At 61.8% G+C, this 57095-nt stretch carries 51 protein-coding genes and 1 pseudogene (1 of these 52 running past the window's edge); 42 read left to right on the forward strand and 10 right to left on the reverse strand.

What is annotated here, in order from left to right:
• Positions 1-199: 199 nt before the first annotated feature.
• Positions 200-1234, reverse strand: coding sequence for a vWA domain-containing protein (locus K7B09_RS08690; protein WP_223629068.1), 1035 nt, complete (start codon positions 1232-1234; stop codon positions 200-202).
• A gap of 410 nt (positions 1235-1644) precedes the next feature.
• On the opposite strand from K7B09_RS08690, the gene K7B09_RS08695 reads away from it, so the two are divergent.
• The 3 genes from K7B09_RS08695 (at position 1645) to maiA (ending at position 4306) form a co-directional block, all read left to right on the forward strand.
• Positions 1645-2388, forward strand: coding sequence for a 2OG-Fe dioxygenase family protein (locus K7B09_RS08695; RefSeq protein WP_223629069.1), 744 nt, complete (start codon positions 1645-1647; stop codon positions 2386-2388).
• Between the two features lie 192 nt (positions 2389-2580).
• Positions 2581-3570, forward strand: coding sequence for a fumarylacetoacetate hydrolase family protein (locus K7B09_RS08700; protein ID WP_223629070.1), 990 nt, complete (start codon positions 2581-2583; stop codon positions 3568-3570).
• Between the two features lie 76 nt (positions 3571-3646).
• Complete coding sequence (gene maiA, locus K7B09_RS08705) at positions 3647-4306, forward strand: maleylacetoacetate isomerase (protein ID WP_223629071.1); 660 nt, start codon at positions 3647-3649, stop codon at positions 4304-4306.
• A gap of 11 nt (positions 4307-4317) precedes the next feature.
• Here maiA and K7B09_RS08710 read toward each other — a convergent pair whose 3' ends face one another.
• A complete protein-coding gene (locus tag K7B09_RS08710) occupies positions 4318-5424 on the reverse strand; it encodes a PilT/PilU family type 4a pilus ATPase (RefSeq protein ID WP_223629072.1) in 1107 nt (368 codons plus the stop codon).
• Between the two features lie 90 nt (positions 5425-5514).
• On the opposite strand from K7B09_RS08710, the gene K7B09_RS08715 reads away from it, so the two are divergent.
• The 3 genes and pseudogenes from K7B09_RS08715 to K7B09_RS08725 form a co-directional block, all read left to right on the forward strand.
• Entirely contained in the window at positions 5515-6777 is a 1263-nt protein-coding gene (locus K7B09_RS08715; protein WP_223629073.1) for an OmpA family protein, read from the forward strand.
• Positions 6778-7186: 409 nt separating this feature from the next.
• Positions 7187-7402, forward strand: coding sequence for an HP1242/YdcH family protein (locus K7B09_RS08720; protein ID WP_223629074.1), 216 nt, complete (start codon positions 7187-7189; stop codon positions 7400-7402).
• Positions 7403-7784: 382 nt separating this feature from the next.
• Positions 7785-8180, forward strand: a pseudogene (locus tag K7B09_RS08725) (CBS domain-containing protein); the annotation flags it as partial.
• A 10-nt stretch (positions 8181-8190) separates the two neighbouring features.
• Here the strand turns inward: K7B09_RS08725 and K7B09_RS08730 are convergent.
• From K7B09_RS08730 to K7B09_RS08740, 3 genes are all read right to left on the reverse strand, one after another.
• Complete coding sequence (locus tag K7B09_RS08730) at positions 8191-8979, reverse strand: sulfotransferase (RefSeq protein ID WP_223629075.1); 789 nt, start codon at positions 8977-8979, stop codon at positions 8191-8193.
• On the reverse strand, positions 8960-10276 hold the full coding sequence (locus K7B09_RS08735; protein WP_223629076.1) for an ABC transporter ATP-binding protein: 1317 nt from the start codon (positions 10274-10276) through the stop codon (positions 8960-8962). Before K7B09_RS08735 ends, K7B09_RS08730 begins: the two co-directional genes overlap by 20 nt.
• Before the next feature lie 131 nt (positions 10277-10407).
• Positions 10408-12312, reverse strand: coding sequence for a hypothetical protein (locus K7B09_RS08740; RefSeq protein ID WP_223629077.1), 1905 nt, complete (start codon positions 12310-12312; stop codon positions 10408-10410).
• A gap of 413 nt (positions 12313-12725) precedes the next feature.
• On the opposite strand from K7B09_RS08740, the gene K7B09_RS08745 reads away from it, so the two are divergent.
• The 23 genes from K7B09_RS08745 (at position 12726) to K7B09_RS08855 (ending at position 37140) form a co-directional block, all read left to right on the forward strand.
• Positions 12726-13517, forward strand: a complete 792-nt coding sequence (locus K7B09_RS08745; protein ID WP_223629200.1) for an ABC transporter permease — start codon at positions 12726-12728, stop codon at positions 13515-13517.
• A complete protein-coding gene (locus K7B09_RS08750) occupies positions 13507-15213 on the forward strand; it encodes a GspE/PulE family protein (protein ID WP_223629078.1) in 1707 nt (568 codons plus the stop codon). Before K7B09_RS08745 ends, K7B09_RS08750 begins: the two co-directional genes overlap by 11 nt.
• 9 nt (positions 15214-15222) lie before the next feature.
• Entirely contained in the window at positions 15223-16416 is a 1194-nt protein-coding gene (locus K7B09_RS08755) for a type II secretion system F family protein (protein WP_223629079.1), read from the forward strand.
• A 52-nt stretch (positions 16417-16468) separates the two neighbouring features.
• Positions 16469-16939 (forward strand): type II secretion system major pseudopilin GspG, encoded by a 471-nt coding sequence (gene gspG, locus K7B09_RS08760; RefSeq protein ID WP_223629080.1) that lies wholly within the window; start codon positions 16469-16471, stop codon positions 16937-16939.
• 9 nt (positions 16940-16948) lie between these two features.
• The gene (locus tag K7B09_RS08765) at positions 16949-17335 is read left to right on the forward strand and encodes a pilus assembly FimT family protein (RefSeq protein ID WP_223629081.1); all 387 of its coding nucleotides are present in this window, start codon (positions 16949-16951) and stop codon (positions 17333-17335) included.
• A complete protein-coding gene (locus K7B09_RS08770; protein ID WP_223629082.1) occupies positions 17335-17754 on the forward strand; it encodes a PulJ/GspJ family protein in 420 nt (139 codons plus the stop codon). The genes K7B09_RS08765 and K7B09_RS08770 overlap by 1 nt, the downstream gene beginning before the upstream one ends.
• Complete coding sequence (locus K7B09_RS08775; protein ID WP_223629083.1) at positions 17751-18368, forward strand: PulJ/GspJ family protein; 618 nt, start codon at positions 17751-17753, stop codon at positions 18366-18368. The genes K7B09_RS08770 and K7B09_RS08775 overlap by 4 nt, the downstream gene beginning before the upstream one ends.
• Positions 18365-19432, forward strand: coding sequence for a type II secretion system protein GspK (locus K7B09_RS08780; protein ID WP_223629084.1), 1068 nt, complete (start codon positions 18365-18367; stop codon positions 19430-19432). Before K7B09_RS08775 ends, K7B09_RS08780 begins: the two co-directional genes overlap by 4 nt.
• Positions 19338-20444 (forward strand): hypothetical protein, encoded by a 1107-nt coding sequence (locus K7B09_RS08785; protein WP_223629085.1) that lies wholly within the window; start codon positions 19338-19340, stop codon positions 20442-20444. Before K7B09_RS08780 ends, K7B09_RS08785 begins: the two co-directional genes overlap by 95 nt.
• Positions 20441-21052: a GspMb/PilO family protein gene (locus K7B09_RS08790; RefSeq protein WP_223629086.1), complete on the forward strand. Its 612-nt coding sequence runs from the start codon at positions 20441-20443 to the stop codon at positions 21050-21052. Before K7B09_RS08785 ends, K7B09_RS08790 begins: the two co-directional genes overlap by 4 nt.
• Positions 21039-21710, forward strand: coding sequence for a hypothetical protein (locus K7B09_RS08795; protein ID WP_223629087.1), 672 nt, complete (start codon positions 21039-21041; stop codon positions 21708-21710). The genes K7B09_RS08790 and K7B09_RS08795 overlap by 14 nt, the downstream gene beginning before the upstream one ends.
• Positions 21707-23905, forward strand: coding sequence for a type II secretion system protein GspD (locus tag K7B09_RS08800; protein WP_223629088.1), 2199 nt, complete (start codon positions 21707-21709; stop codon positions 23903-23905). Before K7B09_RS08795 ends, K7B09_RS08800 begins: the two co-directional genes overlap by 4 nt.
• A gap of 19 nt (positions 23906-23924) precedes the next feature.
• A complete protein-coding gene (locus K7B09_RS08805) occupies positions 23925-27845 on the forward strand; it encodes a glycosyltransferase (RefSeq protein WP_223629089.1) in 3921 nt (1306 codons plus the stop codon).
• Positions 27846-27975: 130 nt separating this feature from the next.
• Positions 27976-28395: a hypothetical protein gene (locus K7B09_RS08810; RefSeq protein ID WP_223629090.1), complete on the forward strand. Its 420-nt coding sequence runs from the start codon at positions 27976-27978 to the stop codon at positions 28393-28395.
• A gap of 54 nt (positions 28396-28449) precedes the next feature.
• Complete coding sequence (locus K7B09_RS08815) at positions 28450-30537, forward strand: hypothetical protein (protein ID WP_223629091.1); 2088 nt, start codon at positions 28450-28452, stop codon at positions 30535-30537.
• The gene (locus K7B09_RS08820) at positions 30537-31550 is read left to right on the forward strand and encodes a glycosyltransferase family 2 protein (RefSeq protein WP_223629092.1); all 1014 of its coding nucleotides are present in this window, start codon (positions 30537-30539) and stop codon (positions 31548-31550) included. The genes K7B09_RS08815 and K7B09_RS08820 overlap by 1 nt, the downstream gene beginning before the upstream one ends.
• Positions 31547-32683: an acyltransferase family protein gene (locus K7B09_RS08825; protein ID WP_223629093.1), complete on the forward strand. Its 1137-nt coding sequence runs from the start codon at positions 31547-31549 to the stop codon at positions 32681-32683. The genes K7B09_RS08820 and K7B09_RS08825 overlap by 4 nt, the downstream gene beginning before the upstream one ends.
• Positions 32680-33120 carry a hypothetical protein gene (locus K7B09_RS08830; protein WP_223629094.1) on the forward strand — a complete coding sequence of 147 codons (441 nt, stop codon included), beginning with the start codon at positions 32680-32682 and terminating at the stop codon, positions 33118-33120. The genes K7B09_RS08825 and K7B09_RS08830 overlap by 4 nt, the downstream gene beginning before the upstream one ends.
• Before the next feature lie 11 nt (positions 33121-33131).
• On the forward strand, positions 33132-34112 hold the full coding sequence (locus K7B09_RS08835; RefSeq protein ID WP_223629095.1) for a glycosyltransferase family 2 protein: 981 nt from the start codon (positions 33132-33134) through the stop codon (positions 34110-34112).
• Entirely contained in the window at positions 34099-35493 is a 1395-nt protein-coding gene (locus K7B09_RS08840; RefSeq protein WP_223629096.1) for a hypothetical protein, read from the forward strand. Before K7B09_RS08835 ends, K7B09_RS08840 begins: the two co-directional genes overlap by 14 nt.
• Positions 35490-35882, forward strand: coding sequence for a GtrA family protein (locus K7B09_RS08845; protein ID WP_223629097.1), 393 nt, complete (start codon positions 35490-35492; stop codon positions 35880-35882). Before K7B09_RS08840 ends, K7B09_RS08845 begins: the two co-directional genes overlap by 4 nt.
• Before the next feature lie 29 nt (positions 35883-35911).
• On the forward strand, positions 35912-36280 hold the full coding sequence (locus tag K7B09_RS08850) for an EamA family transporter (protein WP_223629098.1): 369 nt from the start codon (positions 35912-35914) through the stop codon (positions 36278-36280).
• Positions 36262-37140: a class I SAM-dependent methyltransferase gene (locus tag K7B09_RS08855; RefSeq protein WP_223629099.1), complete on the forward strand. Its 879-nt coding sequence runs from the start codon at positions 36262-36264 to the stop codon at positions 37138-37140. Before K7B09_RS08850 ends, K7B09_RS08855 begins: the two co-directional genes overlap by 19 nt.
• 24 nt (positions 37141-37164) lie before the next feature.
• Here the strand turns inward: K7B09_RS08855 and K7B09_RS08860 are convergent, their stop codons facing one another.
• Together K7B09_RS08860 and K7B09_RS08865 are read right to left on the reverse strand one after the other, a co-directional pair.
• Positions 37165-38106 carry an electron transfer flavoprotein subunit alpha/FixB family protein gene (locus K7B09_RS08860; protein WP_223629100.1) on the reverse strand — a complete coding sequence of 314 codons (942 nt, stop codon included), beginning with the start codon at positions 38104-38106 and terminating at the stop codon, positions 37165-37167.
• Positions 38106-38852: an electron transfer flavoprotein subunit beta/FixA family protein gene (locus tag K7B09_RS08865; protein WP_223629101.1), complete on the reverse strand. Its 747-nt coding sequence runs from the start codon at positions 38850-38852 to the stop codon at positions 38106-38108. Before K7B09_RS08865 ends, K7B09_RS08860 begins: the two co-directional genes overlap by 1 nt.
• A 167-nt stretch (positions 38853-39019) precedes the next feature.
• Between K7B09_RS08865 and K7B09_RS08870 the strand changes: the two genes are divergently transcribed.
• From K7B09_RS08870 to K7B09_RS08885, 4 genes are all read left to right on the forward strand, one after another.
• On the forward strand, positions 39020-39739 hold the full coding sequence (locus tag K7B09_RS08870; protein ID WP_425507853.1) for a CoA transferase subunit A: 720 nt from the start codon (positions 39020-39022) through the stop codon (positions 39737-39739).
• A 1-nt stretch (position 39740) separates the two neighbouring features.
• Positions 39741-40367 carry a CoA transferase subunit B gene (locus tag K7B09_RS08875; protein WP_223629103.1) on the forward strand — a complete coding sequence of 209 codons (627 nt, stop codon included), beginning with the start codon at positions 39741-39743 and terminating at the stop codon, positions 40365-40367.
• A 174-nt stretch (positions 40368-40541) separates the two neighbouring features.
• A complete protein-coding gene (locus K7B09_RS08880; protein ID WP_223629104.1) occupies positions 40542-42152 on the forward strand; it encodes a phytoene desaturase family protein in 1611 nt (536 codons plus the stop codon).
• A 90-nt stretch (positions 42153-42242) separates the two neighbouring features.
• Entirely contained in the window at positions 42243-43823 is a 1581-nt protein-coding gene (locus K7B09_RS08885; protein ID WP_223629105.1) for a flavin monoamine oxidase family protein, read from the forward strand.
• A gap of 148 nt (positions 43824-43971) precedes the next feature.
• Here K7B09_RS08885 and K7B09_RS08890 read toward each other — a convergent pair whose 3' ends face one another.
• Positions 43972-45459: an AAA family ATPase gene (locus K7B09_RS08890; RefSeq protein WP_223629106.1), complete on the reverse strand. Its 1488-nt coding sequence runs from the start codon at positions 45457-45459 to the stop codon at positions 43972-43974.
• A gap of 42 nt (positions 45460-45501) precedes the next feature.
• Between K7B09_RS08890 and glnE the strand changes: the two genes are divergently transcribed.
• Positions 45502-48279 carry a bifunctional [glutamate--ammonia ligase]-adenylyl-L-tyrosine phosphorylase/[glutamate--ammonia-ligase] adenylyltransferase gene (gene glnE, locus K7B09_RS08895; protein ID WP_223629107.1) on the forward strand — a complete coding sequence of 926 codons (2778 nt, stop codon included), beginning with the start codon at positions 45502-45504 and terminating at the stop codon, positions 48277-48279.
• 18 nt (positions 48280-48297) lie between these two features.
• On the opposite strand, the gene K7B09_RS08900 is transcribed toward glnE, so the two are convergent.
• A complete protein-coding gene (locus K7B09_RS08900; protein WP_223629108.1) occupies positions 48298-49272 on the reverse strand; it encodes a mitochondrial fission ELM1 family protein in 975 nt (324 codons plus the stop codon).
• Between the two features lie 92 nt (positions 49273-49364).
• Here K7B09_RS08900 and K7B09_RS08905 point away from each other — a divergent pair, with 92 nt between their 5' ends.
• The 7 genes from K7B09_RS08905 to K7B09_RS08935 are packed head-to-tail and all read left to right on the forward strand — an operon-like array spanning position 49365 to position 54943.
• Positions 49365-49955, forward strand: a complete 591-nt coding sequence (locus K7B09_RS08905; protein ID WP_223629109.1) for a malonic semialdehyde reductase — start codon at positions 49365-49367, stop codon at positions 49953-49955.
• Positions 49956-49990: 35 nt separating this feature from the next.
• Complete coding sequence (locus tag K7B09_RS08910) at positions 49991-50653, forward strand: YceI family protein (protein WP_223629110.1); 663 nt, start codon at positions 49991-49993, stop codon at positions 50651-50653.
• A gap of 9 nt (positions 50654-50662) precedes the next feature.
• Entirely contained in the window at positions 50663-51370 is a 708-nt protein-coding gene (locus K7B09_RS08915) for a pirin family protein (RefSeq protein WP_223629111.1), read from the forward strand.
• A 56-nt stretch (positions 51371-51426) separates the two neighbouring features.
• Positions 51427-51630, forward strand: a complete 204-nt coding sequence (locus tag K7B09_RS08920; RefSeq protein ID WP_223629112.1) for a zinc-finger domain-containing protein — start codon at positions 51427-51429, stop codon at positions 51628-51630.
• Positions 51631-51643: 13 nt separating this feature from the next.
• The gene (locus K7B09_RS08925; RefSeq protein WP_223629113.1) at positions 51644-52753 is read left to right on the forward strand and encodes a glycosyltransferase; all 1110 of its coding nucleotides are present in this window, start codon (positions 51644-51646) and stop codon (positions 52751-52753) included.
• Positions 52750-54057, forward strand: a complete 1308-nt coding sequence (locus tag K7B09_RS08930; RefSeq protein ID WP_223629114.1) for an O-antigen ligase family protein — start codon at positions 52750-52752, stop codon at positions 54055-54057. Before K7B09_RS08925 ends, K7B09_RS08930 begins: the two co-directional genes overlap by 4 nt.
• Before the next feature lie 10 nt (positions 54058-54067).
• On the forward strand, positions 54068-54943 hold the full coding sequence (locus K7B09_RS08935) for a lysophospholipid acyltransferase family protein (protein WP_223629115.1): 876 nt from the start codon (positions 54068-54070) through the stop codon (positions 54941-54943).
• Here the strand turns inward: K7B09_RS08935 and lpxL are convergent.
• Positions 54937-55866 carry an LpxL/LpxP family Kdo(2)-lipid IV(A) lauroyl/palmitoleoyl acyltransferase gene (gene lpxL, locus K7B09_RS08940; protein WP_223629116.1) on the reverse strand — a complete coding sequence of 310 codons (930 nt, stop codon included), beginning with the start codon at positions 55864-55866 and terminating at the stop codon, positions 54937-54939. The two genes, K7B09_RS08935 and lpxL, sit on opposite strands and share 7 nt — an antisense overlap.
• Positions 55867-55909: 43 nt before the next feature.
• Here lpxL and waaA point away from each other — a divergent pair, with 43 nt between their 5' ends.
• A protein-coding gene (gene waaA, locus K7B09_RS08945; RefSeq protein ID WP_223629117.1) for a lipid IV(A) 3-deoxy-D-manno-octulosonic acid transferase crosses the window boundary here: on the forward strand, positions 55910-57095 show its 5' portion. 116 nt of this gene lie beyond the right edge of the window; only the first 1186 of its 1302 coding nucleotides appear in the window; the start codon lies at positions 55910-55912; its stop codon lies off the right edge, out of view.

Below are 57095 nucleotides of genomic sequence, written 5' to 3' on the forward strand. Positions count from 1 at the left end.
CCGCGCTCCATCAAACGCACGGCCTCGCGCTTGAACTCGGCAGTGAATCTCTGTCTTTCCATCCAACACCTCCGGGGTTGTCCCCATTCTCAGGTGTCTATGGAAGGCGGGCCACTCCACTCTGACCCCTTTCCCGATTTGACCGGTTCACACCTGCGCACCATCCGGGGAAAAGTCGACTCTGAGCCCTGTTTCCCTTTTACTTTTTAAGGGCCGGATCGGGTCCGATCAGCGTCCCGTGCCACGCACCCTCCGCTGCGCCGCCCGCATCGCAATAATCCCAGTACCCCTGGAATTCGGTGCGCTTGCGATTGAAGATGAGCGTCGCCGAACCCCAGTAGTGCGTGCCGTCCCTGGGGGTCTCGCAGCGCTGCCCGGCCGTCTTCTGGGTCCAGAATCCCTTGAGGCTGGCGCTGCCGTCGCGGGCATCCTGCGTCACCACGCCCTCGATCCGGCCGGCGTCGGAACCATCGCTCGCTGCACCCGCGTACCGACCGGCCATGCGGTCACTGGTCCACTGGGAGATCGTCAGTCGGCCAAAACTCGTGTCGTACATGCGCCCGGTCATGTCGGGGTCGCCATCGCGCTGCCGGGGCTTGTCGGCTGACGCAACGGATTGCAGCGCGCGGTTCAATTCACCGGCGTCCTTGGCATCCACATAGCGTCCGCCCGTGTTCGCCGCCAGGCACTGCAATTGCTTGTGCGCCTTGCTGCCCTTCTGGATATCGAAGCCGACCACGTGCGCGGTGAAGTCCACCCCGGCCGCTTCCAGCTCCTTGCCGAGCGCGCATGGATCGGCGTTGCAGGTTTCCTCGCCATCACTGACCAGGATCACGGTGGCCTTGCGCTCGGTGAAGCGCAGCTGCGCCGCGGCCTGTCGCACGGCTGCACTGATCGGGGTCATGCCCTTCGGGTTGAGCGCAGCAACGCGTGCGCGGATACCGGCCGCAGTTGCGGGGCCAACTGCTTGCAGGACTTCGATGTCGCCACAATCGCCTTTGCGATTGTGGCCGTACGCCATCAACCCGAGGTCACCGCCATTCCAGCCATCCAGCATCGCATCGACCGCCTCGCGGGCAATGGCGATCTTCGCTTTGCCGCCGATCTGGCCCCACATCGAGCCGGAGGCATCCAGCACCAGCATGGTCGCGGGGTGCTGCGCGTTCGCTGCGTACAGGCCAGTCGCCGCGAGTGCTGTGACGGACAGTAAGCCGAGGATCAATCGCTTCTTCATGAAAGCAGGTTCCAGTAGATGGCATGGCACCGACGACATGCCGGCCCTCGGTACTACGCAACTGTGCAACGAACCTGGACATCGAGTGCCGAATCATCCCGCCATTACCGGGATTGAAACAGCAAAAAGAGAGAAAACGGGGAGAAAACGGGGGTCAGAGTCGAGTTTTCGATCTGACCGATACACGCTTGGGCACCATCAGTGAAAACAGGGGTCGGAGTCGAATTTTTAGGGAAAGCCCGAGAAAGTCGACTCTGACCCCTGTTTTCCCTTTAGGGAAAGCCCGAGAAAGTCGACTCTGACCCCTGTTTTCCAGCCATCGGCTGGACAAAGTTGACCCACCCAAGGCGAGTTTTGTTTTGCGTGCGTGTTAGCGGTGCGACAATGCAGCGCTTGCCCGGAGTTGTCTGATGTCGCCTGTCACTGCTTTCGCACCCCCTGCCATCGCGTTGCCTGATTTGGATCGTGTGCTGCATCAGCGCGGGTATGTCGTGTTGGCGGCAGCGGATGTAGCGGCGTTGGCGGGTGTGCCGTTGTCCGCGTTGCAGGCGCTTGAGCCGTCGTGGGAGTCTTTATGCCTTGATCGTTATCTGAAAGATGGCGGTCGCTATCGCAAACGACGGCATGCGTGTTTTATTGCTGAAGACGATCAGTTGCAGCAGGTGCCACACCGGATGCATTGGCAGCCGGTGGAATACAACGCACTGCACGGTGGGATGGAACGCTGGTTTGAACCGGTGTTGCCCGAGACCGTGCGGCAAGCGGCGTGGTCGGCGCTGATTCTGGCGCTGGCGCGGGTATGCAGCGCGCAGCGGCCGGTGCCACGCTGGCATGTGGAAGCACATCAATTCCGGATCGACACCAGTGATGGCGTAGGCCGGCCTACGCCGGAAGGCGCGCATCGTGATGGCGTGGATTTCGTGGCGGTGCTGCTGGTTGCACGACATGCGATCAAGGGGGGGGAGACCCGGGTGTTTGATGCGCATGGCCCGAATGGTCAGCGCTTTACGCTGGATCAGCCGTGGTCATTATTGTTGATGGACGATGCGCGGGTGATCCACGAATCGACCCCCATTCAGCCGTTGCACGGTGTTGCCGGGCATCGCGATACGCTGGTGCTGACGTTGCGGGCGGCGGGTTTTTTGGGGGGCTAGTGCCATCACCAAACCCAGTCCAATCGCGTGGACAGCGCGGGGCTCCCCTTTGTCGGACATGCCGTGAATCCATCCTTGGAGGCTTCTCGGCAACATTCATGTTGCCGAGAAGCCTCCAAGCGGTAGCCCCGCGCTGTCGTTTATGACGGATGAAGTTACAATTGCAACCATTACGCAGCAGGCGAGGTGTTCATGAAACTGGGGTCTCTCAAAGAAGGTGGGCGCGACGGCACCTTGATAGTGGTGTCGCGTGATTTGTCGCAGGCGGTGCGAGCCACCGGCATTGCCGCGACCCTGCAACAAGCGCTGGAGGACTGGGAGAACACCGCGCCGCGCCTCAACGCGCTGTCGGAAGCACTCAATGCCGGCACGGCCAATGCTGCCTTCGCGCTGGACATGCACGCATTGGCCGCACCACTGCCGCGTGCGTATGAATTTGTCGATGGCAGTGCATATTTGCCACATGTCGAGCGCGTGCGACGTGCGCGTGGCGCGCAGGTGCCGGAAAGTTTCTATGTGGATCCGCTGATGTACCAAGCGGTCAGTGCCGGCTTCAATGGCCCGCGTGACCCGGTGCGCGTGGTCAGCGAAGACTACGGCATCGATCTGGAGGCCGAAGTGGTCATCGTCACCGATGATGTGCCGATGGCGGTGACCGCAGAACAGGCGGCCGGGCACATCCAGTTGATTGGCTTGATCAACGATGTGTCGCTGCGCAATCTGATTCCACCGGAGTTGGCCAAAGGCTTCGGCTTCTTGCAGTCCAAACCGCGCAGCACGTTAAGCCCAGTGTTGGTGACGCCCGATGAGTTGGGCGATGCGTGGCAGGACAGCAAACTGCATCTGCCGATGCTCACCCACATCAACGGTGTCTGGTTTGGCGCACCGGAAGCGGGCGTGGACATGCAGTTCAACTTTGCACAATTGGTTGCGCATGCCGCAAAAACGCGGCCATTGTCGGCCGGCACCCTGGTGGGTTCTGGCACGGTGGCCAATGAGGACACCAGTCTGGGGGCCTCGTGTTTTGCCGAGCAGCGGACCGTGGAAACCTTGCGCGATGGCAAGCCCAGCACGCCGTTCATGGCGTTTGGCGATGTGGTGCGGATTGAAGTGCTTGACCGTGCCGGCGCCAGCATTTTTGGCGCAATCGAACAGCGCATCGAACACCAGCCAGCGCCTTGATGGCAATCGGTTGGACGGTCGTGGCAGCGGTGCCAGCGGTGGCAGTACACGGCTGCCATCGCGCTAAGGTGTCGCCATGAGCGAATCCTTGCTGCTGTATTCCTACTGGCGTTCCAGTGCGGCGTATCGGGTGCGCATTGGGCTGAATTTGAAAGGCTTGGCCTGCACCACCGTACCTGTGCATTTGGTGCAGGACGGTGGTCAGCAACATACTGCGGCCTACCGGCAGATCAATCCGCAAGAACTGGTGCCGACCTTGAAACATGGTCAGCGTCAGCTCACCCAATCACTTGCGATCCTGGAATATCTGGACGAAGTCTGGCCAACCCCGCCATTGCTGCCGGCCACCGCCCGCGAACGGCAACGGGTGCGCGCCTTGGCGCAGTTGGTCGCCTGCGATATCCACCCGCTCAATAATCTGCGGGTGTTGCAGTACTTCGAGCACGAATGGAGCCTGCCTGCACTCGAGCGTGAGCAATGGGTCAAGCATTGGATCATGGACGGCTTTGCCGCACTGGAGGCCATGCTGGCCGGGCATCCGTCCACCGGTGATTATTGCGAGGGCAATGTGCCTAGCCTGGCCGACTGCTGCGTGGTGCCGCAGGTGTACAACGCACGTCGCTTCGGGATCACGATGGCGGATTATCCGACGATCGAGCGAATCGAACAGACCTGTTTGCAATTGCCGGCGTTCGATGCGGCGCGCCCGGAAAATCAACCGGACGCACCCCGCTGAAGCCCGCAACCTCAGTGCGCGGCAAACACGTCGGCGTAGGGGTCGTGATCGCCACTGGCGCCTTCCGACAAGCGGAATTTCAGCGCCAAACCATCGCGTGAATCGGCGGCCTTCAACGCTTCTTCCATTTCGATCCGACCTTCCTTGTAGAGCCGGAACAGGCACTGGTCGAAGGTCTGCATGCCATCTTGCAGGGATTCTTCCATCGCCATCTTGACCTCGTGCACCTGCCCGCGACGCAGCAAGTCGCGGATCATCGGGGTGTTGATCAGCACCTCGGTGGCCGGTAGTCGGCGGCCATCCACGCCCAGCACCAGGCGTTGACTGACCACCGCTTTCAGGTTCAGCGCCAAGTTCATCAGCACGTTCTTGTGCGCGCCTTCAGGGAAGAAATTGAGAATGCGCTCGATGGTCTGGTCGGCGTTGTTGGAGTGCAACGTGGCCAGGCAAATATGCCCGGTTTCGGCGAAAGCAATCGCCGCTTCCATCGTGGCCTCGTCGCGGATTTCGCCAATCAGGATCACATCGGGCGCTTCGCGCATCGCGTTCTTCAGTGCGGCGTGGAAGCTATGCGTATCCAGGCCTACCTCGCGCTGGTTGACCACCGAGCGCTTGTGCCGATGCAAATATTCAATCGGGTCTTCAATGGTCAGAATATGGCCGGTGCTGGTGGTGTTGCGGTAGTCGATCATCGAGGCCAGCGTGGTGGACTTGCCCGAGCCGGTGGAGCCGACGATCAGCACCAGCCCGCGTGGGGCCATGATGATGTCCTTCAACACCTGCGGCAGCTGCAAGTCTTCGATGGTAGGAATGATGCTGCGGATGGTACGGATCACCATGCCCACTTCGCCGCGTTGCTGGAACACGTTGACACGGAAGCGTCCACTACCGGGCACCGAGATCGCCATGTTCAATTCTTTTTCGCGCTCGAATTCAGAAATTTGCGCGCTGTCCATCAGCGAATAGGCAATCATTTTGCATTCGCCAGCGGTCAGGGTGGCGTCGCTCATCGGCTGCAACACGCCTTCCATCTTGATGCTGATCGGTGCGCCAGTGGACAGGAACATGTCCGAGGCATCTTTCTCCGCCATCAGCTTGAAATAGTGGCTGATATCCATACTGTTTCCCCAAGTTGCCGTGCCTGGCGTTGCAAGCCCGACGCCAGATTCCCACAATGGTCGCGATTTCGTCACGAGATGCGACCTCCCATGCGCTCAAGCTTCGCACAAATTCCGGCGTCCCTGTATGCCCCACTGCTGTGTGGCTCCTTGTTGATCAGCGGTTGCGCCAGTTTGCCGCCGCCCACCGCCGAACTGGATGCCGCGCAACAAGCGGTCAATCGCGCCGACGCGGCCGATGCCGACCAATACGCCGCCGACGCATTGGCCAACGCGCGCACGGGTTTGCAGCGCGCGCAGGCGGCGATGGCGCGGGGGCGTGATGATGAGGCGCGGGATGCCGCCGTTACCGCCACTGCCGATGCAGATCTGGCGCGGGTACGCAGTGCCGCTGCCCGTACGCGAGCCGATTTGCAGCAACAGCAAGCCGAAGTCGCCGGCTTGCAAGCGCGCCTGAAGCTGGAACCCACGCCGGCCAGCGCCAATCCGCTGGATATCGTGGTACCCACCGGTACCCCCGAACAGCGCCTGCAACTGCTGGAGGCGGATATCCGGCTCAACCCGTTTGCACAGTACGAACGCCTGCAAGCGCAGCAGGCAGTGACCGCGCTGGCCACCGTATCGCGCCGCAATTTGCCTGCGGCAATGGCGCTGGCCGAGCGTCGGGTAGGGATTGCCGAACAAGCAGCCCGTATCGAAGCGGCCAAGCGTGCGCTGGAGCGCTTGGCCAGCGAGCGCAGCGAGCTGCGTGTGGAGGCCAGCCGGCGCGACGCCGACCGCGCCATGGCGGAGGCTGAGCAGTTGCGCTTGCAGGCACAAATCCAGGCCGAAGACGCGGCGCGTGCACGCGCCCAGGCCGCGCAGGCCGAAGCGGTGCTGGATGGTGCCCAAGTGGAGCAACAGGACAAGGTGGATGCGGCACGCGCCAAAGAAGCTGCTCTGGCGCGCAAGGAGGCCGAGTTGGTGGCCGGGGCCAAGCTGCCGCCGATGAAACAGGATGCCCGTGGCGACGTATACACGCTGGCAGGTGATGTGTTTGCCGGTGGGCAGGCACAGCTGACCAAGGCTGGCAGCGCCAGCCTCAAGGCGCTGGGGATGTACCTGGCGGCAATGCCCAGCGGCAGCGTGCAAGTGATCGGCTACAGCGACAATCAGGGCAAGCCTGCGGCCAACCAGTCGCTTTCGGAGCGGCGTGCACAGCAGGTGCGGGCGAGCTTGGTGGCGGCAGGGGTCAGCCGTAACCAAATCAGCTCGCAAGGCAAGGGCGCGGCCGCGCCGGTGGCCGACAATCGCACCGCGGCGGGCCGTGCAAAAAATCGCCGGGTCGAGGTCGTGATTTCGAAAGTTAAATAAAATCAATTGGTTATGTTCTTTCCGGGGGGGCTGAATCTTAATCAATACTGTCGATGGGGGCTTGCCAAGTCGCGCTGGCAGGCGTAGCGTCAAGCCACCAGATGGTTTGATGTTGCCACCCCCATCTGGCCGGAGACCGGCCGATGCAGCACCCGTTCGACAACCCGGAGATCGCCGCCGCAAGCCAGTTGCGCGGTCGTACTGGGCCAGTGTTTCGGGTTCCGGTGTCGGCAGCAAACGTTGAATTCAAATTCGAAGACGCCCCGTGCCGCCCAGCGCCGGGGCGTTTTTGTTGGCGCGTATTCGCAACCGGCGTACTGCTGGCTGCGCAATCCCCGGCAACCTTGGGTTGCCATCCCCACGCCTTCGGGCACCCGCCCGAAGCAATTTGTTGACGCAGGAGGTTTCCATGTTTGAAGGGCAATCACAGGCTGAAATCGAAACGTTGATGAAAGCCAATACCGAGTTCCGGCAGCTGTTCTATCGCCACCGCGAACTCGACCGCCAAGTCATGGATGCGGAACTGGGTGTGCTGCCGTTGGACGACAACACCCTTGGCATGATGAAACGCGAAAAATTGGTAGCCAAGCAACGCTTGTTGCAGATGTACGATCGCGCGCACTAAGCGCGGACAGGGGTGGCGGCGTTGCAAGGCGCTGCCATCCCTGCGGCTGCGCCGATGGTCAGATCGGGATAGGCGCAGCTGCGCACGATCTGGCCTTGGCATGGATATGCCACTCCAGTGCCAAGACAGCGACACCCGGATGCTACCCTGAGCACTGGAACCTGTCGCTGGAAACTGCGGTGTTGCGATGAGCGAACAAAAAAACCCCACCCCACTGCACCAAAAATTGGCATGCGTGCTGGAGCTGTTGCAGGGCGCGACGACCTTGCAGGACTTGGCGCAGCGCGAAGCACTCGCACCGGCGCAGTTGCAAGAGTGGCTGGAAACGGCTCGGCAGGGCATGCAGAACGCGTTGCGCGGCCTCCCCGAGGCCGCCGGCGGGCCGACGCACGGAGACCTGCGTGACCTGATACCACGTCCATTTGCCGGGCAGGACATGATCGTGGTGTCCCCCGAAGACGCGTTGAGCCTGGCATGGCAACGGATGCAGGCCAGCGATGTCTCGCAGCTGCCGGTGATGCAGGGCACGCGCATCGTGGGCATGCTGGATGAGTCCGACGTATTGCTGCATGTGTATGGCGATGAAGCGCGGTTTGCCGATCCGGTGTCGGCGGCGATGGTGGCGCGGTTGGACAAGGTCAACATGCGCGCACCGATCGAAGCGCTGTTGCCGGTGTTTGATCGTGGCCATGTGGCCATCGTGATGGATGGCGAACAGTTTCTTGGTCTGATTACCCGCATCGACCTGCTCGATTACCTGCGCCGCCGCGCGCGCTGACGCGTCCGTATCAGTCGAACGTAATCCCGTAGCGTTCGCGCAGGGCGCGGCGTTCGCGCCGCAACAGCCAGCGTAGCAGACGCATGGTCAGGCTGTTGCGGGCGGGCGGTGGGGTGTTACTGACAAAAACGGGCGCGTAGTCGATGTTTGCAGGTGGCGCGGGCACCCCCAGAAATGCACACACCTGTGCCACGCAGGTCGCAGGCTGGGTACGCAGTTGCTCGCTGCGCAGCAGCAACACGTGCTGTGACGGGAACTGTGCGTACAGCCGGTCCAATTGCTGCGCGTAGTCGCCGCGTGCGCGGTAGCTGTGGCGGCGGTGATGCGAGTCAGTTGCGAGTGGATCGCGGTCCAGGCGCAAGCGCCAACGCTCCAGCAACATGGCCGGCCACAGCGGCCAGTGTTCCCAGCCGCGCGCGCGCTCCATGCGGTAATGCGAGAGCGCACGTTCGGCCGGTTCGCGCAGCAGCACAATCCAGCGGAGTGCAGGGTTGTAGCGGGTGATGCGCGGCAGACATTGCGGCAGAAACAACGAGATCGGCGTGGCATCGCCATGCAGCGTAGCGGCGGTATCGGCAGTGCCGGCATCGGCAGTGAACAGGGGGGCAAACCGCGCATCAATGGCCGCCGTGTCTGCGCCGTCATCAAAGTCTTCGGCATCGAACACATGCGCTTCCTTGTTGTATGGCAAGCGCAATTGCGGGTGCGCAGACAAGTACTGCGCCAGCGCGCTGGTGCCGGCCTTTTGCACGCCACCAATCAAAAACGCGATGCGTGGCTCAGTCGGGGTGTTGGTCATTGCCGGGCAACACCTGCACCTGCACGTCGGCAGGCAACGGGAACAGGCCATTGAAGCGCTCGATTGAGTTGTCGATGACCTCGAACGACAAGTCGGATTCGTGTCGGCACAGCACGCGGCGATGGTGCTGGTGCAGATCGGGTGCTTGCACGAGTCGTGCCCGAATGCGGTAAATCCCGTGCGCCAATTGCGCACGAAACTCCACCTGTATTCGCACGTGCGGTTGCTGCGGTGTGCGCGGCGGCAGGCGAATGCGGCGGCCACTCAGCGGTACGCCATGCTCATCCAGGATATCCAGGATACAGGCGACATCAGCCAGCCCGGGATCCACTTCCAGCGCAACGCAAACCTGGAATGGCGCATCGAAACCCAGGGCCAAATGTTGCATGCCATTGGCAAACTGCAGGGCCAATACACCACCGTCTTCGCAGCGAAATCCCTGTGCGGTGCGAATCGGAGGTGCAAGCCCTGCTGCCTGGGCCTTGGCATGCACACGGAACAAGTACTCCTCGATCACTTCCTCGGGGGCACCCAGCATCGCCATGCGGCCCTGCTCCAGCAAGATGGCGTGCTGGCAAAAGGTGCGCACCGCATTGAGGTCATGGCCGACAAACAGCAGGGTGGTGCCGCGCGCCAGAATTTCCTGGATACGGGTCATGGCCTTGGCTTGGAATGCGGCATCGCCCACCGCCAGCGCCTCGTCCACGATCAGGATGTCGGGCTCCACATGCACCTGCACCGAAAACGCCAGCCGTACCGCCATGCCCGAGCTATAGGTCTTGACCGGTTGGTCGATGTAATCGCCAATGTCGGCGAACGCGATGATGTCGCTCAACAGGGTGTCGATGCGTGCGCTGCTCAGGCCCAGAATCGCACCATTGATGTAGATGTTTTCACGCCCGGTCAGATCGGGGTTGAAGCCCGAACCCAGTTCAAGCAGCGCCGCCACACGGCCGTGGGTGTACACCGTCCCCGAGCTCGCCGGCAAGACCCCGGCAATGATTTGCAGCAGGGTGCTTTTGCCGCTGCCATTCAAGCCGATGATGCCCAGCGCCTGCCCACGCTGCAGGCTGAAGCTGATGTCGTGCAGGGCTTCATGGACGTGCAGCCTGCGCTGCGCAGAGGCGTGCAGGCGCTGCGCGAAGCTGGGTGATGCAATCGCCAGCGCCGTGCCTGCGCGATGTAGGGCGGGGGCAATCAAGCGTTGCGCGGGGCTGGCCCAGATTCGGAACGTTTTGCAGACATCCTTGACCACGATGACCGGCTGCGAATGGGCGAGTGGAAAGTCCGCTGACATGGGGGCTGCAATCAAAATTGAACTGCCATTGTAGCCGCGCCAGGGCAAGTTCCCATGGCTGCCAAAGGCACAAAAAAAACGGGTGGCCCGAAGGCCACCCGTGATTTGAAGCGATGAAACCGACTTCCCGATTACAGACCCGGGTTGCCGTCCGGCGTGGTCTGGCCGCCGCTCGGGCCGCCATCCGGAGCCTGACCACCGTTCGGGCCGCCCGGCTCACCGGTGGAGCCACCGTTGCCGTGGAAGTCCGGGGTCCACTCTTGGTTGAAGTCGGACGGACGCTGACCTGCCTGCACGGAGAAGTTGCCTTCTTCGTAATCACGCAGGTACTGCTCGCCACGGGTGTCGCTGTCGGTGACGTTGGTCAGCACGTTCGGCAACGAGCTGTTCACCAGGCTGGAAGCGACCAGACCCGGGAACTCGGCGGTGACGACTGCGCGCCACTTGCCAGCACTCGGAGCACCCCAAGCGCCGATCGCGCCGCCGGTACCATTTTCCAGGTCGGTGGAGTTCAGCTGCACCGAGGCACCGGCCGGCACCCACACGCGCACTTGCGATGCACCGTGCATACCGTTGTTGTCGATACCTTCCAGCGAGACGTAACCGTCGGTGGCGCTGCGGTTGGTCAGGCGGATGAAGCTGCGCTGGGTGGTGTTGCTGCCCGGGTTGATGGTGAAGATTTCCATCGTGGAGCCGTTGTAACGCAGCGGCAGCACGTCGCACACCTGGCCCGCGTGGTCGTCGTTGAACGCCGGGGTGGCGATTGCACCGGCGCGGAAGAACGTGGTGTTGACGTGGTTCGGATGGTCGTCGATCACGCGGTTGGTGTTCTGGAACGCACACACGCGCAGACGGTTGGTGAACGCACCGGTGGCCATGTTCAGGTTGGCCGCAGCTGCGGTGTAGGTGAAGCTCACCTGGTTGCCGGACACGGTACCGCCGGTGCCGGCATTGGTCAGGGTGACCAGGGTGCCGTCGGTGCAGTCGGTGCCGCCGTACATCAGGTACACGCGGTCATTGATGCCGGCGTCGTCGAAGGCGTTCCAGTCATCGCCACCGTTGCCGGTGATGGTGGTGGTGAACGTATCCGAACCCAGGAACACGAAGTTGCCGGCACCGGTGTTGTTGATGGTGACGTCACCCAGGTTGATGACCTGCGAGTCATAATCGCTCGGAGCGGTCACGCTGCCGCCGAGGTTGTTGTCATTGGCCGAGCCCAGCTTGCCGTCGAAGCTGAACAGGGTCTTCGGCAGCTGATCTTCAGTATAGTCGTCAGCCACGTCGATGTACTTGTCCACTTCCGAACGGGTCCGGTCGGCGCAAGCGGTGACGCCGCTGACGCGCTTCAGGATGGTACGGCTGGTGGTGGAGCCCTGGTAGCGGCTGTCGTTGGTGGCGTTGACCATCCAGAATTCGGCGTCAACCTTGTCGGTACCGCCATTGGCAGCGCCCATTGCGAATTCGTTCAGGCTGGTCAGGCGGGCATTGCGCCAGCGCAACAGAATGCCGGCGCTGGGGTTCAGGGTGTTGCCTGCCGGCGGGATGATGCGGAACGATGCGGTGCGGTTGCCGTCGTAGAAGGCATCGAACGCCACGGTCCAGCCAGCGCCTGCCAGCGAGGGCTCAAGGATCATTTCAGGAGCGGTCGGGGCGATACCGGCGAACAGTGCGCCGTCAGCAGTATCCGCGCAGGTGGTGTCGGGCTGCGGGTAAGGCAGGCCGGAGGCCACGCAGTTGTTACGGTTCAACTTCACGCGAACGGTGAAGCCGGTGGACACCTGCACCGCGTTATCCGGCGGATTGATGTCGAATACCAGGTCTTCGGTCATGGTGTAGTTGTAGTTCGGGCCCAGCAGCAGCTGGTAAGCCACGTTTTCCGGCGTGGCCAGATCGGCGGCGTTGGCCGGGCTGGACTGCGGGTCAACGTTTGGTGCGGTTTGACTCAAGGTGCCATAGGTGTAGGCCGCAGCGGCGCCGGCCAGACCCAGACCGGCCACGAGGGCAACGGCGAGGACGTTCTTCTTCATGCTAGACATGTCTAACTAACTCCTGTCAGTTTATAAAACGGTTGATTGCAACTTGCTCCGGCTGCACGGCCCATGCCCGGTACCAGGAGGCTGGGCCTCCGGCATCCGGCTTCTTCTAGGCTTGCTTGAATTCTGATGAATCTTTTGACGAACCTGCGGCGGTATGAACCGGACGCAAACCCCCCTGCTCCCCTAGTTGATCAAGTTGCAGTGCGGACGCTAACCCAATGTTCAGGGTGCGTCAATCCCCGTAGATGCGGGGGGGTGGGGGGCAGCGCAATATGAATGCGGCAAACGCTAGGCTTTGTGGCCTAGTCCGATCGCCAAACACCCATGCCTTGGCGTTGCGAGTGCGATCTCTTTAGTACTCTATTGCGCGCCGAAGTGCGCGGCGTCTGCCTGGAGTTTTGAACTTGCCCAATGTGTTTGTCCACCCGTGGCGGCATGCCGCGCTGATCCGCATTCTGAGCTGGCGCGACATCAGCGGTCGCTACCGTGGCTCGCTGCTGGGGGGGCTGTGGGCCCTGCTGACACCGCTGCTGATGCTGGCGGTGTTTACCTTTGTGTTTGGCGTGGTGGCCCCCACCCGCTGGCCGGGTGCCGAAGCGCAGGGCATGGGCATGTTTGCGCTGCGACTGCTGGCCGGGATGGTGGTGCACGGGCTGTTGGCCGAATTGCTGCAACGTGCGCCCACCTTGGTTACCGGGCAGCCCAATTATGTCACCAAGGTGGTATTTCCTCTGGAAGTGTTGGGCTGGGTGGCGCTGTTGACCGCGTTGTTCCATGCGCTGATGGCGCTGCTGGTGCTGGTGGTGCTGAATGCCGTCTGGGGCACCGGTTTGTCGCCGACGGTGCTGGCGCTGCCCTTGATCGTGCTGCCCTATGCCCTGCTGCTGTTGGGGCTGTGCTGGTTGCTGGCCGCGCTGGGGGTGTATTTGCGCGACCTGACCCAATTGGTTGGGCCGCTGGTGATGGTGTGCATGTTTCTGGGGCCGGTGTTTTACCCGCGCCAAGCGATGCCGGCACTGGCGCAGCCGTGGTTGGCGCTGAACCCGATCACCATTCCGGTGGAACAGATTCGCCGCGTATTGTTCGACGGTCAGTGGCCAGACTGGCAGACTCTGGCGCAGTATTCGTTGGTTGCCGTGGTCGCGTATGCGTTCGGCCTGTGGGCATTTACCAAATTCAAGAAAGGATTCGCTGATGTCCTCTGATGTTGCACTGCGCGCAGCCCCGCGCGACCGCTTGCTGGGCGAGTTGCTGCTGGACGCCGGTTTGCTGGGCGAGGCCGACCTGGAGCGCGGGCTGGCGTTGCAGGAAAAAATCGGCGGCCGGCTGGGCAGTGTGTTGATGCGCATTGGTGCGGTCAGCGAGGACAACTTGCTGCAAGTGCTGGGCCGGCAATTGGGCTTGCCGCTGATGGGCGCCGAGGTGCCGCTGCCAGACGAGGACATGCTGCGGCTGACCGCAGGGCAGGCCACGACCGGCATCGACTGGTTGCTGGATCAGCAGGTGCTGGTATGGCCGGGAGAGGGCAATGATCTGCTGTGCGCGGCGCGTGACCCGCTGCTGCCGACCTTGCGTGAAGCCATGCAGCACGCCTATCCGGGACGCAAGGTGCATTGGTGCTTGTGTCGGGCGCAGGATCTGGAGCGGATGCTGGACGGGCTGGCACACAGTGCGCGTGCGGATGATTTTTTTGGCGGCGGCGATGAGCAGCAACTGCGCGCGATGGCCGAAGAAGCGCCGGTGGTGGAGCTGGTCAGCAATCTGATGGCGCAGGCAGTAGAACAACGGGCATCAGATATCCATTTGGAGCCGGAAGAGCGTACCTTCAGCGTGCGTTTCCGCATCGACGGTGTCTTGCACAACCGCCTGAGCTTGCCGCGTGACCGCTTTGACGCGGTGGCGTCGCGCTTGAAACTGATTTCCGGCATGGACATTGCCGAGCGCCGCCTGCCGCAGGACGGGCGCATGTCCACCCGCGTGGGCGGGCAGGAAATGGATATTCGTGTGTCGGCCTTGCCGGGCGTGCATGGCGAATCCATCGTGATGCGTCTGCTGCCCAAGGAACGCAAGGAGCTGGGGCTGGAACGACTGGGCTTCGAAGCCGACCATTTGGCCTTGATGAAAGCCTGGACCGCCGAGGCCAACGGGATTGTGTTGGTCACCGGCCCCACCGGTTCGGGTAAATCCACCACCTTGTACGCGGCGCTGGCAGCGGCCAATGACGGGCTGAAAAAAATCATCACGGTGGAAGACCCGGTGGAGTTCCAGCTGCCGGCGATCACCCAGATTCAAGCGCACCCGGAGATTGGGCTCACGTTCGCCAATGCGCTGCGCTCGATTTTGCGGCAAGACCCCGACGTGATCATGATCGGTGAAATCCGCGATCTGGAAACCGCCGAAATTGCCGTGCAGGCCGCGCTGACCGGGCATTTGGTGTTGAGTACATTGCACACCAACGATGCCATCAGCGCGTTCACGCGCCTGGTGGACATGGGCGTGGAGCCTTTCCTGGTGGCCACCCCCGTGCGCGCCGTGCAGGCGCAGCGCTTGGTGCGCAGGCTGTGCCCGCATTGCACGCGGCCGCATCCGGTGCCGGCCGAGATTGAAGCCGAGGCGCGGGTGTTTGCCGAGAAGGTGTTGCCCGGCGTGGCCCCGCGCTGGATGAGCGCGGTGGGGTGCAGCCAGTGCATGAATACCGGGTATCGCGGGCGCTTGGGCATTTATGAGCTGGTGCCGGTGAGCGAGCCGATGCAGCATTTGATCGTCAGTGGCGCTTCGGTCAATGACATGAAAAAACTGGCGCGCGAGGAAGGTTGCCGGTTCCTGCGCGACGATGGCTTGCTGAAGGCATGGCAAGGGTTGACCACGGTGGAAGAAGTGCTGCGCGTGGCGGGGAGCTGAGACTGACCGATGCCCAGATTTCACTATCAAGTCCTGAATGCGCAAGGCGTGAGCCTGGAAGGCATGTTGCGTGCCGACAGCGAGCGCGACGCGGCGCGCCAGTTGGAGCGGCGTGGCTTGTCGGTGGTCGAAATCCGCTCCGGCGAATCCACTGGACGCACCCAGCGCGGCCGGCTGCGGCATGCCGATGTGATTTTGGCGTTGCAGGAATTGGCCACCATGCTGACCTCCGGGGTCAGCATTGCCGACGCAGTGGGCAGCCAGGCGGTGGGCGCGCACCATCCCAAAATCGTGGCCGCGTTTGCCACCATGTCACGCGATTTGCAGCGCGGCCAGGCATTTTCCGCCACGTTGGCCAAATGCGGGCTGCCCTTGCCCGAGTACGTGATCCAGCTGGCGCGTGCGGGTGAATTGACCGGTGAGCTGGGGCGCGCCCTGCGCGATGCTTCCACCCAGCTGGAATACGAGCAGCAGTTACGCAACGAAATGCGCAATGCGCTGATCTACCCGGCGGTGCTGGTCATGGCCGGGGTGGCGGCGGTTGCGATCATGTTTGTTTTCGTGGTGCCCAAGTTTGCGTCGTTGTTGCAGCACGCCAAGGATCTGCCATTGCTGGCGTGGCTGGTGCTGCACGCGGGCACTTGGACGCGGGCCAACTTTGGGCTGTTGTCGGTGCTGCTGGTGCTGGCAGCGATGGGGACCACTTGGGCACTGCGCAAACCGGAATTACGCGCGGCGGCGATGGATAAATTGTCGCGCTGGCCGGTGGTGGGGCCGTGGCTGGTGGAGGCCGACACGGCGCGCTGGGCCAAGGTGCTGGGCGCGCTATTGGGCAACAAGGTGCCGTTGATGCGTGGCCTGGAATTGGCCCAGGCCGGCTTGCAGTTACCGCAGCGGCGCGCCCGCATGGGCGAGGTGGCGCGCGCGGTGCGCGGCGGGGCATCCTTGGCCGATGCGCTGGAGGATCACGATGCGCTGACCGCCACCGGTTACAACCTGGTGCGGGTGGGCGAGCGCTCCGGCAAATTGGCATCCATGCTGGATTCATTGGCCAAGCTGTATGAAGAGGCCGGGCGCAACCGCATGAAACGGGTACTGATCCTGCTGGAACCGATTGCCATTTTGGTGATCGGCAGCGTGATCGGCACGATTATCCTAGGCGTGATTCTGGCCATTACCAGCGCCAATGACCTCGCGGTTTAGCGGCATCTGCAGCAACACATTCAGCGCCAACTTGAATCAACAGGACTCCTCGATGCGACAGCGCAATATGCAATCCCTTCCGCACCAGGCAGGTTTCACCCTGCTGGAAATGATCGTGGTGCTGGTCATCATCGGCCTGATCATGGGCTTGGTCGGGCCGCGCCTGTTCGGGCAGGCCGACAAGGCCAAGGTGCAGACGGCGCAAACGCAGGTGAAGATGCTGCGCGGTGCGTTGCAGACGATGCGCCTGGATATCAGCCGCTGGCCGACCGAACAAGAAGGTTTGCTGCTGCTGACCAATAAACCGGCCAATGCCGATGCCGCACGCGGTTGGGCCGGGCCGTATCTGGACGAGGCGGTACCAAGCGACCCGTGGGGTCAGCCTTATCAATATTCGCCGCAGCCCAGCGGCAACAATCCATTCACCCTGTACTCGTTCGGTGCCGACGGCAAACCCGGTGGTCAAGGGCAAGATGCTGATGTGGGCTACTTGCCGGGCCAAACAACGGCCAACCCGCAGTAACCGGCAACGATGCGTCACGCCGGGTTTACCTTGCTGGAAATGATCGTGGTGCTGGCGCTGTTGGGCTTGGTCACGGCGATGGTGGTGCCATCGATGCTGCATGGCATCGACAGTTGGCGCCGACAGGCGGCGATGGATGCAGTGCTCGACCAGATTCGCGCACTGCCCGGCGTGGCGCGGGCCAATGGCAAAACGATTGTCATCGACGATAAAACACTGGCATCCAAACCCCCGCCATTGACCATTGAGGACGGTTGGACGCTGACGGCACCCACCGCGATGACGGTAGCGGGTAGTGGCGTGTGCAGCGCTGGCGAGCTGGCCGTGGGCAATACCTACGGCGTGCGCAACATCAAGGTTACGGCACCGTTCTGTGATCCGGTGATTACGCCGTGATGCGGCGCGCGCAAGCCGGCTTTACCTTGCTGGAAGCCATCGTGGCGCTGGTGGTGTTCACCATGGGGGCACTGGCGCTGTATGGCTGGTTGTCCACCAATATCATCACCCTTGACCGAATCCGTGCGCGGCAGCAATTGGAGCTGACCATGCACTCGGCGCTGGATCTGATTCGGCGCACCAACCCGATGGATACCCCGGTTGGGGAGCGTCAGGTGGGGGATTTGAAAGTCAGCTGGATCAGTGCACTGTTGGAGCCGGCCAAGCCGAATGTGGTGCAGTCGGGGCGGCCAGGAATTTTCGTGGTGGGCCTGTACGAGGTCAGCGTGCGGGTGTCGCGCAATGGCCAGTTGCTGCAAACGTTCCAGGTGCGGCAAGTGGGTTGGAAGCAGGTGATGGCCACGCCGGTGGACATGTGATCAGGCGCATCGTGCAACGCCGCAATGCCGTGGCTGGCTTCACCTTGATGGAGATGCTGGTGACGCTGGTGTTGATTTCGTTCGCCACCATGCTGATGTTCCAGATGCTGGGCAGCTATCGGGTGGCGCGGGAACGGGTGCAAGCGCAGGCCGGGCTGATCGACCGCCAGGCCTTGTTCCAATCGTGGTTCCGCGACAGTGTGCATGGCCTGTATGCCGCGCCCAAATTGCATTTGGATGGCAGCGCCGAGCAGTTTTCCGGCACCACGTTGAACCCGTTGTATGCGCAGGAAGGCACGCCCACACAAATCGCGTGGAGCCTGCGCAAGACCAGCGATGGCGGCACCGAAGTGGTGTATGCGGAGGCCGGCAAGGAGCGCTGGAGCTTGCCTTTGCAGGGTGCTGCCGGGGCGCATTTCATTTATGTCGATGCGACCTTGAAGCAGACCGATCGCTGGCCGCCGCAGTTGGGCTTGATTGACCCCGAAGGCTTGCCGGCGCTGATCGGGCTGGTGCGCGAGGGGCGCGGTGATGGCGTGTCGCAACTGGCAGCAGTGTTGGGCCCGTTGCTGCCACCCAAGCGCTTGTATGGCGATGAGCAGACCATGGAATGAAGGGGCATCGTCACCAATCCGGGTTCGTGCTGGTGCTGGTGTTGGCCATGCTGGTGGTACTGGGCCTGTTGGCCGGCTCCATCGCGGCAGTCACCTCGCGCTTGCTGGAACAGTCACGGCAGCGGGCACAGGCGATGCAGGACGCGTTGGACATGGATAGCACCCGTGCAACCGCGCTGTATCTGCTCAGCACCCAACGCATGACCTTGGGCGGGCTGACCGTGGATAACATGGTTTCCGGCGGTGAGGATGGCGTGCGCCCGGCGGTCAGTGATGCCGATCTGGAGTCGTGGTTGCCGATTGGCAATGAAGTGGCGCTGGACGGTCGCGCCAACCAAGGTTTAGGCGGCGCACGTTTTGCCTTGCAAGACGATTACGGCCTGTTCGGGGTGAACTGGAACCCCCCTGACAAGCTGGAAAAACTATTGGCGCAAGGGGGGCAGCCACGGCCAGTGTCGGCAGGCGCGCTGTTCAATCGCTTGATGGACTATCAGGATCGCGACAATTTGTACCGGCTCAACAGTATGGAAGCCGAAGGCTACATTGCCGCAGGGATGGCACCGCCAACCAATCTGCCAGTGGCCACGCCGATGGAGTTGATGCGGGTGATTGGCTGGCAGCAGGCCTTGTCGTTCTTGAGCCCGGCCGAAATCACCTCGACACTGACGGTGGAGCCGGCCTCCATCATCAATGTAAATACGGCCCCGGCGCGGGTATTGCTGACGATTGACGGCATGGATGCGGAGAAAGCGGCGCGCGCCATTGCGTTCCGCAAAGTTCAACCGTTCCTGAGCGCGGTGGCGTTTTCTGAGTTCATCGGACTGGAAAAGTCGATGGAGGCCCCGGTGGCCGTGTATCCTGCGGCGTCTGGCACTTTGAAGCTGTGGCCTTCGCATGGGGGACAGGTGACATTGATGCATTGGTCGATGACCCCGATCGAGGACAAGGGTCGCCCCTGGCGTGAGGACTATGAGCTTATCCAATCCCAAGCCCCGGCAACGGATGTCGTTGCTGAACCGGTTCGTTCGCGGCTTTTCCGCAAGCCGGTGGCTGCGCGGCAGTAATGGCCTGCGTCAGCTGAGCGAAGGCGGCAATGGCCAGGAATGGCTGCTGGCGCGGCATCTGTGTGCCTACACGGTACTGGATGGCGCTGCCGTACCTGCCCGCAAGCGCAAAGGCTTCGTGGAGATGGCACTGGCGCGCTGGTCGCCGTTTGCCGACACCCAATCGCATGTGGAGTGGGTGGGTGACCGTGCAATGGCGTGGGCATGGTCGCGTGGGCGGGTGCTGGCTGGGCCCGACGGCATGGAGTTGCCGCAACCCCGCCGAGTGTTACCCGAATCGATGTTCCGTGGTGCACCGCAAGTCAGCGGTGAACAGCTGGTGCAACTGGATGAAGGGCTGGAAGGCCGGGTCTGGCGCGACAACGTGATGGTGGCGTCGCGCTGGTGGAGCGAACTGCCAGAATTGGCCGAGTGGAACGAATTTCGGCGTGGTGCCGGGCTGTCACCAGCCGCTGCCGCCCCGGACATCCTGGTGTCGGAATTGCAGGCACAGCCGTGGGCGGCGTCGGGCAGCCCGGATATTCGCGAAGCCTTTGGCCACTACCGCGGCTATTTGGCATTGGCGGCAGCCGGCATTGCAACGGCGGTGTTGATGGCGCTGCTGGTGGGGGTGGTGGCGCTGAAAATCTCGATTTGGCAGGTTGACAAGCAAATCGCAGAGCAGGAACAAGTGCTGGATAAAATCATCACCGCCCGCGATGACGCATTGCAAGCGCGTGCCGCGATTGATGCGCGGTTGGCGTTGCGCCCGCCGGCCGGACAGATCGAATTGATGGGGCTGGTCTCAGGCTTGATGCGCGGGCAGTGGCAATTGCTGGAATGGAAGGTGCCCGATGCGCGCACGCTGGAAGTCACGGCACGCATGGTCAACCCCGATCCGCGCGCGATAGTGACGGCCTGGGAGGCTTCGAAACGGTTTACGGATGTCACTGCGGAATTGGGCAAACAGCCCAATAGCGTGGTCGTCAAGGCGCATGTGGTGCGCGCATCCGGCAAGGGGTCAGGCAAATGAGTGCGGGCATGGCGAGTGTGCGTTTGCGCGGGATGCGCGAAGAATGGCGCGGCAATCTGCGGCTGCGCATCGGGGTGATGGCCGCCGCTGCAGTGGGGTTCCTCTATCTGTGTCTGGTGCTGATGGATTGGCGCAGCGATCTGCATGCGCAATATCAGCAGCGCACATTGCAGCTCTACAAAATGAGTGCATTGGCCGGACAGGAACACTGGTTGGGGCGCGCGCAAAATGCCAAGGCAGCGGAAAAAGCGTTGCAGGCGGAAATTCCGAATGCAGCCACCATCGGCCTTGCGCAAGCAGAAGCGCAGACGATGGTGCGGCAGTTGATGACGGCGTTTGGCAATAAGTTGACCAGTGAGGCGCGGCCGCCGGCAGAAGTCACTGGCCAGCCAGGCGTATGGAAAATTCCGGTGACCTTGCGCGGTGTCCTCAGCCAGCCGCAGATGCTGGAAATTTTGCGCCGTCTGGAAGATTCAGACCGCTTGGTCACGGTGGAAGAGTTGTCCTTCACTTTCGTGCAAGGACTGCCCAATATGTCGCTGACGCTGGCGGCGTATTACCGCGTGGGCACAGGTAAGCCGCAGGGGGCAAGCAATGGCGCTGGTTGATCTGTTGCAGCGCAAACCCATGCCGGTTGCGGTGGTGGCGGGCGCGATCATGGGTACCGTGGTGGGCTTGTTTCTGCCGATCCGCGCCGCCGATCCGCCCAAGGCGGAGGAAGCCACATGGTCGCTACCCAATGCACAGGCGCTCAAGCGTTTCAGTGACAACACTTATCAAGCGGTGCGCAGCGCCAAGTTTTGGGGTGATTTGCTGATGCCAGGCCAGCGTGGTGCCGAGAAAAAACAGGCGACGTGGACGCTGACCGGAATCGTTACCAGCCCTGTGGTGCAGGTGTCGGTGAGCGAGGCCGGCAAGCAAGGTCAGCCCGTGCAAACCTGGGTGAGGGTTGGCGAAAAACTACCCGATGGTGCCGTGCTCAACGCCGTCACTCGTGACCGCATCTGGGTTACCAAGGATGACTGCAAGCGGGTGAAGTCGTTGTATCAAAACAGCGTGCACCCCGACCCTGAAGGGTGCATTGGTCCGGATGGCAAACCTGTTACACCAGCTGCGGGTACCGACAAGCCGACTGTGGTCATGCCAAGTGCACCAGTGGCACCGGTGGAGCCGCCAAGCAAGCCACCCCAAGGCACAACAGCACCGCGTAACGGTGCCCAATCGTCATCCTCATATCGTCAAATTTCAGGCAAGTCTCTGGCATGAACAATCTCCGTCCCCTCCTTGCTGCCACCGGTATCGCACTGTTGACCGGCGCCTGCACGACGCCACGCCTGGTGTTGCCTGAGCCGTTGCCGACCGCGACCCGCACGCAGCAGGAAGCGGCTGCATTGCTCGGACAAAATGCCGCGTCACCGCCACGTCAGGCATTGTCGGTCGGCGAAACCCCTGCCATTCCAGAGAGTGGCGCGGCCAGTGTGTCCGGTGTGCAAGGCGAACCGATGCCGCCGCTGAAAGGTGGCGCGGTGAATGTGAATATCGAAGGGATGCCGGTTCCGGCCTTCATCAATGAATTCTTCGGACAGATTCTGGGCGCGGGTTTCCAGATGGATGTGCAAGTCTCGAAGATGAATGATCTGGTTACATTGCGCACTGCAGGCCCGCAGTCACCGAAAGAGTTTTATCGGTTGGCGGTACAGGTATTGCGCAACTATGGCGTGGCCACCGATTTCAGTTCCGGCACGGTGTTCTTCAGTCGCGCCCGTGATGGGGCCGGCATCGTGCCGCCGCTGGTGGTCAGTGGGCGTGCATTGCCCGCTGTACCGATCAGTCATCGGCCGGTATTTCAACTGGTGGAATTGCAATCAGTGCGCGTCAACGACGTGATCAGCCTGTTGAATGTTGCCTTCAAATCATCCGAAGCGTTGAGCATCCAGCCGGACAACAGCCGCAATGCGGTGTTGCTGATGGGGCGCCCGGAGTTGGTGCGGCAGGCGCTGGACGCGATCAAGGTGTTTGATCAGCCGTATATGCGTGGGCGTGCCAGTGCGCGGTTGGAGCCGGCGTTTGTATCGGCCGATGAATTGTCCAAGCGTTTGGTTGATGTACTCAGCGCCGAAGGCTATGGTGCCTCGGTGTATGCCAGTGGCGGTGGCGGCAGTGCCGCCATCCTGGTGTTGCCGGTCAGTGCCGCCAATACGGTGTTGGTGTTTTCGTCCGACCGCAAGATTTTGCAGCACGCCATCGACTGGGCGCGCAGTATCGACAAACCCAACCCCACCGCCGGAACCGATGGCCTGTTCTACTACATGGTGAAGAACACGCGAGCATCGGAGTTGGTCAAGACCATCACCGGAATTCGCGGTAATTCATCGAGTGGCAAAGGCAGTGATCGCGACGCCATCGATGGCAGCAAAGTGGGGCAAATCGCTGCACCCGCCGCTGCCGCCACCAGTACGGCCTCGGGCAGTACATCGGGTGGTGATCTCAGCGGTGGCAAACTGACCTTGGATGAGCCGCGCAATGCGGTCATTTTCCAAGGCAGCGCTACCGATTGGGGGCGGCTGTTGCCCTTGATCCAGCAGATGGACAAGGCGCCACGGCAAGTGATGATTGAAGTCACCGTGGCGGAAGTGACGTTGACCGACGACCAGCAATTCGGGGTGTCGTGGTTGGCCCACAATGCGGACTTGGGCAAGTTCAACGGCAATATCAGTTCCGGCAAATTGGCCGCAGCCACCGGCGGATCTGGCTTGAGTTACTTGCTGGATATTGGCGGCGAAACCCGCGCCACCTTGACCGCGTTGGCCAGCAAGAACCGCATCACCGTACTGTCCACCCCGCGCTTGATGGTGAAGAGTGGCGAAGATGCGAGTATCGATGTTGGCACCGAAGTACCCACCATCAGCGCGCAGGCAACCTCCGGTATTCAGACCGGCGGGAACACCGGCATCATCCAAAGCATCCAATACCGCAAGACCGGCATCCTGCTGAACATCAAGCCGGTGGTGTATTCGGATGACCGGGTCGATATCGAGCTGCGCCAGGAGGTCAGTGAAGCATTGCCGGTAGGGTCCGATTCGTCGGTCAATTCGCCGGCGATCTTCAACCGATCGGTCTCCACCAGTTTGAATCTGCGCGATGGCAGCGCGATCTTGATCGGCGGGCTGATGTCCCAGCGCCGCACCACCGGGGATAGCGGTGTGCCCTTCCTCAAGGATGTACCGATTCTCGGTAACCTGTTCAAGTCGCAGACCCATGGCACCAATCGCACCGAGATGGTGCTGATGATCGTGCCGTATATCCTTGAATCCGATGATCAGACGGCGGAACTAACCCGCTCGTTGAGTCAGCGCTTCGAGTTGCTCGATTTGTCACCGGCGATGCCTCCTCTCAAAGCTGCGCCAGCAGTGCCGCAACCCGCTACGCCGCTCCCTGCGTCGGTAGCGAAACCGAATTGATCCTGCGTACTGCTGTGGCATGGCCAAGGTAAAAAAAATACAGGCGGTAACGGTTTCCCCAGTAGCCTTGTTGGTGCTGGGGATGCACCGCAGCGGCACCTCGGCATTCACACGTGTGCTCAATCTGCACGGCGTGGCATTGGGAGAGAACCTGATGCCGGCCGGCCCGGATAACCCGTCCGGGTTCTGGGAGCATGCCGATGTGGTGGCGGTGCACGAGCGCTTGCTGGCTGCGCTGGAGCGCACTTGGGATGACCCGCGGCCATTGCCGGACAATTGGCTGGCATCGGCGGCTGCGCAAACGGCATTCGATGCGCTGGTTGCGATCGTGCAGCGCGACTTTGCCGGTGTTTCGCTGTGGGCGGTCAAAGACCCGCGCCTGTGTCGTCTGCTGCCGTTGTGGCAGCGTGTGCTGGAACGCTGCGGCGTAGCGCTGCGCGTGGTGTTGGTGTCGCGCCCACCAAAGGAAGTGGTGGGTTCGCTGGCACGGCGAGATGGCTTGCCGCCTGCCATTGGCGAATTGCTGTGGGCGCGCTATTTGCTGGAGTCGGTACACGCCAGCAGCGGCTGTCGACGAGTGTTGTTGCGTTACGATGCGCTGCTGGCAGATTGGCGGACACAGCTGCAGAGGGTTGCACAAGTGTTGGGGGTCGAGCTGCACGCGAGCGCGGATGTTGCCCGTCAAATAGATGCTTTCCTTGACCCGCAATTGCGCCACCACCAAACGGCAGACACCGCAGACAGTGCTGCAGCGATGGCGCTGCTGCCGCTACTGACTACGCTCCCCGAGCCAGCGGCCAGTATCCGGATAGAGCATGCCTTTGCGGCACACATGCAACCGTTAGCGCCGTTAGTCGACGCGTATGCGGAGTTGCTGGCAACTAGCCGCAACCACGCGCAACAGTTGCAGCGGGATGCAGACGCCATGCGTGGGCAGTTGGATATGCAAGGGCAGTGGTCACGCCAGTTGGATGACGACTTGCATGCACTGCATCAGCGGCACGGTGAATTGACCCATGAGCATGCACAGGCGGTGGCGTGGGCGCAGTCCTTGCAGGGCGAGCTGACAACATTGCAGGGCTTGTATCAGCAGGCCGAAGCCGATCGCGACGATAAAGCGAGCTGGGCGCAGTCCTTGCAGGGCGAGCTGACAGCATTGCAGGGCTTGTATCAGCAGGCCGAAGCCGATCGCGACGATAAAGCGAGCTGGGCGCAGTCCTTGCAGGGCGAGCTGACAGCATTGCAGGGCTTGTATCAGCAGGCCGAAGCCGATCGCGACGATAAAGCGAGCTGGGCGCAGTCCTTGCAGGGCGAAATCGATGTCCTGCAAGTGTTGTATACCAATGCCGAACGCGACCGCGATGAAAAGGCGCATTGGGCGCAGTCCTTGCTGCAGGAATTGGGTGCATTGCAGCTGCTGCATCGCAAGCTGCAAGCCGAGCATGAAGAACGTTCCAAGTGGGCAGGTTCGCTGCAAGTCGAACTGGACGATGCGCGAAGTCTGCATGCGCAAAGCGAAGCTGGGCGCGTGGAAAATCTTGCTCTTGCGCAGGCACTGCAAACCCAGCTTGATGAGCGTGGTGCGCAGCTGGCAACGCTGCAGCAACAGCAACAGGACACACTGGATCAGTTGGGCCAGTTGACCATGCAGCAGCGTAGCTTGCAAAGCGCGCTTGAACAGCGCGATGCCGAAGTGGTGCATGGCCAGCAAGCGTTGGCCTGCGAACGCGCCGCACGCCAAGACAGCGAAGCGTATGCCAGCCAGTTGGAGCAGACTTCACGCAGCATCCTGACATCCACCAGTTGGAAATTAATGCGTCCGTTGCGGCGTCTATTGGCCAAACTGCGTGGTGTTGCGGCAGAACCCGTCTTACCGCAACCACCGGTGCCACGGTTGCAAGTTGCGGCGGCTGTACTGGCGCCGGCAACACCGGGTAATGAGGCAGTCACGCTGGATATCAGCAGGTTGTTGCAGGGATTGGTGTTCCCGCAGCTGGATGCACCCAAAGTCAGTATTGTGATCCCCACCTACGGCAAATTGGATTACACCGCCCGTTGCCTGCAAGCGCTGTTGCGCAGTGGCGATACGGCGAGTTTTGAAGTGCTGGTGTTGGAAGATGCTTCCGGTGATGCCCAGATGCAAGCGCTGCGCGATGTGCCGGGTCTGCGTTACCACGAGAATTCGCAAAACCTCGGTTTTTTGCGTTCGTGCAACCAGGCGTTGACGCTGGCACGGGGTGAATACGTGTGTCTGCTCAACAACGACACCGAGGTGCAGCCGGGTTGGCTGGATGCGTTGCTGGATGTGTTTGCCCGGCACGCCGATGCCGGCATGGCAGGAGCGAAACTGATCTATCCCGATGGTCGATTGCAGGAAGCCGGCGGCATTGTGTGGCGCGATGGCAGCGCATGGAATTTCGGCCGGCTGGATGACCCGGCGCGCGCCATCTACGGTTACGTGAAGCCGGTGGATTACGTGTCAGGCGCGGCGATCTTGCTGCCGCGGGCATTGTGGAGCCAGTTGGGCGGCTTTGATGAGCGTTATGTGCCGGCCTATTACGAAGACACCGACCTTGCGTTCCGCATCCGCGAGGCGGGTTTGCAGGTCTATCTGCAACCGGCGTCGCGGGTGGTACATCACGAAGGTGTGTCCAATGGCACCGACACCGGTGCTGGCATCAAGGCATATCAAGTGCGCAATGCGCAGGTATTTTTTGAGCGTTGGCGCAGCGTGCTGGAGGCGGGGCATTTTGCCAACGCCGAGCAGGTGTTTTTGGCGCGTGATCGTGGCCAGTTCAAGCGCCAGACTGTGTTGGTGGTAGATCATTACGTGCCGCAGCCCGACCGCGATGCTGGCTCGCGCGCGACCTGGCAGGTACTTGAACAATTGGTGGCGCACGGCTGCAACGTCAAATTCTGGCCGGACAATCTGCATTTCGATCCAGGCTACACACCGGCCCTGCAGCAATTGGGTGTGGAAGTGCTGCACGGAGCCGAATACGCCGGGAAATTCGACGCATGGATCGCCGACAATGGCCGCTATCTGGATGTGGCCATACTCAACCGCCCGCATATTTCGGTGAATTATGTCGTGCCATTGCGCCGCCACAGCGCCGCACGCGTGCTGTACTACGGGCACGATATCCACCATCTGCGCATGCAGCAGCAATTGCAGTTGCAGCACGATGCCACCGTGCAGGCCGAGATGCTGCGGTTTCGCGATATGGAATGGGCGATGTGGCGCGATGCCGATGTGGTGTTGTATCCCTCCGATGAAGAAACCACGCACGTCAGCCAATGGCTGCACGCGCATGCGGGCAAGGCGCAGGCTTACACCATCCCGCTGTATGGCTATGCCGATGTCGCTGGCGATCAAACTGCCAGCTTGGCCATGCGCCGCGACATTTTGTTCGTGGCCGGTTTCGCGCACCCGCCGAATGTGGATGCCGCAACGTGGTTGGTGCAGCAAATTTTGCCACTTGTGCAGCAGCGTCACCCGCAGGTGCATTTGCATCTGGTAGGCTCGAACCCGGCAGCCGCAGTGACCGCGCTGGCCAGTGCGCAAGTGCATGTGACCGGGTATGTCAGCGACGCCGAATTGGCCGGCTACTACGCACGTTGCCGCGTTGCCATCGCACCACTGCGGTTTGGCGGCGGAATGAAGGGCAAAGTACTGGAAAGCATGTGCCACGGCCTGCCGATGGTGACGACCTCGGTCGGCGTGCAGGGGCTGGCTGGCGCGGAGTTTCTGCCGCATGCCGATGCCCCAGCCGTGTTGGCGGACAATATCTGCCGCCTGTTGGAGGATGACGCGCATTGGTGTGCCACCTCGCGCGCGGGCATCGACTTTATCGAAGCGGAATATTCGCAAGCTGCGCTATGGCGGGTACTGGATGCACAGCTGGCGAAGGCGTCGGGGCGAACGATACGAGCAGCATAAGCGGCAACCGCAAGGGGTGTGGCAGTATCGTGACGGGTAGCTTGGGGGGGTGAGCATGGGGCGTGGTATACGCGGGGTTGTGGGTGCAGTTGCGCTTTACATGCTTGTGGGCTGCAGCAAGCTGGTGAGCTTGCCGCAAGACCATCTACCGGTGCCGGCCGACTACCAGCCGCTGCGCGCCAAGGATATCGGTGCTCGTACCGATTCGGCAGCGACTACTGGCACGGTGGCCGCGCCGTCAGTCGTCGGTTCGACAGCGATGCCTGGGGCCACATTGCAAGTCAAACCAGATGTCATTCCAGGGTGTGACCCATTGGCGAAGATCGCGGCGAAAATACACTGGCAGGTGACCGACGCCGCCATCACTCGGGTGACGCTGGAAATCAGCGAGGATCCCCATTCGGTGCGGAAGTTGTTCGCACAAGGAGGGGCCAACGGCGAGGCAACCACAGGGAACTGGGTCGCGCAGGGAATGCAATTTCATCTACTTGATGCTGCCACCGGAAAGGAGCTTGCGACCCATGTCGTCATCCATCACCCCTGTCGTTGAGCGGCGGGGCACAGTGAAGCGTGATGCTTCGATACACGGCCTGAGCGATTTGTGATGCGCGAATCCATGGCACAACGTGCGCTGATCGCAACGGTCACCAGCGGGGCGGTGCTGCTGGTGCTTGCGTTGGCTTGGCGACTGCGCTTGTTTGCCGAAATCAATGCGAGCTGGTGGTGGCTGCTGGGCGTTGCAAGTGTTACCGCTATGCTGGGGGTAACCTATGCGCAGGCAGGCCATGCGGGTTGGCGGCATCCAGCGCGATGGTTGACCTTGGCAGGGATGCTGGGCGTGGTGGCCTACGCCGGAATCGCCACGATGCTTGCCTGTTTGTTGCTGATGCTGTGTGCGGCAGCACTTGCCCCAAGGTCGCCGGGAGCAAAGCAGGCATCCGAACCGGCATCCAGGATCGTCATCGGACTGGCGGTACTGGTGGCATTGGTCGGCTGGCTTCTGCCGTTTCCGATCCACACCAGCATGGGCTATCGCGGCATTGCCGTTGCGATCTGTGTAGTGCGATATCAATCCGTGCTGGCGCATTGCAAGGACATGTGGCAAGGCTGGCGTGGGTTGGAGCAAGAGGCCGGCAGCTGGCTGGTATTAGCCGTCGTGGTCACCTGCCTGGCCGGACTGGGGTTGTGGTTGCCGAGCGTGAGCTATGACGACAACACCACCCATCTGACCCTGCCCTACCAGTTGCTGCGGGATGGCTATTTTCATTTGGATGTGTCCGGCCAGGTCTGGGCGTTGGCACCCTGGGGCAACAACATTCTGCATGCGATCGCGGCAATGCTCGCGGGATCTGAAGCGCGGGCGGCGGTGGATTTGCTATGGCTACTGCTGGGCGTGCAGGGAGCTTGGCAACTGGCGCGGGCCATGGGGGCATCGGTACGGGTCGCGCTAGCGGCGGCGGCGTTGTTTGCGAGTCTGCCATTGACCGGCTATTTCACCACCACCATGCAGGTGGATGGCGCATCTGCAGCGGTCCTGATGCGATTTGCCGCAATGTTGGCGGTGTCGGGTAGATCGCTCCCGCCGCTCCTGCCAACGGCGGCACTGTTGGCGCTATTGGCTGGCTTGAAGGCAAGCAATGGCGTGTATGTGTTGCCCGCATTGGGCTGGTTGGCTTGGTTGGCGGTGCAGCAACGGCAATGGCGCTGGTTGCTGTCGATGTTGGGGCTGACGGTGTTGTTGGGAGGATCCAGCTATGTCTATGCGGCATGGGTAACCGGCAGCCCGCTGTTTCCGCTATTCAACGCAAGCTTCAAGTCGCCGTATTTTGCAACGATCAATTTCATCGACCAGCATTGGATGGCCGGGGTGACTTGGCGATCGTTGTGGGATATGACCTTTCATAGCGATCGCTATGGCGAACACTACCCGGGTGCGTTCGGGATTGCCTTGCTGGCGCTGCTTCCAGCGCTGGTGATCGAAGTTGTGCGGCGACCGGCATCACGGGCCATCGCAGTATGGTTTGCAGCTACTGGGTTGCTATTGTTTTTGCAGATCCAGTATCTGCGCTACGTGTTCCCGGCTACCGCGATTCTGGTGGTGATCGGAGTGTTGGGATTGGCGCGAGCATTGCCGGCAAAGCTCTTTCCTGTGGCGCTGTCGGCGTTGCTGGTGGCTAATCTTGCGCTAGTGCCGACCACGGTGTGGTACATGCACGATGATGTGTGGGCGCTATTGCTGCGCCAAGGCCCTGCAGCACGCGCCGCCATTGAAGCCAGCCGTGCTCCGGAGCGCGTGGTGTTGCGGCGGATTTTGATGGCTTCGCCACAGGCCTGCATCCTGATGACCGACAAGCGCGCTCCGTTCGCTGCAACCGCCGCTGGGCGTGCCGTAACCACCAAGAAAATCCAGGATCCACGTGTGGGTAACACTGCCGCCTGGGCCGATGAGGATGCGAGTGGTCAGCGTTGGCAGCAGACATTCGCGGTATTGGGCAGCTCGCATGTAATGACCACGCAATCCCCTTCCTTGCCACTGCGCACCGCTTTGCAGCAGCGTGGATTTGCGGTCATTGATGCCGAAGGTGCGGTGCGGGTTTGGGCTGCAGCAGACTCACAGGCGCGCATCTGTCGGGGGCAGTTGGAAACCGTGCGTGACGAAGCACGCCGTCATTTTCAATTTGGGAGCCATTGATGAGTGCTGGTCAAGATTGTGCGCATGCAATCGCGGTGGTGATTCCTTGCTATCGCGTCGCCGACAAGATCCTGGGTGTACTGGCCGGTATCGGGCCGGAAGTAACGCGCGTGTATGTGGTGGATGACGCTTGTCCGGAAGGCTCCGGTACCGTGGTGCAGGCACGTTGCACAGACCCGCGGGTGGATGTGATTTTCCATGCCCACAATCTTGGTGTGGGCGGCGCGGCCATCAGTGGCTACCGTCGCGCGATTGCCCAGGGCGCCACCATCATCGTCAAACTTGACGGCGATGGGCAAATGGATCCGGCGCAGTTGCCGCGCCTTGTTTCACCGATTCTGTCGGGGGCCGCCGATTACAGCAAGGGCAACCGGTTTTACGACTTGCGCTATATCACCCGCATGCCGATGGTACGGATGCTGGGCAATGCCGCACTGTCCTTTTTGAACAAGTTCTCGACCGGCTATTGGGATATCTTCGATCCCACCAACGGATATACCGCAATTTCCGCGGAAGTCGCGGCGATGCTACCGCTTGATCGGATCAGTGAGCGCTATTTTTTCGAGTCGGACATGTTGTTTCGCCTGGGTACTTTTCGCGCAGTCGTGCGTGATGTGCCGATGGATGCGCGCTACGCCGATGAAGTGAGTAACCTGCGCATCGGCAAGGTGTGGCCGGAATTTCTAGGCAAGCATCTTCGCAATTTCGCCAAGCGACTTTTCTACAATTACTTTCTGCGTGACGTGTCTGCCGCATCGCTGGAATTGGTGGCGGGAATTGGCCTGCTGCTGTTTGGCGTAGCGTACGGCGGTTGGCATTGGTGGTTGTCGGTGAGTACGGGGCAGGTCGCGGCCACGGGCGTGATCATGTTGGCGGCAATGCCGGTGTTGATTGGCCTGCAACTGCTGCTGGCGTTTCTGTCACACGATATCGCCAGCGTACCGCGTATCGCGCTCAGTAACGTGCCGTCCGTCGAGATGCCGATGTCTGTCGCTGACGGATGCCACCCATGAGCAAACCATCAAGCCACTCGGATGGGCGTGCGTTGCAACCAGCCAACGGCGAAACCAGTATCGCGGCACATCTGGCCAGGCGCAGCGACAACTTCCTGTTGTTGCGGATTTTCGCCGCGCTGGCGGTGATCTACGGCCACAGTTTCGCGTTGACCAAGCCCGGTGATTTGGGCGACATGTTTGTCCGTAGTGGCTGGCCGATGTACAGCGGTGATATGGCGGTAGCGATGTTTTTTGTCATCAGCGGCTACATGGTCTCGGGCAGTTATTTGGTACGTGGCGACTTGTGGGAATTCACCAAAGCACGGTTGTTGCGGATCGTTCCGGCATTCGCATTGGTGCTGGTGGTGTGTGCTTACGGCATCGGCCCATTGCTGTCCAATCAACCGATGGGCGATTATTTTCGCGACCCTGCGGTGGCGGCCTATGCGTGGAAGAACTTGCGGTTCAGCTCAGATATGGCTTGGCAGTTGCCGGGTGTATTCCAGGGGCAGATGCGCGATGCCGTGAATGGCTCGATCTGGACCTTGCCAGCCGAGATGCGCATGTATGTGCTGACCGCCGCATTGGGGGTGTTTGGGTTGCTCACGCAACGCTGGCTAGGCACCGCCTGTATGTTGCTGCTGGTGGTATTGGGGATCACCCGTCCGGAATACATCCCACTGCATCCGGACTGGTTCCGATTGGCTGGTTTTTTTGCGGTCGGGATCCTCGTTCAATTGCACAAGGACAGGTTGCACGTTCGCCATACGGCGATGCTGATGTTGCTGTTGCTGGTGTATTTGTCGATGCGTTCGCGAGCAATGCCTTGGCTGTTTGCGTTGGCGCTGGCCTACTTCTGCTTCTGGTTTGCCTACCGCACGCCGGTGTGGCGCAAGTTGGAGCAATGGGGCGATCCATCGTATGGCATCTACTTGTGGGGTTGGCCGTTGCAGCAGGTGTTGGTGGCAAAGATGCCGGCGATCAGTGCATGGCATAATTTCGCGCTGGCGGCGGTGCTTGCGACCTGCATGGGCTATGTGTCCTGGTGGTGTCTGGAGCGTCCCGCGTTGAAGCTCAAACACTGGCATCCGCGCCGGCTTGGTACGGGGGCCTCCATTCGCACAAAACCTCCCGGAGACGGTTTGCCATGAATGCCAAGTTCCTCCTAGTAGCCATGTTGTTGGTCGGTGTTGCCGCTTGCAGTCAAGAGGCGCCGCCAGCTCCAAGTGCTGATGCAACGGCAGCGCCATCGGCACCCACGGCTGTGGCCGCCCCTGCCAAACAAGTACAGCCATCCATCGGTGATGCCACGTTGTCCATCAACCCGGGTTCATTCCGCATCTGCGATGCCGAAAATGGCGCGATTACCTCGACTGCGAAGTGGGATGTGTCTGCCAAGAAAATTGCTGAAGTTTCGATCTACGTGGTTGATCCCAAAGGCGAGAAGAAGCTGTGGTTGAATGGTGGTGCAAGCGGCGAATCCACCACGGGAAATTGGGTGTTCCCGGATACCAAGTTCGTCATGGTCGAGCGTGGTAGCGAGAAGCCGTTGGCCGAATTGACGGTCAAGGCTACCCCCTGCAACTGACGAAGCAGGGCATGCAGCCGGATTCTGCAAGTTGCAGCATCGCACTGGGGGCACCAGTGCTCAGTGTGCTGGTGCCCGTGTATAACGAAATCGAAGTGCTGCCCGAGTTCCACCGGCGCATGACGGCGGTGCTGCGCACGTGTGTTGATACGTATGAAGTGGTGTACGTCAACGATGGCAGTAGCGATGGGTCGCTGCAGTGGCTGCAGCAATTATGCGCGGATGATCCGGATGTGGCCTTGGTCGATTTGAGCCGCAACTTTGGCAAGGAAATCGCGATGGCTGCCGGGCTTGACCACGTGCGTGGCGAGGCGGTGGTGGTGATCGACGCCGACTTGCAAGATCCGCCGGAATTGATTCCGCGTTTGCTGGAACAGTGGCGCGCCGGCTTTGACAACGTGTATGCACGTCGCCGTCAGCGCGATGGTGAAACGTGGCTGAAAAAGGCCAGTGCATCGTGGTTTTATCGTTTGATTGGCAAGTTGTCACGGGTGGCGATCCCGCAGGACACGGGCGATTTTCGTCTGCTCAGCCGCCGCGCAGTAGAGGCATTGCGGGCGTTGCGTGAGCAGCACCGATTCATGAAGGGTTTGTTCGCATGGATCGGTTATCCGTCGATCGCAGTCGAGTACGATCGCGATCCCCGGCTTGCCGGGCAGACCAAATTCAATTACTGGAAATTGTGGAATTTCGCAATCGAGGGCATCACCTCGTTCACCATCGCCCCACTTAAGTTGGCGACGTACTTGGGGTTGCTCGTGGCCATGCTGGCATTTGTTGCGATGGCGGTGCTGATTGCAAAAACCCTGCTGTACGGTGATCCGGTGAAAGGCTACCCATCGTTGATGTGCGTGATCTTGTTCCTTGGCGGTATCCAGTTGGCGGCACTGGGCATGTTGGGCGAGTACATCGGCCGTATGTTCAATGAGGTCAAAGGCAGACCACTTTATTTCACTAAGCAATATGTGCCCTCGCGCCATGCTCGTCGCTGAAGCAAGGTCACCGCTGTCGTGGCGTGCAAAGTGGTTGCCATTGGTGGTCGCGGTGATTGCGGCCTTGTGGTTCAACCGCTGGATACTGGATTCGGCGCATTTTTTCTTTGCCGATGATTGGGGTTGGCTGGAGCGTGCACAATTTGGGCCATGGCGGAGCAGCATCCACCTGCTGCCCACTGCGATCTATAACGACAGGCCGGCAGGCGAGCTGCTGATTCGGGGCTTGTACGAGGTGTTCTGGCTCCGGCATGGTGCATGGAACCAGGTTTGGTGGTGCTTGCATGCCATCAACGTGGCGTTGCTGGTTGTGCTTGCTCGGCCATGGTTGGATCCGTACCGGTTGACGCTCGCGGCAGTGTTGTCGGCATGTTGGTTCTCGACATTAACCGCCGTGCATTGGGTCGGCGCAGTGTTCGATTTACTGGGGGCAACCTTGGTGTTGGGCACGTTACTGAGTTACCAGCAGGCGGTATTGGGCAGCACGCGCAAATGGTGGTGGTTGGGCTTATCGGTGATGCTGCATCTGGCCGCGATCCGAACCAAGGAATTCGCGTTGGGCATGGTGGTGGTGCTGGCGCTTTGGGATGTGCTGCTGTTGCGCCACGACGACTGGCGCAAACGCTGCCTGCGGTTGGCGCCGCACGCCTTATTGGCACTGGTGTTGCTGGTTTGTTATGCGCAGCTTTATCGCCAGCAGGCAGGCAAACTGGAGGGCAGCAGCTACGGCTTGTCGTTATCTGCACAAGGTGTTCTAGAGGGGATTGGCTGGTATTTCGCACAAGCGTTCTATGCGTTTACGCCCGGCAGCAACGAAACCCATGTGGGTATCGGGTTGCTGTTTGCGGCCGCAGTATTGATGATTGCATTGTGTAGCCGGGTTGGAATAGCTGCCTTGGGGTCCGCAGCAATTTTGATGGCAGCGGTGCTGCTACTGGGCAAGCAGCGGCATCCCCTGTACCTGTACGTACCGCATTTCTTCATTGCACTCGCGCTGTGCGCGCTCTTCCCGCGACGCCGTATCGTGGGCATGGCGCTGACATTTGCGGTGGCGCTGCTGTTGTATTGGCCGGTGCATACCGGCTTCCTGCGCGATGCGCGCAACTTCGTGCTGATCAAGGGCAGCTACAGCAAGACCCTGTATTACGACTATGCGCGGCTGGTGCAGCACGGCACGCCGGCATCTCCGGTGACGATTGCAGTCTCCGAAGCGTATTTCGATCCGTTCTCGTGGGGTTCTGGGGATGCATTGCGCATCTTGCATGCCGACAACACCATCAAAGTACAAGTGACGGTATTGCAGCAAGGGGGAGATCCGTGTGCGGCGGCAAAAGGGTCCTGCTTTGTCGAGCAGCAGGGTCATCTGGTACGGCAGCGATGAGTCTGCGCGTGCTGGCCAAGCAGGGGGTGAGCTATGGCGTGGTCGGCGTGCTCGCACTGGTCGTGGATTGGAGTTGCTTCGTGTTGTTGACCTGGTGCGGGATTGCCACCGCACCGGCAAATTTGCTGGCGCGCCTGAGCGGGGCAGGGATCGCCTACATGCTGAACGGCATGTTCACGTTCCGTGACCCGCAAGGAAGCCGGTTGGGCTGGCGGCGTTTTGCGCGGTTTGCATCCTCGTGGATCGTGGTAACCGCCATCAGCACCATTGCCATGCAGGCCATTCATGCGTATGCCGGCATGCAGTGGGCATGGCTGGCCAAACCTGTCGTGGAAGTTGCGCTGGCAGGGGTGAGTTTTCTTGCGTACCGGTATTGGATCTACAAATAGCAGTCTCATTGCAGGAGACGATGGCTGTCATGTTCAAATCCGAATTCCTCACCCCCGTCAATGTGCTGATGATCCTCGGCACGATCGTGTTGTTGTCGTTGGGACAGGTACTGTTCAAGAGCGCATCAACGCAACTGGTGGTGCAACAGCCGATGAGTTGGTTGTCGTTGCCGTTGCTGGGTGCGCTAGTGATCTATGCCATCGCGACTTTGCTGTGGCTGCTGGTGTTGACGAGGGTTCCACTGTCGTTCGCGTTTCCGTTTTACGGGTTGGCATTTCTATTGGTGCCTGTGCTGGCGACAGTGGTGCTGGGTGAAGCCTTGCGTTGGCAGGTGCTGGTGGGGGGGGCGGTCATCTTGTGCGGGATCGCGATCACCGCATGGGGCGTGCGTACGTGATGGTATGCCCTGCTTGCGGCAGCACGCTGGCAGTTGGGTCAAGGCATTGGCACCTGCGTTGTGCGTCTTGCCATTACGAGGGCAGTACGCTGACGCCGCATATCCTTGAGCAAGTTGCGGGTGGCGATCTGGACGAAGCTGCGCGCGAGCAGGGACTTACCCATTTGCGGCAGGCCAACTTCGAACGCTTGCTGGCGTGGTTATTGCTGCAGATGCCGGCAACCGAATCCACCCCGCGGCTGTTGGACGTGGGATGCGCACATGGCTGGTTCATCGAATGCGCGGCGTCGCGATTTGATGTCACTGGCATCGAGCCTGACCCTGGCGTTGCTGCGGCCACCCGCGCACGTGGATTGACGGTGCGCAGTGGGTTTTTCCCGGATGCATTGGCGCCGAGTGAGTGCTTTGATGTCATCGTGTTCAACGATGTGTTGGAGCACATTCCCAACGTCAATGCCACGCTTGTGGCTTGTTGGCAACATCTTGCGCCGGGTGGCTGTGTGATCGTCAACGCACCATCGAGCCGTGGGTTTTTGTATCGCTTGTCGGTGCTGTTGGCACGAGTTGGGTTGAGTGGCGCATTTGACCGCATGTGGCAGCGGGGCTTCCCATCGCCGCATGTGCACTATTTTGCAACCACCAATTTGACGCTGCTGGCGCACAAGGCGGGATTCGAGTTGGAGGCACGCAGCCGACTGCCAGCGGTGACCGTGCGTGGACTGTATGCGCGGATTCGCTACGCACGCGATGTGCCGGCCGTCAAGGCGCTGCTGCTGACAGTGGCTATCACACTGCTGGTGCCACTCCTCGCGGTGTTGCCACCCGATATCGAAGTGTGGTGTCTACGCCGCCCGCAATGACAGGCGGCGCAACCAATCCTGCAATCAACCCAGCGCGGCTTCCAGCTCCGGCAAGATCTGGAACAAGTCGCCCACCAGGCCAATGTCGGCGATCTCGAAGATCGGTGCATCGCCGTCTTTGTTGATGGCCACGATGGTGCCGGCATCCTTGATTCCGGTCAGGTGTTGGATGGCACCGGAGATGCCCACCGCCACATAGAGTTCGGGCGCAATGATTTTCCCGGTTTGCCCAACTTGCAGGTCGCTGGGCACGTAGCCGGCATCCACCGCCGCGCGCGATGCGCCCACGCCGGCACCGAGTTTGTCGGCCAGCGCGTAGATGATTTTGAAGTTTTCTTCCGAGCCCACACCGCGGCCACCGGAGACCACGCGCTTGGCGCTTTGCAGGTCGGGGCGGTCGGTTGCGCCGGCGGCCAAGCCCACGAAGCGGGTGTGGCGGGGCAATGCGGCATCGACGCTGACCGCTTCAATGCTGGCGCTGCTACCTTGCGCCGCTTCCGGCCATGATGCGGTGCGCACAGTGGCCACCACGGTTTGATCCGCCGGAGCCTGCACGCTGATGATCGCGTTGCCAGCGTAGATCGGGCGTTTGAAGGCATGTGCGCCGTCCACCGCCATCAAGTCGGAGATCTGGTTGACCCCCAGCAGCGCGGCCACGCACGGCATCAGGTCCTTGCCGAAGGTGGTGGAGGGGCCAAGCACATGGCTGTAGCCTGCGGCCAGCGCGGCAATCTGCGGGGCCTGTACTTGCGCGATGGCGTGCGCGTTGGCGGCATTGGTCACGCTCAGGACCTTGTTCACACCGGCAATCTGCGCGGCTTGCGCGGCCACGGCGGCGGGGTCTGCGGCCAGCACCACGATGTCGATGACGGCCGGTGCCAGTGCCTGCGCAGCAGACACGCATTTGGCGGTGGCGGCGTTGAGTTCGCCGTTCAAGTGTTCGGCGACGATGAGGACTTTGGACATTACAGCAACCCCTTTTGCTTGAGCGCGGCGACCAATTCGGCCGCATCTTTGACCATCACGCCACGGCTGCGCTTGGCCGGTGCGGCATACGCGGTAGTGGTCAGCGAGTCATGCGCGGTCACACCCAGATCGGCAAGCGCAATGGTTTCCAGCGGCTTGCTCTTGGCCTTCATGATGTCCGGCAGCTTGATGAAGCGCGGCTCGTTCAAGCGCAGGTCGGCGGTGACCACCGCCGGCAAGTCCACTTCCAGCGTTTCCAGTCCGGCATCGACTTCACGCACCACGGTAGCTTTGCCATCGGCAATCGTCAGCTTGCTGGCGAAGGTGGCCTGCGGGCGGCCCCACAAGGTGGCCAGCATCTGCCCGGTCTGGTTGGCGTCATCGTCGATCGCCTGCTTGCCCAGCAGCACCAAGTCGGGCTGTTCTTTTTCGATCAGCTTCAGCAGCGCACGCGCCGCCGTCAGCGGCTGGATGGCGGCATCAGCCACCACGTGGATGGCACGGTTGGCGCCCATCGCCAGCCCATTGCGCAGATGCGGCTGCGCATCGGCCGGGGCAATGCTGGCCACCACCACTTCGCTGGCGATGCCGGCATCGCGCAGGCGCAGCGCTTCTTCCAGCGCGATGTCGTCAAACGGATTGGGCGACAGCTTGACGCCATCGGTGACCACACCGCTGCCGTCTGGTTTGACCTGGATGCGGACGTTGTAGTCCACCACGCGCTTGTAACCGACGAGAATTTTCACCGTGCACAGTCCTTGCAGATGCGGAAAACGGGGCCTTCGGGCCTAGCCCCCCATTTTAGCGGACACCGGCGGCGGCCGCAGAAAATCGGGAATTGCCCGAAGGTACGCTGGGTGTTCTCGCACGAATCGCTAGAATGGCTGCTCTACCCCGCGTTGGAGCAGCGCCCGTGGCAACTGCCAAGAGCAAACAGTACCCCAGTGCCGCCGCCGCCCTTGATGGGCTGGTGGCGGATGGTCAAACCCTTGCCGTGGGCGGTTTCGGCCTGTGCGGCATCCCCGAGGCGCTGATTGCGGCGCTGCGCGATTCTGGGGTGAGCGGTTTGACCGTGATTTCCAATAACGCCGGTGTGGACGGTTTTGGCTTGGGCCAATTGCTGACCACGCGCCAGATCAAGAAGATGATTTCGTCGTATGTGGGCGAAAACAAAGAGTTCGAGCGCCAGTTTTTGGGCGGCGAACTGGAGCTGGAATTCAACCCGCAGGGCACGCTGGCCGAGCGCCTGCGCGCCGGCGGCGCCGGGATCCCTGCGTTCTTCACCGCCACCGGCTACGGCACCATCGTGGCCGAGGGCAAGGAAACCCGCGAGTTCGATGGTCGCATGTATGTGCTGGAAACCGCGCTGAAGGCCGACGTGTCGCTGGTCAAGGCATGGAAGGCCGACAAGGCCGGTAATCTGGTGTTCCACAAGACCGCGCGCAACTTCAACCCGGCGGCGGCGATGGCGGGCAAAGTATGTGTGGTGGAAGTGGAAGAGTTGGTGGAGATCGGTGCGATCGAGCCCGACCACGTGCATCTGCCCGGCATCTATGTGCAGCGCATCGTGGTGAACGCCACCCCGGAAAAGCGCATCGAACAACGCACCATTCGCCAGCCGGAGGACAACTGACATGGCCTGGACCCGTGAACAAATGGCGCAGCGCGCCGCGCAAGAACTCACCGATGGTGCCTACGTCAACCTTGGTATCGGCTTGCCCACGTTGGTGGCCAACTACATTCCCGAGGGCATGGATGTGTGGCTGCAAAGTGAAAATGGCTTGCTGGGCATCGGCCCATTCCCCACCGAAGCCGAACTCGACGCCGACCTGATCAATGCCGGCAAGCAGACCGTCACCGCGCGGCCGGGTGCCAGCTATTTCGGTAGCCATGATTCGTTCGCGATGATCCGTGGCGGCCATATCGACCTGGCCATCCTCGGCGCGATGGAGGTGACCGACAAGGGCGACCTGGCCAACTGGATGGTGCCCGGCAAGATGGTCAAGGGCATGGGCGGCGCGATGGACCTGGTGGCCGGTGTGCGCAAGGTGGTGGTGCTGATGGAGCACGTCACCAAGGCCGGCACGTCGAAGATCCTGCCGCAGTGCACGCTGCCGCTGACCGGCGTGGGCGTGGTCAACCGCATCATCACCGAGCTGGGCGTGTTCGATGTCACCCCGGACGGCCTGAAGCTGGTCGAGCTGGCCGAGGGCGTGAGCCGTGGGGAAGCCGTGGAGAAGACGGGCGTGCCGCTGCATTGAGCTATCAAGCGGGCCACCGGCAGGCGAAGCCCCTTCCGCGAATGTCCTCCGGCAGCGGCTTTGCCGCTGCCTCCTCCTTGATTTCGCGGAAGGGGCTTCGCCTGCCGGTGGCCTCTGGTCGGATTGTGAGAGGGTTATCCTGACCCATTACGGATGCCGTGATGGGGTTGGCCGATGCAACGTGACGATGTTCTGATTCTTGGCGGTGGCCATAACGGCTTGGTGTGTGCGGCGTATCTGGCCGCAGCGGGCTTGCAGGTGCGGGTGTTGGAGCGCCGCCACATCGTTGGCGGCGCGGCGGTGACCGAGGAATTTCATCCCGGATTCCGCAACTCGTTGGCCAGCTATACCGTCAGTCTGCTCAACCCAAATGTCATCCGTGATCTGCGCCTGCAACAGCATGGCTTGCGCGTGGTCGAACGGCCGTATGCAAACTTTCTTCCGCTGCCCGATGGGCGCAGTTTCCGGTTGGGTGGCGAACACACGCAGACCGAGGTCGCGAAGTGGTCGGCGCGTGATGCACAGCGGCTGCCCGAGTACTACGCAATGCTCGATCGCATCGTGGTGGTGTTGCGCGAATTGATCCAGCGCACGCCGCCCAATGTCAGTGATCGCTTCGTGCTGGCCGATTGGCTGCATTCGGCTAGCGTGGCCAAACAGCTCAAAACCCTGGACATGCGTGGCCGCCGCGACTTGCTGGATCTGTTCACCAAATCTGCGGGCGAACTGCTGGATGACTGGTTCGAAGGCGCGCCGCTGAAAGCCGCACTGGGCTGGGATTCGGTGGTGGGCAATTTTGCCAGCCCGTACACCCCAGGCAGCGCGTACGTGTTGTTGCATCACGTGTTCGGCGAGGTCAATGGCAAGGCGGGTGCGTGGGGGCATGCGATCGGTGGCATGGGTGCGATCACGCAGGCGATGCGGGTTGAATGCGAGGCGCGCGGTGTTGTCATCGAAACCGATACCGAGGTTGCACAGCTGTTGGTGGAAAACGGCAAGGCGGTGGGCGTTGCCCTGGCCGATGGGCGTGAACTGCGTGCCGCAACCCTTGTCAGCAATCTCAATCCGAAATTGCTGTACACCCGACTGGTGAATCCGGCGCAATTGGATGACGACACCATGCAGCGCATGCGGCGTTATCGTTGCGGGTCGGGGACGTTCCGCATGAACGTGGCGTTGAGCGCGTTGCCGGATTTCACTGCGATGCCGGGCACGCAGCTGCAGCCGCATCATCAAAGTGGCATTTTGATCGGGCCATCGCTGCAGTATTTCGAGCAGGCGTATTTCGATGCCAAATCGAAGGTGCATAACGCCGGCTGGGCACAAAATCCCATTGTCGAGGTGGTGATTTCATCAACCTTGGACGACACGCTTGCACCACCTGGCCAGCATGTTGCCAGTCTGTTTTGTCAGCAAGTCCACCCGGAGGTGGATGGCGGTTGGGATGCGCACCGCGACACGGTGGCTAAATTGATGATCGATACCGTGAACACTTACGCACCTAATTTCACAAGCAGCGTACTCGGCTATGAAGCCTTGAGCCCGCTGGATCTGGAGCGCCGCATTGGCTTGCTTGGCGGCGATATCTTTCATGGCGCGTTGGGGCTCGATCAGATGTTCAGCGCCCGCCCGCTATTGGGGCAGGGGGCGTATCGCGGCGCGTTCAAGCAGTTGTATTTATGCGGTGCCGGCAGTCATCCCGGTGGCGGTGTGACCGGCTTGCCGGGGCGCAATGCCGCACGTGAAATTCTCAAGGATCTACGCAAAAGCCCCCGTCCTGATTGAGCACGTTTTGTTGCAATTACGCGTGCCGGTGACCTGTTGCTGGTGATGCCTGCGTTGAAGTGAGTAACGTCACAGTGGCAGAGTCTTGCTATGGGTCGCACGCCCTTGTTCCGGTTACTGCAACGCGCCGCCGCAATCGCTCGCATCGCGCAGCAATCGCGGATGCCATTGGATGAATTCCACGCACAGGTGCAGGAGCAGCGCATCGATCGGCAGCGCCGGCGTTTGCTGCAAGGCGCCGGTGCCGGTGTGGTGTTGGCCGGTTGCGCCAGCCTTGCAAAACCGATACCGCCGGCCGGGCAGGCGGATGTGGTCATTGTCGGGGCCGGCATCGCCGGGCTGACAGCGGCGTGGAGGTTGCGTCAGCAAGGTGTGCGGGTGCAGGTGTTCGAGGCGCAGCAACGCGTGGGTGGGCGGATGTTGTCGCTGCGCGGGCATTTTGCCGATGCGCAGGTGGTGGAGTTGGGCGGGGAGCTGATCGATAGTGACCATACGCAAATTCGTGCACTGGCCAGTGAGTTGGGCTTGCAGTTGGATGATCTGCTGGATGGCGATGCAGATCACGATTGCTGGTATTTTGATGGTCGCTTGATCGATGAAGCCGAGATCGTGCGCGCTTTCGTGCCGGTTGCCTCTGCTATCCAGCGTGACCTTGCAGCAGCCGGAGAAGGCAGCTTCGACAGTACCGACCACAACCCCGCATTCCGTGCGCTGGATGCCCTCAGCATCGCGCAGTGGTTGGACAGGAATGGCGTCATCGGCTGGTTGCGCAAGCTGCTGGATGTGGCCTATACCACCGAAATGGGCTTGGAAATTACGCAGCAATCAGCGATGAATTTCCTCACCTTTATCGGCACCAGCGATGCACAAGCCTTGCATATCTTTGGCACCAGCGACGAGCGCTTCCATGTGCGCGGGGGCAACGATTTGATTCCGCAGGCGCTGGCCGCGCGCCTGCACGACGCCATCGAGCCTGGACATGTGCTGGAAGCCCTGGACGGCGATGCCAATGGCTATGTGCTGAGTTTCCGCAATGGCAGCGCATCACGCCAATTGCGTGCGCAGCAAGTGGTGTTGGCGTTGCCGTTTACCTTGCTGCGCAAGGTGCGGCTGGGGGTGGCCTTGCCCGCCAACAAACGGCACGCCATCGCTACCTTGGCCTATGGCAGCAATGCGAAATTGATGATCGGGTTTGAACACCGCGCATGGCGCGAGCATCACGCCAATGGCGCGTCGATGAGTGATCTGGCCTATCAGACCAGTTGGGAGACCAGCCGCAAACAAGCCGGTACCGCCGGGGTACTGACCAATTTCACGGGTGGTGCGCACGGCATCGCGCTGGGGCAAGGCAGTGCCAAGCAACAGGCGGCTGCGGCAGTGGCTGCACTGGATCCGGTATTTCCCGGCCTTGCCAGCGCCCGTGGCAAGGCTGCCGAGGCGCGCATGCATTGGCCGTCTAACCCGTGGGTGCTGGGTAGCTACGCCTGCTTTCAACCGGGTGATTGGGCGACGATGGGTGGCGTGATGGGGACATCGGCAGGCGGTCTGCATTTCGCCGGCGAACATTGTTCATTGGCTGCGCAAGGCTTCATGGAAGGCGGCTGTGAATCGGGCGAGAAAGCTGCATTGGCAGTGCTCGCGCAGCGTGGATTGGCGCAACAACGCATATGAAATATTACTGAACGCGCAAGTTTTTTTTTGCGGTGCAGCGTGCATTGCCACGCGCCGATCCGGCACGATCCACCGGCGTCCCGACGTGGGGGAGGGAGCAGGCCCGCTGAGACTTCGGTCTAAGCGGGCTTTTTATTGCATGACTGATTCAGTCGGCCGGTACGGTGCGTGGCAGCGCCCAGTCGCGCAAGGCCTGCACTTGTTCGGCCATCAGCAGCGACAGCGGGCGGGTGTCACCGATGGCCTGCATCAGCAGCTGGGTGTCCAACGTGGCTTGCATGGCGTGCGCGGCGTACTGCGCGCTGACGATGACTTGTTCGATCTCCGCGCCAGAAAATCCTTGACTGGCGGCGGCCAGTGCCGACAGGTTGATGCCGTCACGCGGCAGTTTGCGGCGGTCCAGATGCAGGGTGAAAATTTCGGCGCGGGTGGCGGCATCGGGCAAGTCGATGAAGAAGATTTCATCGAAGCGCCCCTTGCGCAGCAGTTCGGCAGGCAGTTGTTGCACCTGGTTGGCGGTGGCCACCAGGAATACGCGTGCGGTGCGTTCGGCCATCCACGTCAACAAATAACCCAACACCCGCCGCGACAGTCCGCCATCGGTTTCACCGCTGTCGGTGGCCAGCGCTTTTTCGATCTCGTCGATCCACAGCACGCAAGGGGCCAGTTGCTCGGTGGAGGCCAGCGCCTGGCGCAGGTTTTTTTCGGTTTCACCTTGGTATTTGTCGTACAGGGCGCCGAAATCCAGCCGCACCAGCGGTACATTGAAGCCGCCGGCCACCGCTTTCGCCGCCAGTGATTTGCCACAACCTTGCACGCCCAGCAACAGCATGCCTTTTGGGGGAGGCAGGCCGGCCGGTGGCGGGTCGGCAACGAAGGGCGCACGGCGCTGCGCGACCCAGTGTTTGAGCCGCTGCGCGCCGCCAATATCGGCGAACTGCGCGGTGTCGTATTCGTAATGCAGATGGCCGCTTTTGTTGAGCAGCTCGAACTTCAGGCGCGCCAGCTCGGGCAGGTCGTGTGGTCCCAGCGCGCCGTCGCGCCAGATCAGGTGGCGGGTGATCCGGCGTGCATCCACCAAGCTCATCCCGCGCAGGTTGCGCACGATCTGCTGGACGGCCTCCACCTCCACTTCCACCCGGCGACCGCCGTTTTGCACGGCGTACTCGCGCGCTTCATCCTTGACCAGCTTGAGCAGCGTATTGGCATCCGGCAGTTGCAGCGGAAAGCGTACTGCAAACGGTTCCAGTGACTCGGGTAATTCCACCTTGGTGCCTACCAGTACCAGCACATGCGGCTGACTGCCGCGACGCTGGATGATGTCGCGCAGGGCACGCTGGTAGCTGGCATAGCCCAGATATGGAGTGGCATCCATCAACAGGTAGATGCCCCGCTGATTGGCGCTTTGCATGTCGCGCAAGGTGGCGCTGAGGTCGGGTGCCAGCTCGGTTGCAGATTCGCTATCCATGTCGATCCGGCGCAGGCCTTCGGTGACACTCCAGCGGTACAGCGCGCGCCAGACATGCATCAGCGACTGCCGGAACAAGTCCATCACCCGGCTTTCGTCGGGGGTTTCGATTACCAGCAGCGGGGTGTCGGCGCGGATCAGCGCCACTAAATCCAGCAATTCACTCATGTGAAAACGATACCGGCCGATTGGCAATGCCACAATCAACGCATGGACGAGAATATCGAAACCGCGCTGCAATCGCATGGCGAACGCGCCTTGCAGCGCCTGCATGCCGCTGGCTGCGCATGGCCTGAGGCGGCCACGCCGATGTTGCAGAAGGTGGCGCTGGCCAGCGATTTCGCCATTGATGTGTTGCAGGCGCAGCCGGCGGTGCTTGCGCAGTTGCTGGCCGACGCCCGCCAACCATTGCCGCCGCCGCAATTGAGCGCGGAGAACCGTGAACAATGGGCGCAGTTGTTGCGCCGCTATCGGCGTGCGGAAAGTACGCGCTTGATTTGGCGCGATGTGGTGGAGACTGCGCCAGTGGAGGAAATCCTGGCCGGCAGCAGTGTGCTGGCAGAGGGCTGCTTGCAGCTGGCACTGGCCGCGTTGGAGGCCGAATTCGCGCAGCGCTTTGGCGTGGTGCGCGATGCGCAGGGGCAGGTGCAGCGCTTGGTGGTGTTTGGCCTGGGCAAGCTGGGTGGCGGCGAGTTGAATTTCAGTTCCGATATCGACCTGGTGTATGCCTACGACAGCGAGGGCGAGTCCGACGGCGCACGTGTGCTGCATGCGCAGGATTATTTTGCGCGGCTGGGCCAGCAGTTGGCCAGGTTGTTGGATGACGTCACGGCCGATGGTTTTTGTCACCGCGTGGATTTGCGCTTGCGGCCGTTCGGCAATGCCGGGCGGGTGGCATTGTCGTTTGCGGCGATGGAATTGTATTTCCAGCGCGAGGGCCGTGACTGGGAGCGCTATGCGTGGCAGAAGGCGCGCTGTGTGGCGGGTGATTTGCAGGCCGGCGCGCGCTTTCTGGAAACATTGCGGCCGTTCGTGTATCGGCGTTATCTGGACTACGGCGCGCTGGATGGGTTGCGTGCGATGAAGGCGCTGATTGCCGCCGAAGTGACGCGCAAGGACATGGCCGATGACATCAAGCGCGGGCCGGGTGGTATTCGTGAAATCGAATTTCTGGCGCAGGCGCTGCAGTTGATTCGGGGTGGCCGCGAGCCGGCGTTGCGCAGTCGCTCGCTGCTGACTGCACTTGCCGCACTGGAAGCAGCCGGGCACATCGAATCGCAGGCCGCCGCCGCGCTTACCCGGGCGTATCGCTATTTGCGGACACTGGAAAACCGCCTGCAAATGTTGGCCGATGCACAGACCTATGCGCTGCCGGAGGATGCGGTTCTACGGGCACGCTTGGCGCTGGGGCTACGCTATCCAAACTGGGCTGCCCTGCACGCCGAGCTTGCGCAGTGGCGGGCACGGGTTGCCGAGGAGTTTTCGGCATTGCTGGCGCCGCGCCGCCGCCGCAGTCATGACAGCGACACCTTGGCACTGTACTGGCGCGCCCTGCCCGAGCATGGTGAAGCCGCGCAACTGGAGGCCGCAGGCTTTGCCGAACCGGCGGCGCTGCACGCCAGCCTATGTGATTTCGCGCGTGCGCCGGGGGTGCGTGAGTTGTCCGATGCGGCGCGTGCGCGGCTGGACCGGGTGTTGCCTGCACTGTTGCAACAGGCAGCCGGTTGCGCCCAGCCCGATGCCGTGTTGCGGCGGGTCTTGCCGCTGCTGCACACCCTGCTGCGGCGGGCCAGTTATCTGGCGTTGCTGGATGAACAGCCGGCGGCGTTGACGCGGCTGGTGGATGTGTTGGCGCGGAGTGCGCTGTTGGGTGAGCGCTTGGCCGCCTACCCCTTGTTGCTGGATGAATTATTGGATGTGCGTGTGGGCAGTGAATTGCCTGATCGCGCCGGCATGCGCGCGCAATGTGTGGCGGTGCTGCGCGAGGACGATGTGGAGGCGTCGCTGGATGCACTCAATGAGCTGCGGCAAGCCCTGAGTTTCCGCTTTGCGCTTGCCCTGCTGGATGCGCGCATCGACGCTGCCGAGTGTGCGCAGCGCTTGGCGTGGTTGGCCGATGCGGTGGTGGCGTGCGTGTTGCAGCTGGCCAATGCCGAGTTGCGCGCGGCGCATGGGGTCATTGCTGGTGGCCGGTTTGCGGTATTGGGCTATGGCACCTTGGGGGGTGAAGAGCTGGGCTTTGGCTCGGATCTGGATCTGGTGTTCTTGTTTGATGCGCCGATCGATGCGGTGTCCGACGGCACGCGTGCGTTGGATGCGCCGCGCTGGTATGCGCGCTTGGGGCAGAAAATGGTGGCCTTGCTGGGTGCGCGCACCGGCGCGGGGCGTTTGTTCGATGTGGATGTGCGGCTGCGCCCGGATGGTGCCAAGGGCCTGCTGGTCTCCAGCCTGTCCAGCTATGCCGACTACCAGCGCCATCGCGCCTGGACGTGGGAACATCAAGCCTTGGTGCGCGCACGCGGCGTTGCCGGTGATGCAGCGCTGATTGCCGATTTCGAGCAGATTCGCGATGACGTGTTGGCGCAACCCCGCGATGCCGGAAAACTTGCCGAAGATGTGCGTTTGATGCGTGCCAGGATGCGTGCAGAACTCGACCGCAGCGATGCCGCGATGCTCGACCTCAAGCAAGGCGAAGGCGGTTTGGTGGATCTGGAATTCCTGCTGCAATGGCTGGTGCTGCGGGATGCAAACAAACAGCCTGCCTTGCTGCGGCCGCGCGCCACCGCCGCCTTGCTGGGTGCGGCCCAGGCCGCGCATTGCTTGGCTGCAGGCAGCGCCGCCGCCTTGCTGCAAGCGCATGCCGTACTCCTGGATGCGGGCTTGCGTTGCACCTTGGATCGGCGCCCGCGCCGCGCGCTGCGCAACGATGCCATCACGCACGCCTGTGCGGCGATTCGGGCCGAGGTCGTGCACGTGCTGGGTGAGTGAGCGCACTGTGCAAATGGATTAGGGATTGATTTGCAACCGCTGCCGGACTTCGGCCGCCACTCGCTCGGTTTCACGCAGGGGCGTGGCCGCGAATTCGGCCAGGGTCTCGTCGAGTGCACGCACGCGGCCATTGGCAAGTAGCGCCTCGATCAAGCGCCGGCTGCGGCCTTGCACGCGCTTGTGTTGCCACACGAACAGGGGCGCATGGGTGGCCGCTGCTTCACTGAGCATGTTCACCGAATCCGGGGTGCAGATCAGGCGGTCGGCATTGGCCAGTAGCCCGGCATACGGATTGGTGCCGTCGCCGGTGTCGCGCCAACGCAGGCCGGGCACGCGCACATCCACCGCACCCATGGCGGCGCGCCAAGCGGCGGGGGTGCGGCGTGAGGCAATCGCGCTGAAACTTCCGCCTTCGGCGCGTGCGCGTGCGCTGAGTTGTTGCAGCAGCGCGCTAAAACCAGCATCGTCCAGCGCCGCCGCTCGGGTCGGCCCACCCACCAGCAACACGCTATGCGGGGTGGGCAGCATGGCGAGGTTGGGAAATACGGAAATTGCGCGTAGCAGCCAATCGTCATCCACCGGATGCAGACTGCCCAGCGTGTGCACGACATTGCTGCCCACGAGGCGGTCATGCTGGGGCGTGATCACGATGTCCCAATGCGCGGGATCAATCCGCGGGTTGAGAATCTGCACGGCTTGCGCGCCGCGGGTGCGGAGCAGGCGGGTGGCCAGTGCCGCTTGCCGGCCACAGCCGATTGCCAGCTGCGGCGCTACCTGATAGCGGGCGTGAAAGGCCGGCCCCAAGCCGTGCTGCGCCCCCGGCAGTACGCGTGGGGCCAACCAGCGCCACGGCGCACGCGGCTGCAACACGAGTTCGGTGGCGTGCAGGGTCAGGGCGTGGGCCAAGGCCAGCGCCTGCCGTGCATTGCCGGCACGGCCGTCGTGGAGAGCCGTACAAGCCAGGGCATTGGTCTGAGTTATTGATTGTTGCATAATTCGTATTAATTCGTTCCGAATATGCCATTTACTTGCTCCAGTGGAACTATACACTGTGCGTCATTCCCTTTCATCCCGCAGAGCATGCCATGAGCCAGCCCCTGAACGATGCCGCCCTCGACCAGTTGTTTCGTACCGCGCGTACCTACAACGCATTCAGTGGTGACATCTCCGACGCCACCTTGCAGCAGCTGTATGACTTGCTGAAATTTGGCCCTACCGAGGCCAATACCACCCCGGCGCGCATCGTGTTCGTGAAGTCCGATGCCGCCAAGGCCAAGCTGGGGCCGGCGCTGTCCGAGGGCAATTACAAGAAGACGATGGCCGCACCGGTGGTGGCGATCATTGGCTATGACATGCGCTTCTTCGACAAACTGCCGGTGCTGTTTCCGCATACCGATGCCAAGCCGTGGTTCGAACATCGTGACGAGGCCAATCTGGCATGGGTGGCGATGCGCAGCAGTGCGTTGCAGACCGCATATTTGATTCTGGCTGCGCGCTCATTAGGCCTGGACTGCGGACCGATGACCGGCTTCGACAATGCCAAGGTGGATGCGGCGTTCTTCACGGGAACCACGATCCGTTCCAATATTCTGGTCAATCTGGGCCACGGCGACCCCGCCAGCATTTTCCCGCGTTCGCCGCGTTTGGGCTTCGACGAAGCCTGCCAGATCGCGTGATCCCTCGGTTGTTGTGTCCTCATCTGGAGCTCATCATGAACAAGATTCGCCCCCTGTTATTGTCCACCGCCCTGGTTGCTGGTGTGTTGACCTTTGCCCAGCCGATGGCTGTGGCAGCACCTGCCAGCAAGGTTGCCACCACGGCGGTGGTCGCACTGAAGCCGGTATCCGGGACATACATGCTTGATCCTAGCCACACCAATGTATTGGCGCAGTGGACGCATTTCGGGTTCTCGCAGCCAACCGCTGAATTTCGCATCAGTGAAGGGGCACTGGTGTTTGATGCCGCAAACGTCGCCAAGTCCAGCGTGGCAGTGAGCTTCCCGATCATGCAGATCGACACATTCGTGCCGCAATTGGACAAGCACCTGCAAAGCGCAGATTTTTTTGATGCGGCCAAATTCCCCATGGCCAGTTTCAAAAGTACTTCCGTCAAGCCTGCGGGGCTCAACAAGTTCACCGTGGTCGGCAATCTGACCATCAAGGACATCAGCAAGCCGGTGACCTTGGCGGTGACCATGAATGGTGCGGGTAAACACCCGATGGCAGGCAAACAGGCGATTGGGTTTACCGCCACCGCCAGCATCAAACGCAGCGATTTCGGTGTGGGTGCGTATGCCCCCAATGTCAGCGACGAGGTGCATTTGCGCATCACCACCGAAGGCATGTTGGCCGATGCGGCAACGACCGCAAAGTAAGGTGAAGCTGTGATCATCGAACGCCCGTCCGTATCACGCGGCGAGGTTGCGCTGGATTGGCTGCATAGCCGGCACACGTTTTCGTTTGGGCATTACTACGACCCGGCGTGGATGGGCTTCGGTGTATTGCGGGTGATCAATGACGATACCGTGGCCCCCGGTGGCGGCTTTGCGCCGCACCGGCACGCCAATATGGAAATCATCAGCGTGGTGTTGCAAGGTGCGCTGGCGCATCAAGACAGCGCCGGCCACAGCGGCGTGATTCGCGCCGGTGATGTGCAGTGGATGAGTGCCGGGCATGGCATCGAGCACAGCGAATACAACGCCTCGCAAACCGAGCCGGTGCATTTCCTGCAACTCTGGATTCAGCCGGAGCGGCTCAACCATCAGCCCGCCTACGATCAAAAACACTTCCCGCTGGATGCGCGGCGTGGGCGCTGGTGCGTGGTAGCCTCGCCTGAAGGCGTGGCAGGGACTATCGCCATTCGTCAGCAAACCACATTGGCCATCGCGCACTTGCAGCCGGGCGATGTGCTGGAGGTCGTGCTGGAGGTTTCCAAGCGGTATTGGCTGCATGTGGCCAGCGGTGAAATCACGCTGGATAACCGCAGCCTGGTGGCTGGCGATGCCTTGGGGTTTGTTGAAGAAACTGGTGCACTGACCCTGCGCGGCGGGGCGGCCACCAGCGAGGTGTTGCTGTTTGCGCTGCCCGCCTGAGTGTTGCCGGTGACGCGCTGCTAAACTGGCGCGGTTCCCGCAACGTTTGTCTCACTATGGCCGAGTCCGCCCGCACCCCATCCACCACCGCCAAGCCGCAGCAGCGCCACGAGGTGCATCGCGCCGACCTGCCGCTGAGTTGCCCATTGCCCGCGCATGCGGTGTGGAACGAACACCCGCGCGTGTATCTGTCCATCGTGGAAGATGGCGGGCAAAGCCAGTGTCCGTACTGCGGCAATATCTACATCCTGGTTGACTGAGCGAGCAGGCGCGATGCGCCGCCTGACCGTCGTGCAACTGCTGCCGGCGCTCGATGCCGGCGGCGTTGAGCGTTCCGCCCTGGAAGTCGCCGCGGCCTTGGTGGGCGCGGGGCATCGCGCCATCGTGGTGTCTGCCGGTGGCCGCATGCTGCCGCAGCTGGATGCCATCGGTGCCGAGCATGCGCCGTTGGCGATTGGCCGCAAGTCACCTTGGGTGCTGCATCATTTGCCTGCATTGCGGCGGCTGTGCGCGCAGGCCGACATCGTGCATGCGCGTTCGCGGCTGCCGGCATGGCTGGGTTGGTGGGCGCTGCACACACTGCCGGCGACGCAGCAGCCGCATTTCATCACCACCGCGCATGGGCTGAATTCCGTGTCCCGCTACAGCGCGATCATGACGCGTGGCGAGCGCGTGATTTGCGTGTCGAATACGGTGCGCGACTATCTCTTGCAACACTATCCACAGACCGATCCAACGCGTCTGCGGGTCATTCCGCGTGGCATTGACCCACACGCATTCGCACCTGCGCCAATGCCGGATACGGCGGCGCGCGCGCGCATTGCCCAACTCTATCCGCAGTTGGCAGGCAACGGGCCGCTGCTGCTTCTGCCCGGGCGCGGCACCCGCTTGAAAGGCCATGCCGATGCGATTGCACTGCTGACGCAACTGCGCGCCAGTGGCTTGGATGCACGCCTGTGGATGCCAGGTGCGCAGCAAGCAGGGCGCGCGGCGTATCTGCGTGAGCTGGAACAGTTGGCACAGGCGGCACAGGTGACCGATGCGCTGGCGATCACCGCGCCCACTGATGCGATGCGCGAGGCGTATGCCGCCTGCGATCTGGTGTTGCAGCTGTCACGCAAGCCCGAGGCGTTGGGACGCACCGTGCTGGAAGCGCTGGCGGTGGGGCGGCCGGTGGTGGGCTGGGATCACGGCGGCGTGGGTGAGTTGCTGCGTCAGCTATTCCCGCAGGGGGCCGTGCCAGCCTTTGAAATGAGCGAGATGGCACGGCGTGCAGGCATGCTGTTGGCGCAGTTACCCACGTTGCCGGTTACGATGCCCTACACATTGGATGCGATGCAGGAGGCGACATTGGCGCTGTATCAGGAAATCATGGACGTATGAGTGCGGTGTCACCATCACCTGCGGCAAGTGCGCCAAAACTGCTGCGCTGGGCGCCAGCGTGGGTGTTGGCGTTTGTTGCACTGTGGCCACTGCACGGGTTTGCAGAATTGTTACTGGTGCTGGGTGCGCTGACCGGGCTGGCCACGTTGCTGGTGCAGCGGTTTCGTGGCGGTACGCGGCTGCTCAGTGGGCCGGCGTGGGCACTGACCAGCGTGCTGTTTTTTACATATTGGCTGCCGGAATTGGTGTCGGCGCTGGATGCGGTGGATACGTGGCGCTCACTTCGGGAAGTGTTGATTGATTTGCGTTACCTGCCTTTTTTATGGCTGGTGGCCGCAGCGGTGGATACCCAGCGCGGCTGGCGTAAAACGTTCACCGGGTTGGGTGTCATCGCCTTGCTGTGGACGCTGGATGCCTTGATGGAAGCGGCTATCGGCCATAGCCCCGTGTTTTGGTTACTGGATCATGCACGTATTGCGCTGACCGGGCACAGCATGTGCGCAGGTTCCACGGTGGTGGCCGATCGCCTGGGTGGCGTGCTTGGGCCGTGCAATCTCAAATTGGGAATCTTGCTGGCCAGCCTGTCGCCGTTTGCGCTGGATCTGGCGTGGCGCAAATTTGGGCGGGCAGGCTGGCTGCTGGCGGCGTTGGGTATTGGCTTGGTGATCATTTTGGCTGGCTCAAGGGCGTCATGGATCACTTATGCACTGGTGATGTTGTGGACCGGTTGGCGTGCCTTGGGTTGGAAGCGTTTGGGCCTGCTGTTCGCCGCCGGCGCATTAGCCATGACGTTGGCAACCGTTGTTTCGCCGCAAGTGCGCGGGCGCATGCAATTGACCGCACAGGCGTTGTCGGCCAACGAACAAGGCGTGGATGCCGCATTGACCGGGCGCGGACGGATTTGGTCGGCAGCGGTGTGCATGCTGCGCGAACATCCCATCAATGGTGTGGGTGTGCGCGGGTTTCGTGATGCCTTCCCCGGCTGCGACCCCCAGCCTGGCGTAGTGGCGGCATGGGGAACTGGCGTTGCGCTGCATGCCCACCAGATTGTGCTGGAAGTGTTGTCCGAAACCGGGTTGGTGGGGTTCATGATTTGGTTGGCCGGCGCCGCACTTGCATTGCGGGCGTGGCGGTTTGCCGATGCCACAGCACGCACCCGCGCACGCCCGGCGATGCTGGCATTGGCGGTCAGTGTGTTCCCGCTCAATACCCATCTGGCCGCGTACTCCACGTTTTGGGGCAGTGTGCTGTTGCTGCTGGCAGCGCTGTATGCCGGCAGTTTGCTTGGCCGCGACAGCGACTGAGCAGTACCGCATGGCACAGTGGCTGGCGCGAGGATTTGTCTGGCTGGGGCGCAAGGTAGCCGGCTTATCGCCGCCGGCGCGTGCGCGACTGGCGCATGGGTTGGTGCGGCTACCTTGGGTGAATACCCGTCGGCGGCGGATCGCGTCGATCAACCTGGCATTGTGCTTTCCGCAGTGGGATGCCGCTGCACACCGTGCGCTGTTGCAACGGACGCTGCGCTCCAATGCCACCGGTGCATTGGAAACCTTGTGCGCGTGGTTTGCCAGCCGCGAGCAACTGGCTGGCGGCGCGCACATCAGCGGGCTTGTGCATCTGCACGCTGCACTGGCCGAAGGACGCGGCGTGGTGGTGGTGGGCGCGCATTATGACGGGATCGAACTGGCGATGCGGCATGTGGCCGATGCAATGGGGCAGCCGATGCCGATCCTGGTGCGGCGGCACAATAATCCTGCCATTGAAAGCGCAATCGCGCAGGCGCGCGAGCGCTACGCCGGGCAGATCTTCGACAAAAAAGACATCGCCGGGTTTGCGGCGCAAGTTCGCGCCGGCAAGGCGGTGTTTTACGTGCCCGATCAAAACGCTGCCCGTCGCACCGTGTTCGTTCCATTTCTAGGCGTGCAAGCGGCCACCTTGGGGGCGATTGGCGGCGTGCTGCAACGGTGTGGTGGGCGCGTGCTGCTGCTATGGGCGCAGCGGGATGCGCAAGGCGTGCAGCAGATCACGCTGACACCGGCATGGCCGGATTGGCCCAGCAGCGATGACACCGCCACCGCCGCGCGTTACATGCAGTGGATTGGCGAGTCCTTGCAAGCTGCACCCGAACAGTATTTGTGGGTGCATCGCAGGTTCAAGACACGGCCACCCGGTGAGCTGCCGATTTACTGATACACCGTGTTGTCTGGCTGACCGGGTTGGCGTTTGAAACGCCGATGGATCCACAAATATTGGGTGGGTACCGTGCGAATCATGGTTTCGATCAAGGCCATTACCCGCGCGGTATCGGCGCTGGCATCGGGTGATGGAAAGTCGGTCAATGCCGGGGTCAGCCGCAATCGATAACTGCCATCGGCATTACGGATGTGGGCAAATCCCAATACCGCCGCGCCCGACAACCGCGCCAGTTGATGGGTGGAGGTCAGGCTATACGCGGTTTGCCCGAAAAACGGCACATACACGCTGTCGCCACGGCGAGTGTCCTGATCGGGGGCAAACCACAGCAACCCGCCTTGCTTGAGGTGGCGCAGTGCGGGGCGTAATTCTTCGCGGGTAAACATCGCGCTGGCGTAGCGCATGCGGCCACGCCGCACTGCCCATTCCATCGGGCCGGTGTCATGCGGGCGATACATGCCTGCCAAGGGCGCGTGCGCACACATCAGGCGCGCCGCCATTTCCAAGGTCACAAAATGCCCGGAAATGATGATGACACCACGCCCACCGGCCTGCGCGGCGGCAAGATGTTGCAGTCCCTCCACTTGCGTCGTGCCTTGCATCGGTGCCACCGAACCCCACCACGCCCGCGCAAATTCGAACAGCCCAATGCCCAGCTGCTGAAAACTTTCACGCAGCAATTGGGCTTGCTCGCCGGCGGACAGTTCGGGAAAGCACAGCGCGATATTGCGTGCCGCCACTTGCCGGCGGCTGCGCGACAGTACCCCCAGCAACGGCCCAAGTGCTTTGCCCAGCGCGCGTTGCAAGGGCCACGGCAGGCGCGCCAACAGGACGCAACAGCCCACGCCCAGCCACACCGGCCAGTGCTTTGGGGCCAATGGGGGGGCAATGCCGGGGGGTGTTTCTGTACTTGCAGACATGCAAGGATTCTACCCGGCGCCGCGGCTTCGCTATCCTGTCGGCATGCGGACCGATCTCATTGAGCGGGTACTGCGTGGTCTGTATTCGGCTGCGTTGTATCTGTTATTGCCCATCACCTTGTATCACCTGATCTGGCGCGGGTTCCGTCAGCGTGCCTATTTCCAGCGCTGGGACGAGCGCTACGCCAGTTATGCCGATCCCCGCACGCCAGCCCCGTTGTGGTTGCATGCAGTATCGGTGGGCGAGGTCAACCTGGCCGCACCTTTGGTTGCACGGTTGCGCGCATTGCGCCCGGATCTGCAATTGGTGGTGACCACGATTACCCCCACTGGCTCGGCGCGTGCGCGTGCGCTGTGGGGCGATAGCGTGGCGCATGTGTATTTGCCGTATGACTTGCCTGGTGCGGTGGGGCGGTTTTTGGATCACTTTCGCCCGGTGTTGGCGCTGATCGTGGAAACCGAGCTGTGGCCGAATCTGTTATTTGCGTGCCGGGATCGCAACATCCCGACCCAAATCCTCAATGCACGCTTGTCGGCGCGATCATTGCGAGGTTATCGGGTGCTGGGCCCATTGATCCGGCGCGCCTTGGCCAGCGTGGGGCTGGTGGCGGCACAATCGGGGGATGATGCCCGTCGATTCCTGGAGCTTGGTGCGCGGCCGGCCAGTGTGCAGGTGACGGGCAATCTCAAGTTCGACATGGCACCGGTACAAACGGCTGCGTTCGAATTGGAGTTTGCTGCGGCATCAGGCGCCAAACGACCGGTGTGGATTGCCGCCAGCACCCATGAGGACGAAGAACAGTCGGTGCTGGAGGCACATCTGGCGCTGCGTCGCAGCCATCCTGATGCTTTGCTGTTGTGGGCGCCGCGGCATCCGGAGCGCTTTCGTGCGGTGCAGCAACGCATTGCTGATACAGGCTTGAAGGTGATGACGCGTTCGCAGCAACACTGGCCATCGGCAGATACGGATGTGTTCGTGATCGATACCTTGGGTGAGCTGCTGGCGTTTTACGCCTGTGCGCAGATCGCGTTTGTGGGCGGCAGCCTGCAAGACATCGGCGGGCATAATTTGCTGGAACCTGCCGCCACCGGCACCGCGATTCTGAGCGGGCCGCATCTGCATAATTTTGTGGATATCGCGCGGCGTCTGCGCGAGGCGCAGGCAATGCGCCTGGTGGCCGATGCCGCTTCGCTGGCAACGGCGTTGCGCGAGTTGTTTGATGATGCGG

This window comes from Thermomonas beijingensis (genome assembly GCF_020034655.1).
GTDB classification, from domain to species: domain Bacteria; phylum Pseudomonadota; class Gammaproteobacteria; order Xanthomonadales; family Xanthomonadaceae; genus Thermomonas; species Thermomonas beijingensis.

Bases quoted from the DNA above. Each gene is read 5' to 3' on its own strand.
- K7B09_RS08740 (WP_223629077.1), bottom strand. From the start codon at position 12,312: ATGTCTAGCATGAAGAAGAACGTCCTCGCCGTTGCCCTCGTGGCCGGT.
- K7B09_RS08885 (WP_223629105.1), top strand. From the start codon at position 42,243: ATGGGTCGCACGCCCTTGTTCCGGTTACTGCAACGCGCCGCCGCAATC.
- K7B09_RS08935 (WP_223629115.1), top strand. From the start codon at position 54,068: ATGGCACAGTGGCTGGCGCGAGGATTTGTCTGGCTGGGGCGCAAGGTA.
- K7B09_RS08700 (WP_223629070.1), top strand. From the start codon at position 2,581: ATGAAACTGGGGTCTCTCAAAGAAGGTGGGCGCGACGGCACCTTGATA.
- K7B09_RS08695 (WP_223629069.1), top strand. From the start codon at position 1,645: ATGTCGCCTGTCACTGCTTTCGCACCCCCTGCCATCGCGTTGCCTGAT.
- K7B09_RS08905 (WP_223629109.1), top strand. From the start codon at position 49,365: ATGAGCCAGCCCCTGAACGATGCCGCCCTCGACCAGTTGTTTCGTACC.
- K7B09_RS08750 (WP_223629078.1), top strand. From the start codon at position 13,507: ATGTCCTCTGATGTTGCACTGCGCGCAGCCCCGCGCGACCGCTTGCTG.
- K7B09_RS08720 (WP_223629074.1), top strand. From the start codon at position 7,187: ATGTTTGAAGGGCAATCACAGGCTGAAATCGAAACGTTGATGAAAGCC.
- K7B09_RS08765 (WP_223629081.1), top strand. From the start codon at position 16,949: ATGCGTCACGCCGGGTTTACCTTGCTGGAAATGATCGTGGTGCTGGCG.
- K7B09_RS08715 (WP_223629073.1), top strand. From the start codon at position 5,515: ATGCGCTCAAGCTTCGCACAAATTCCGGCGTCCCTGTATGCCCCACTG.
- K7B09_RS08790 (WP_223629086.1), top strand. From the start codon at position 20,441: ATGAGTGCGGGCATGGCGAGTGTGCGTTTGCGCGGGATGCGCGAAGAA.
- K7B09_RS08805 (WP_223629089.1), top strand. From the start codon at position 23,925: ATGGCCAAGGTAAAAAAAATACAGGCGGTAACGGTTTCCCCAGTAGCC.
- K7B09_RS08755 (WP_223629079.1), top strand. From the start codon at position 15,223: ATGCCCAGATTTCACTATCAAGTCCTGAATGCGCAAGGCGTGAGCCTG.
- maiA (WP_223629071.1), top strand. From the start codon at position 3,647: ATGAGCGAATCCTTGCTGCTGTATTCCTACTGGCGTTCCAGTGCGGCG.
- K7B09_RS08850 (WP_223629098.1), top strand. From the start codon at position 35,912: ATGTTCAAATCCGAATTCCTCACCCCCGTCAATGTGCTGATGATCCTC.
- K7B09_RS08710 (WP_223629072.1), bottom strand. From the start codon at position 5,424: ATGGATATCAGCCACTATTTCAAGCTGATGGCGGAGAAAGATGCCTCG.
- K7B09_RS08880 (WP_223629104.1), top strand. From the start codon at position 40,542: ATGCAACGTGACGATGTTCTGATTCTTGGCGGTGGCCATAACGGCTTG.
- K7B09_RS08825 (WP_223629093.1), top strand. From the start codon at position 31,547: ATGAGCAAACCATCAAGCCACTCGGATGGGCGTGCGTTGCAACCAGCC.
- K7B09_RS08900 (WP_223629108.1), bottom strand. From the start codon at position 49,272: ATGCAACAATCAATAACTCAGACCAATGCCCTGGCTTGTACGGCTCTC.
- K7B09_RS08730 (WP_223629075.1), bottom strand. From the start codon at position 8,979: ATGACCAACACCCCGACTGAGCCACGCATCGCGTTTTTGATTGGTGGC.
- K7B09_RS08815 (WP_223629091.1), top strand. From the start codon at position 28,450: ATGCGCGAATCCATGGCACAACGTGCGCTGATCGCAACGGTCACCAGC.
- K7B09_RS08855 (WP_223629099.1), top strand. From the start codon at position 36,262: ATGGGGCGTGCGTACGTGATGGTATGCCCTGCTTGCGGCAGCACGCTG.
- K7B09_RS08890 (WP_223629106.1), bottom strand. From the start codon at position 45,459: ATGAGTGAATTGCTGGATTTAGTGGCGCTGATCCGCGCCGACACCCCG.
- lpxL (WP_223629116.1), bottom strand. From the start codon at position 55,866: ATGTCTGCAAGTACAGAAACACCCCCCGGCATTGCCCCCCCATTGGCC.
- K7B09_RS08795 (WP_223629087.1), top strand. From the start codon at position 21,039: ATGGCGCTGGTTGATCTGTTGCAGCGCAAACCCATGCCGGTTGCGGTG.
- K7B09_RS08930 (WP_223629114.1), top strand. From the start codon at position 52,750: ATGAGTGCGGTGTCACCATCACCTGCGGCAAGTGCGCCAAAACTGCTG.
- K7B09_RS08925 (WP_223629113.1), top strand. From the start codon at position 51,644: ATGCGCCGCCTGACCGTCGTGCAACTGCTGCCGGCGCTCGATGCCGGC.
- K7B09_RS08840 (WP_223629096.1), top strand. From the start codon at position 34,099: ATGCTCGTCGCTGAAGCAAGGTCACCGCTGTCGTGGCGTGCAAAGTGG.
- K7B09_RS08820 (WP_223629092.1), top strand. From the start codon at position 30,537: ATGAGTGCTGGTCAAGATTGTGCGCATGCAATCGCGGTGGTGATTCCT.
- K7B09_RS08770 (WP_223629082.1), top strand. From the start codon at position 17,335: ATGCGGCGCGCGCAAGCCGGCTTTACCTTGCTGGAAGCCATCGTGGCG.
- K7B09_RS08690 (WP_223629068.1), bottom strand. From the start codon at position 1,234: ATGAAGAAGCGATTGATCCTCGGCTTACTGTCCGTCACAGCACTCGCG.
- K7B09_RS08860 (WP_223629100.1), bottom strand. From the start codon at position 38,106: ATGTCCAAAGTCCTCATCGTCGCCGAACACTTGAACGGCGAACTCAAC.
- K7B09_RS08845 (WP_223629097.1), top strand. From the start codon at position 35,490: ATGAGTCTGCGCGTGCTGGCCAAGCAGGGGGTGAGCTATGGCGTGGTC.
- K7B09_RS08780 (WP_223629084.1), top strand. From the start codon at position 18,365: ATGAAGGGGCATCGTCACCAATCCGGGTTCGTGCTGGTGCTGGTGTTG.
- K7B09_RS08910 (WP_223629110.1), top strand. From the start codon at position 49,991: ATGAACAAGATTCGCCCCCTGTTATTGTCCACCGCCCTGGTTGCTGGT.
- glnE (WP_223629107.1), top strand. From the start codon at position 45,502: ATGGACGAGAATATCGAAACCGCGCTGCAATCGCATGGCGAACGCGCC.
- K7B09_RS08830 (WP_223629094.1), top strand. From the start codon at position 32,680: ATGAATGCCAAGTTCCTCCTAGTAGCCATGTTGTTGGTCGGTGTTGCC.
- K7B09_RS08785 (WP_223629085.1), top strand. From the start codon at position 19,338: ATGAGCTTATCCAATCCCAAGCCCCGGCAACGGATGTCGTTGCTGAAC.
- gspG (WP_223629080.1), top strand. From the start codon at position 16,469: ATGCGACAGCGCAATATGCAATCCCTTCCGCACCAGGCAGGTTTCACC.
- K7B09_RS08875 (WP_223629103.1), top strand. From the start codon at position 39,741: ATGGCCTGGACCCGTGAACAAATGGCGCAGCGCGCCGCGCAAGAACTC.
- K7B09_RS08920 (WP_223629112.1), top strand. From the start codon at position 51,427: ATGGCCGAGTCCGCCCGCACCCCATCCACCACCGCCAAGCCGCAGCAG.
- K7B09_RS08800 (WP_223629088.1), top strand. From the start codon at position 21,707: ATGAACAATCTCCGTCCCCTCCTTGCTGCCACCGGTATCGCACTGTTG.
- K7B09_RS08835 (WP_223629095.1), top strand. From the start codon at position 33,132: ATGCAGCCGGATTCTGCAAGTTGCAGCATCGCACTGGGGGCACCAGTG.
- K7B09_RS08735 (WP_223629076.1), bottom strand. From the start codon at position 10,276: ATGTCAGCGGACTTTCCACTCGCCCATTCGCAGCCGGTCATCGTGGTC.